Origin of the sequence: Frankia canadensis (assembly GCF_900197875.1) — a bacterium.
GTDB classification, from domain to species: Bacteria; Actinomycetota; Actinomycetes; order Frankiales; family Frankiaceae; genus Frankia; species Frankia canadensis.
The window spans coordinates 1-52,641 of sequence record NZ_FZMO01000135.1 but is presented as its reverse complement, the minus strand read 5'-3'; the positions used below and the strand labels follow the sequence as shown (position 1 = coordinate 52,641).

Sequence of the window (52,641 nt, the reverse complement as noted above, 5' to 3'; positions counted from 1 at the left end):
CTCGACCCCCTCGACCCCCTCGACGTCCGCGCCGGGGGCGGGGGAGCGACGGCGAGGCCGGTCGGGCGGACCGGCGGCGTGGTGCCACCGATCAGCGCCGTGCGCAGTTCCTCGGCGCTCGGGCGGGCGGCGGGATCCTTCGCCATCGCGACCTCGACGAGCCCGCGCAGCTCCGCGTTGACGCCGCCGAGCTGCGGGGGCTCGTTGAGGATGCGGTAAAGGATCGCCTCCATCCGGCCGGTGCCGAACGGTGGCTGCCCGGTCGCGGCGTAGATCATGATCGCGCCCCAGGCGAACACGTCCACGGCCGACGTGATCGGGGCATCCATGATCTGTTCCGGTGACATGTAGCCGGGGGTGCCGATCGCCTGGCGGACGTTGCGGCTGAGCTCGGTGTCGGCGTTGTACTCGCGGGCCAGGCCGAAGTCGATGACCTTGGGGCCGACGGGGGAGAGCAGGACGTTGCCGGGGGTGAGGTCGCGGTGGACGATGCCCGCGGCGTGGATGGCGCTCAGGGCCGTCGTCACGCTCACGGCGAGCTGCTCGAGGTCGGCGGGGCGCATCGGCCCGCGGATCGCCACGTGCCGCGACAGCGTCGGGCCCTCGACGAACTCGGTCACCAGATAGGGCTGCGGGCCGTGCGGATCGGCGTCGAGAACGGCGGCGGTGGTGAACCGGCGCACCCGGCGGGCGCTCTCCGCCTCGCGGGCGAAGCGGGCCCGGAACTCGGGCCGCTGGGCGAGCTCCGGCCTGATCACCTTGATCGCGACGGCGCTGCCGTCCGGCGCCCGGCCGAGGAACACCGTGCCCATGCCGCCCTGGCCGAGTCGCCCGATCACCTGGTAGGCGCCGAGCTGGCGGGGATCGTCGGGCTGCAGCGGACGCGCCTGGTTCCCGGACAGCGGAGGCGGCGAAGACCCCGTCACCATGCCCCACTCCCGCGGTGGCCTCGCGGCCCCGCATGCCCCTGCCCCGGCCCGGTGACCATGGCCGACGCCGCGGACACCCGTCTACCACCTCTTCATACCAGTAGGGGCAAACGGGAGGCAGCCCCGTCTTTGTCGTGACACCGACACGCCCTGACACGCCCCCGGTGGCGCCGGTGGCTGCCCGGGGACAGCGGGTCGTCCAACCCCGCCTCACCGGGGCGGGGTCTTGTCCGGGTCTGGGTGGCGGAGGTCGCGATGCGGCTGGTTTCGCCGTTCCTGGCCCGGTCGCGGCCGGTGGTGACTAGCGTGTGACGCGGCGCCGCGACGTCCGGCCGACCCGGCGGCCGTCGCGTCGGGCTGCGCGGCCGGCTGGCCCGTCCCGTTTTCCGCGTCGGGGTCGCCGCAGACCGGTGTCGGATGGCCGCCCCGCCCTGGGAGGTCGAGTGCTCCGTCGCGCCGCGAAGTTCGAGGTGACCCTCATCCCGACCGGCTCGTCCCTGCTCGCCCCGATATCGCCCGAGCCGCGCCGTTTCCTGCTTGACCGGGCCCTCGACGAGTTCGTCGCCGATCTCGGCGCCCTCGACGAGGCCGCCGCGACGATGGTCCCCGGCGCCGCCCGCCCCCTCATCGAATCGGCCATCGACGTCGCCGAGCCCGCGGTGGTCGACGGCACCCTGCTCGTCTCCGGGCAGGAGGTGATGCAGACCTGGGAGGCCCCACTGATGCGGGCGCTGGCCCGGTCGGTCACCGCCGCCGGCGGCAGCGTGCTGGAGATCGGGTTCGGTCTGGGGCTGTCCGCCGGATTCGTGCAGGAGGCGGGAGCGGCCCGCCACGTCGTCGTCGAGGCGAACCCGAGCACCGCGCGGGTCGCCGAGCAGTGGGCGGTCGCCGACGGCCGGCGCGGCGTCGAGATCGTCACCGGGCGCTGGCAGGACGCGCTGCCCGCCCTCGGCCGGTTCGACGGCATCCTGTTCGACACCTACCCCATGGACGAGGCCGAGGTCGACGCCTACGTGCTGCGGGACGCGACGTTCGCCGAGCACTTCTTCCCGCACGCCGCCGAGCACCTGACCGACGACGGCGTGTTCACCTACTACTCGAACGAGATCGACTCCCTGTCCCGGCGTCACCAGCGGGCCCTGCTGCGCCACTTCCGCGCGTTCAGCGTCGAGGTCGTCGACGGTCTGCGCCCCCCGGACGACTGCAGCTACTGGTGGGCGCCGTCGATGGCGGTCGTGGTCGCCCGCGGGCCCCGGCGGACCTGATCCCGCCGGCGCCCGGCCGCTCCTGGCCGACCCCGCCCGTCCGCGTCGGACGGGCGGGGGCCGTGCTCAGGCGGGCTGGTGCTCCTGACGATGCGCGCTGCCGCCGCGGACCGCGTCGTCGCGGATCTCACCGACCAGTTCCTCGAGGATGTCCTCCAGCGCGACCAGCCCCAGCACCGCGCCGTCCGCGTCGGTGACCCGCGCGAGGTGGGCGCCGGAATGCTGCATCGTCGCGAGCGCGGTGCGCAGGCTGTCGTCCGCGCCCACATGCGCCAGCGGTCGGATCCACTTGGCCGCGACAGGGCTTGCCCGCCGCTGCGACCTGGTCTCCAGGACGTCCTTGAGATGCAGGTAGCCGGTCATCTCCGCGCCATCGTCGGCGCGGACCGGGAAGCGGGTGTACCCGGTCCGGGCGGCGAGCCGCTCGACCTCGCGGGGGGTGATCGTCGGCGGCACCGTGACGAGCCCGTCGGGGGCGAGCAGCACGGTGCGGGCGGTGCGCTCCTCGAACGACAGCGCCCCGGTGAGCAGCTCGTGCTCGTCCTCGGCGAGCAGTCCCTCCCGGTGCGACTCCTCGATCAGGCCGGCCACCTCGTCGCGGGTGAACACGCTGGCCACCTCGTCCTTGGGCTGCACGCCGACCAGCCGCAGCGTCAGGCTCGCCACCGCGTTCAGCGTGATGATCACCGGCTTGCCGAGCCGCACGAAGGTGACCAGCAGCGGGGCGAGCAGCAGCACGGACCGGTCCGGCAGGGCCAGCGCGATGTTCTTGGGCACCATCTCGCCGACGACGACGTGCAGGAACGTCACCAGGCCCAGGGAGATCGCGAACGACAGCGGGTGCAGCAACGCCGAGGGCAGCCCGGCGGCCTCGAACGGGCCGTGCAGCAGTTGCGCGATCGCCGGCTCGCCGAGCGCGCCCAGCCCCAGGGTGCAGACGGTGACACCAAGCTGCGCGCCGGCGAGCAGCAGCGACACGTTCTCCATCGCACCGAGGGTGATCTTCGCCAGCCGCGAGCCGGACTCGGCCATCGGCTCGATGCTCGTCCGCCGGGCGGAGATCAACGCGAACTCGGCGCCGACGAACAGCGCGTTGAGCGCCAGCAGCGCGACGGTCGCGGCGATCATCAGCAGCGAGCTCATCGGTCCGCCGCCTGTCCGGTCGCCTCGGCGCCCGAACGCCGCGCGGACGGATCGCCGGCCGGGCGTCGCGGGGGATCGTCGTCCACGGTCGTCACACCGGTCGGGGCCACGGGATCCAGGCGGACCCGGTCGACGCGGCGGCCGTCCATCCGCTCCACGGTGAAACGCACGCCCCCGACCGCCGTCGCGTCGCCCGCCCGGGGGATCCGGCCGAGCTCGCGGGCCATCAGCCCGCCGAGCGTCTGGTAGGTGTCGTCGGTGGGCACGGGGATGCCGGTGATGTTGCCGGCCTCCTCGGGGCGCAACAGACCGGACAGCAGCCAGCTGCCGTCCCGGCGGCGCAGCGCCCGCGGCGAGACCCGGTCGTGCTCGTCGACGACGTCACCGACGATCTCCTCGATGAGATCCTCCGCGGTGACCAGGCCGTCCGTGCCACCGAACTCGTCGACGACGATGGCCATCTGCAGGCCGCCGGCGCGCAGCGTCTCCAGCAGCGGCTCCAGCAGCAGGGTGGACGGCACGGTCACCGGCGCGACCATCACCGCGCGGGCCGGCGTGCGGTCGCGATCCTCCTCCGGGACGCCGACGGCGTTCTTGATGTGGACGACCCCGACGACGTCGTCGCTGTCGGCGCCGAGCACGGGGAAACGGGAGTGGCCCGTGCGACGGGTGAGGATGATGACCTCGCTCACCGGGTCGTCCGCCTGGACCGTGCGCATCCGCATCCGCGGTGTCATCACGTCCTCGGCGGTGCGGTCACCGAACAGCAGGGACCGCTGCACGAGCGTCGCCGTCTCCTGGGACAGCGTGCCATGCTCGGCGGAACGTCCCACCAGGGAGAACAGCTCCTGCGCCGAGCGAGCGGAGGCGAGCTCCTCCAGCGGTTCGATGCCGAGGCGATGCAGCAACCGGTTCGCGGTCGCGTTCAGGGAGCGGATGAGCAGGCTCGTCGCCCGGGTGAAGGCACGCTGCGGGCCCTGCACCGCGCGGGCGGTGGCCAGCGGATGGGCCAGGGCCAGGTTCTTCGGCACCAGCTCGCCGAAGACCATCGCGACCGCGGTGGCGAGGACCATCGCGATCGTCACCGACAGCGCGTCGACGACCCCGTCGGAGGCCCCGAGCGCCCGCACCGGGCCGTGCAGCAGCTGCGCGATCGCCGGCTCGGTGAGGAAGCCGATGGCGAGGTTGGTCACGGTGATGCCCAGCTGCGCCCCGGAGAGCTGGGTCGACAGGGTGCGCAGACCGGCGAGCACACCCCTGGCGCCCCGGTCGCCGGCCTGCGCGGCCCGCTCCACCGTGGGCCGGTCGGCGGTGACGAAGGCGAACTCGGCGGCCACGAACACGCCGCACGTGGCGACGAGCGCGAGACCGACTATCAGCAGAAGCGCCTCGATCATCGGTCGACCCCCGTCGGCGCTTCTGCATACGTGGGTCGGCCGGAACTACATCCGGCGTCGTCGGAGTCCTTCATGATCCCTTCCGGTCGGTGCTGGTCGCCCCGGTGCGCTGGCCGTACCCCGTCACCTGGGTTTCAACGCGCCGGGCGCGCCGTCCGTTTCACCGCGGTCGTCCGCGCGACGGCTCCTCCTCACGATGGCCTGTCGCCGCCGGACGGTCCAGGGTCGGCACGGGCATCGGTAGAAGATCACGGCCCGGGTCCGCTCTCGCGGGTGTCACGGAGGGTGACAGCGGGAAGAGTAAGGACGACGTCGCCGGATCTCACGCCCGCGTGCCGGACGAGCATCCAGGTGCCGCAGAGCATCCGGGCGCCGGGGTCGTTCCGGGCGCCGGACAGGGAGGTCGCCATGCATCGGATCCAGCGGGGTTCCCAGCCGCGTCGCCCCTCGTCGCACCAGGCGCCGGTCGGCGGGTTGGCCGGCGGACCGCCCCTCGGCGAGACGACGGTGGCCGAGGTGCCGGCCGAGTCGGAGCAGCCGGCGATGCCGACCGCCGCCAGCGCGGCCGCGGCGCCGGGCGTGACACCGTCCGCACCCGCGGCCGCCCCGGCCGCGCCGACTCCGTCCGAGGCAGGGGCCGTCGCTCCGGATGGTGGGCTGTGCCCGACGTCGCGGCTGACGGTGCGCTCAGCCGACGCGGAGGGCGCCGCCGGCAGCACCTACGAGAAACTGGTCCTGACCAACACCGGCTCCGCGACCTGCCTGCTGCGGGGCTTCCCCGGCGTGTCCTACGTCGACGCGGCCGGTCGGCAGGTCGGCGCGCCGGCGGTGCGGACGGGTCCCGCCGGCGCGTCGGCGCGGCTGGCTCCGGGCGCGTCCGCGACGGCGACGCTGCGCACCGTCCATCCCGGCCTCCAGGAAGGCTGCGAGCAGACCTCGCAGACCACCCCGGTCGCGGCGCTGCGTATCTACCCGCCGGCCAACACCACCGCGCTGCGGCTGCCGCTGTCGGGCGTCTCGGCCTGCGTCAACCCGGCGGTGCAGCAGCTCTCGGTGACCACCCTGACCCGCTGACCGGGGGTCCGCCCGAGGCCGGCGCCGGCGCGCACACCCGCGCCGGCGCCGGTCCGGGTGCCGTCAGAGCCGCTCGATGACGGTGGCGTTGGCCATGCCCCCGCCCTCGCACATCGTCTGCAGGCCGTAGCGGCCGCCGGTGGCCTCCAGGTGGTTGACCAGCGTGGTGAGCAGCCGGGTGCCGGAGCCGCCGAGGGCGTGCCCGAGGGCGATCGCCCCACCCCGCGGGTTGAGCCTCGCGGGGTCGGCCCCCGTGTCGCGCGCCCAGGCCAGCGGCACCGGCGCGAACGCCTCGTTGACCTCGTAGGCGTCCATGTCATCGATGGTCAGACCGGCCCGGGCCAGGACCTTGCGGGTCGCCGGGATCGGCGCGGTCAGCATCAGCAGCGGGTCGTCGCCGGCCACGGCGAAGCTGTGGAAGCGGGCCCGCGGGCGCAGGCCGAGCTCGTTCGCCCGCTCGGCACTCATGATGAGCACCGCGGAGGCGCCGTCGGTGAGCGGCGAGGAGTTGCCCGCGGTGATGTGCCAGCCGATCTCCGGGAACCGGGCGGCCCACTGCTCGGTGTGGAAGGACGGCCGCAGTTTGCTCAGGGCCTCGAAGGTCGTCGCGGGCCGCACGGTCTCGTCGACCAGGTGGGTCGCGGTCGTGCCGTCGGGCAGCGTGATCTCCACCGGGACGATCTCCCCGGCGAAGTCGCCGGCCCGCGCCGCGGCGGCGGCGAGCTCGTGCGACCGCGCGGAGAAGGCGTCCAGCTCGTCGCGGGTGAACTTCCACCGCGCGGCGATCAGCTCGGCGCCGATGCCCTGGCTGGCCAGGCCCTCCGGGTAACGGGCGCGGATGCTCGGGCCGTTCGGGTCCTGGCCGGCGGTGGAGAAGCCCATCGGCACCCGGCTCATCGACTCGACACCGCAGGCGATGACGATGTCGTAGGCGCCGGCGAGCACGCCCTGCGCGGCGAAGTGCGCGGCCTGCTGGCTCGAGCCGCACTGGCGGTCGATCGTCGTCGCGGGGACCGACTCGGGGAAGCCCGCGGACAGCACGGCTGTCCGGCCGATGTTGGCGGACTGCTCGCCCGCCTGGCTCACACATCCGGTGATCACATCGTCGACCAGGGCCGGGTCGAGGTCGTTGCGGCTGACGAGCTGGCCGAGGACGGTGGCCAGCAGCTCCACGGGGTGCACCCCGGACAGGGCCCCACCCGGCTTGCCCCGGCCCGACGCCGTGCGGACCGCGTCGACGATGACTGCGTCTGCCATGGGAATCTCCCTCGTCACCAGGGCCGCCGGATCACTCCGTCGCCCCGCTCGTGTCGCTTCGGTACTGCGTGGCGTGCTCCGACGGCCGCACCCCCACGATCGTCCGGCCTGACGCTACGAGCCCGCTCTTGACGGGGCAACAAGTCGCGGGGAACGCGCATTCCAACATCGTCGCCCGCCACCGTCGTCGCCCGCCACCATCGCCGCGCGTGGGCATCGTCGCGCGTGGGCGTCGTCGCGTGTGGGCATCGTCGGCGGTGGGCGTCAGCCGAGGAGCCGGGGCGGGCGTGGCGACTGCGCCCAGCCCGGGCTCGCCGCCTCGGCGACGCGGCGGTCGATCCAGCGGCGCAGGCCGGCCACGTCCACCTCGTACGGCGGGCGTGCGGCGTAGGGGGCGAGCCCCTCGCCGGCGCGGGTGAGGACCGCGATGCCGCCGCAGGTGTTGCCCCGGGCCAGATGGGTGATGCCGACGGCGAGCTGGGTCAGCGCGCGCCACAGCCCGCGGTCCCGCGCGTCCGCCGACTTCCACGCGGCCTCCAGCACCTCGTGCGCCTGGAACGGCCGACCGGTGTCGAGCAGGTGCTGGGCGGCGGCGAGCGCGGCCGGCGGCGGCAGCACGGCGGGCAGGTCCAGCGGCACCACACCCTTCGCCCCGAAGGGCAGCGGTCGCCCGAGCGCGTCGCGGGGGCGTTCGGCACCGGGCCGCGGCCGGGCCTCGGGCCGCCGGGGATGTGGTGATGTGGTCATCGTCGCTAGTGTGACCAGGAGGCGGCGCATCTGTCACGCGCAGTGATCCAGTTGGCCGGCGTCGGCCCGCGCCGGCCTGCCCGTGGGATCGGCGATCGGGTCACCGACCGGGCACTGTCGATCAGGTGGTCGGGTGTCGTCGATCGCTGACGGTGTCATTCGGCGGCCCCGCGGTTCCTTTGCGTCACTCCCAGGCGCTGGTTACGGTGGTGGCCTGACGACGCCGACCGCGGCGGACGGCCATCGGCCTCCCCGGTGCCGGTCGAGGCCGGGGAGGCTGCGATGTCCCGCGAGGGGTGGACGGGCGAGAACTCGCCGGGCCCGGCTTCGCGGGCCGGCCGGACGGGCGTGCGCGGCGAGCGCCGCGTGCTCACCCATCGTCGGCATATCGACACCTGCCGGGTCAGCGCGACGGCCTGTCCGCGCTGACGACCGCGGCATTCCGGACCTTTCCTCGGCCGCGCCGGACCTCCGGCGCGGATCACCGGCCAGCGCGACGCGGGCCGCTCCCGCCGGACCGGGCACGCGCCCGGCGCGGGGCGGACATGCCGCGGCCGTGGGGAAGGTCGTCGACTTCGGCAGGAACGGCACCCGCCATGAACGATCCCCTCGCACCATCCGGTGGACCGCCCGGCCCCGACCGTCCGGTGCCGCCCGCGCCGTGGCCCACCCGGGGGGCCGCCGGCGACGGCGGCCAGGTGGCCCAGCCGGAGCGCCGCACCGCCGGGCTCGCCGACTTCACTCTGCGTGAGGCGCACGTCCTCGACCGCCGGGGCCGCTTCGGCGCGCCCGTCGACGTCGCCGTGCGCGCCGGCGTCATCCAGGCGATCGGGCCGGGGCTGGCGCTCGACCGGTCCGCCGTCGACGTCGATGCCCGGGGGCTGTGGCTGATGCCGGGCGTGGTGGACTGCCACGCCCACGTGACCCAGTCCACCTATGATCCACTCGAGCTGATGACGACCCCGCTGTCCGGGCGCTACCTGGCCAGCGCCGGTGCGCTGCGGGCCGCGGTGCACGCCGGTGTCACCGGCCTGCGCGACGCCGGCGGTGCCGACGCCGGCCTGCGTGACGCGCTGTTCGCCGGGGTCGTCCCGGGTCCCCGCCTCACGGTCTGCGTCGTGCCGCTCAGTCGGACCGGGCGCCACGGCGACGGCGCGCTCCTCGGCCCCGGCCTGGAATCCGCGCAGGAGGTGCTCGGGCCGGAGTACCCGGGGCGCCCGGCGCACACCGTCACCGCGGCCGGCGACCTGCCCACCGCGGTGCGTGGGGTCCTGCGCGCCGGCGCCGACTGGGTGCTGATCCATGCCAGCGGCGGCGTGCTGTCGGCACCGCCGGTGCGCGGCGGGTCCGCGCCTGACCTGCCTTTCACCCGGGCCCAGCTGACCGAGGCCGTCGCCGAGGCGGCCCGCTACCGCAGGCCGGTGATGATGCACGCGCTCGGTGATCGGGCGGTGGAGACGGCGGCCGCCGCGGGCGCCCGGTCGATCGAGCACGGGATCGGCCTGGGGGAGCGGGCCGGCGCGGCGATGGCCGCGCGGGGCGTGACCCTGGTGCCCACCCTGAGCGCCTACCTCGACCTCGCCGCGCTCGCCGGCACCGGCGTGCTACCCGGCTGGGCGGTCGAACGAGCCGAGGCCACCGCCGCCGCGCTGGCCGAGACCATCGCCGTCGCCCGCGCGGCGGGTGTGTCCATCGCGCTGGGCAGCGACGCCCGGCACCACAGCCGCCACGGCGGCAACCTCGCCGAGATCACCCATCTGCGCCGCGCCGGCCTGACCCCACCCGAGGCCCTGCTCGCCGCGACCGCGAACGGAGCACGACTGTGCGGCGTCGGCGACCGGCTCGGACGCATCGAGACCGGCTATGTCCTCGACGCGATCCTGCTGGACGAGGATCCGGCCGACCTGGAGTTGTTCACCAGGCCGGATGCCGTGCGCGGCGTCTTCGTGGGCGGCCGGGCGGTGCTGGCACATCCGCGGCTGCCCGCCGAGCTCGTTCCGCCCGGCTCGCCCGTCTGGTCCGCGGCGCCCGCCGCGGGCGCGCGAACGCCGGCCGCCGGGCAGACCAGCCATCGGACCTCACCCTGACCCGTACGCCATCGGTGGGAACAGTCCCGACCTGTCGCCGGTATCCAGAACCCGAAACTCGGGAGGTGATTCCCTCCAGGATTCCGGAATGCATTGCGGGAGGTCGGAGGGTGATGTTTTCGGGCGTCTTCGAGGAGTCGGGCGGCGGGCTCCGGAGGGCGGCCGAGATGCGCGTCTGTTCGTCGGAGCTATTGTCGGAGGGGCCCCGGTCGGGTCGGTGTCGTTGCCCGTCGGGGCCTCGAGGTGGCGTCAAGGACGCCGTCCACCGACCGGAGGTGTTTGCTGTGCAGCACGCCGAAACCATCACCGAAAAGATGCGCAGGGCAATCGAGGAGTGCATGTCCTGCTCGGCATTGTGTGAGGAGACCATCTCCTACTGTATGGACATGCCGGGCAGCATGATGAACGCGGACGACATGCGGCTGATGATGGACTGCGCGGCGGTGACCCGGACCTGCGCGGACATGATGTGCCGCATGTCGCCCTTCCACGGGGGCATGTGCGCGATGTGCGTGCGGGTGTGCGGCGCCTGCGCCGAGATGTGCGAGCGGATGCCGCGCGACGCCCAGCTCGCCCGCCTCGCCCGCGCCTGCCGGTCCTGCCTGGACAGCTGCGCGGCGATGGCCGGCGCGGCGGCCTGACACCGGTCAGGCAGCAGGCCGGCGCCTCCGGGATGCCGCGCTGAGGCCGGCACCCGGTCCCTGCGGTTCGCCCCGGCGCGTGACGCCGGGGCGAACCCGTCGCCCGAGCCGAACGCGACCGCCCTGGCGCGTGCGGTGACTGTGCGATCGCTTCCGCCGCTCACTCCGATCTGGTCCGCGTTGACGTCCAGGTCCGCCCAGGTCGGGCACGAGTCGGACATGAGCGGTGATGTGCGTCGTACACGATGCTTCGGGTGATGTCTGAGAGTTGCGACATTGCAGCGAAATGCACGCAGCGTCATGGGTGTGTCCGTGGTTTCGCACGGAACAAGTACTTGTAACTACCCAGGGTAGTTCGCTACGGTTGCCGGGCACACGTTGCTCCGGGCTGACGCCGAGTTCTGCCCCCGGCCCGGGGTCCCTCCGAGACAGCTGGGGCAGAAGCGGGGGAACCAGGTTCCGCCGGGCGGTCCCGTCACGATCGCCCTTGGGGTTAAGTCGTCTGCACGCAGGCGACCGGGCTTCCCGGCCCGCACCCGACAGCTAACCTCGCAGGCGTACGGGAAGGACTCCACGTTGCCTGTGCCTCGGGAACTCCTCCGGCCGGCCGGCCCGACCAAGCGGGTCGCCAGATCGGTCGGCGCCTTCTACGGTCCGCGACGGGCCTGGTGGGAGCTGCCCACGTCCTGACGGGGCGACGGGTGGTGGTCGCCGATCGCTCGCCGCCGTCCCATCGTTCTCGCACGGTTTTCGCGGCCTGCCCTAGGTCCTGCCGTGCCGTTCTCGTCGCCGCGCGCCGCCGCTGAGGCGGTGGCCCGGTGAACTGGTCATTCCTCCTGACCTGATCGCCGTTCATGCCGGGGCGTGATCCCTGACCGTGTCCGACCGCGCCGCTCGGTATCGACTGCTTTCCTCATGCACCTGAACAGGGCTCACCGACATTAATTAGTCCGTGCTGCCCCTAAATTTCCGTGCTCATTTTTGGCCGCATCTTCGACGGCCATTGAACTCCCGTATCTGCGCTTGCCGACACCGAAAGAGATGTCAAAGAATGGCTAAGGGAAAGCATCGTAAGCGCGCGGCGCGGCGCCGGGGCGCCACCATCGCCGCGGCCGGCGTGCTCGGCGCGGGCGTCAGCATGCTCGCCACGGCGGGTCCCGCGAGCGCTGCCACCGGCGCGGTGTCCGACGTGACGATCGCCCAGGTGGCCGCGAACGCCGGCCTGTCCGGATGCAGCGGGGTGCCGCTGTCGACCTGGGTGGCCGTGGCCCTCGCCGAGTCCGGTGGGAACACCTTCGCGCACGCCACCGCGGGCGAGGACTCCCGCGGCCTCTGGCAGATCAACATGCGGGCGCACGCCGGCTGGGTGGGCTCACGCAACCTCTACGACCCGGCCACCAACGCCTGGGCGGCCAAGCAGGTCTGCTCCAGTCAGGGCGTCCGCGCCTGGAGCACCTGGACCAACGGCATGTACACCCGCTTCACCGCGCGCGGTCAGGCGGCCGCGAGCGCGGTGGGCGGCGGCGCGGCCATCCGCACCATCTCCTACACAGCCGCGCCGGTCGCCGCGCAGGTCGCCGCGCCGGTCGCGAAGGCCGCCGGCTACCCGTCGCTGGTCAGCGGGCTGGGCTATCGCGACGACGTCCGGCGCATCCAGCAGAAGCTCGCGGACCTCGGTTACCCGATCCAGGTCGACGGGCAGTTCGGCTACCAGACGAACCACATGGTGAGGGACTACCAGCTCAAGCATGGGCTGCTGGTGGACGGTGTGGTCGGGCCGCAGACCAGCGCGAGCCTCGGGCTTTAGCGCCAGGCCGACGGCGGTGCGTGTCACGGCGCCGCCCGTGGGTGTTCCCGACCCATGGGCGGCGCCGTCGCGTGTCCGACGCATGGCAGGACTACCCGCGCGCCGCCCGGGGTATTCCCTGCACCGGCCCACCTGGGCCGCCGGTCCCCGCAGGCAGACGAGTACGGGGTCCGCCCGGGAAAGATTCTCCGTCTGCTGAGGATCTCCGACCGACAAGGATCATCATGGTCGACGAGCGCGCGACCGTGCCGGATCTGGCCATCCGGTGCGGACCTCGGGTTCCCGGCATGTCCGTCGTGGAGCCCTCGTCGTGGGGCGGCTCCGCCACCCGCTGGCGCGGGCCCGGCGCGCTGTTCGCCGTGCTGGGGCCGCTGGAGGTCTGGCGTCCGTCAGGGGACCAGGTGCGCATCGACCAACGCAAGAAGAGGGCGCTGCTGCTGACGCTGCTGCTGCACGCGGACCGCTGGACGTCCATCGAGGAGATGCGGCTGGCGCTGTGGCAGGACTCGCCGCCGCGCTCGGCTCTCGGGAACATCAAGACCTACCTCTCGGAGCTGCGCCACACGCTGCCCCCACCGCCCGGCGCCCCCGCGGACCGTCGGCACGTGGCGGCAGTCGGCCCTGGTTCGGGGGTGCTGTTCCGGCCGGTGGGACCGGGACGAATCGAGAGCCGGCCCGGCCACTACCGCCTGATCGTCCAGCCCGACGAGATCGACCTCGTCCGGTTCGAGCAGGATGTCGAGCGAGGCCGCGCCGCGGTCCGGGACGGATCGCCGCGCCGCGCGGTGGGCCTGTTCGAACGAGCCCTCGGCTGGTGGCGGGGCGACGCGTTCGACGAGCTGCCCGCCGAGGTGGCCGGAACCGAAAGCCTGCGCCTGGAGGAATCCCGGTGGGCGGTGCACGAGGACCTCATCGACGCGCGGCTCGCGCTCGGCGAGTTCGACGAGGTGCTGCCCGTGCTGCGCGCGTTCACCCTCGAGTTCCCGACCCGCGAGCGGCTGTGGGCGCAGCTGCTCGTCGCGCTGGAGCGCAGCGGCCGCCGGGCCGAGGCGCTCAGCGAGTACCGCACCCTCCATCGACGCCTCGTGGCGGACTTCGGCATCGAGCCCGGCGTCGCGCTGCGCCGCGTCCACCAGCATGTGCTGGAGGCGGAACCGGACTGTCCCGGAGCCCGCTCCGGACCCGCGGACGCGCACAGCCGGTGAACCCACGCTGAACCCACGCCGGGTATCAACTCCGCGCATCGGGTCGTCCCCTGCCCCGGCCGACGGACCCACCCGAGGAGGGACGAACCCATGATGGCGATGTACGAGCCGCCGCGGCTGGCGCAGGCAGGCCGATTCTCCGACGTGACCCGCGGTCGCTGGGGCTGGGGCCATGACTACTTCCACCGTCGGTTCGGCTGGGGCGGGCCTGGCTACGGTGGCGTTGTCGGCGGCGGCCCCGGTGATGGTGGATTCGTCGCCGGCGGATTCATCGTCTGACCGGCCGAGCCCGCGGTGACCACGGCGATCTCCGCCCGGCATGCCACGGCCGAGCGATCGGCGCGCCTGCCCCGCCCCAGCTGCTGGTTCGTCGTCCTGGCCGACCGGGATCCGGTGGTGGTGCCGGCTGGCGTGCGGCGTGTCCTGCGCCATCCCTCCGGCCGGCCCTGGCTGGTGGGCGACTGGCCCGACGACGCCATGGTCGTCGCGGCGGCGGGACGTTCGCGCCTGGCCCTCGTCGGGTGCGCCACCGCCAGCCCGAGTCATCTGCTGCGCCTGCTGGTCGCCGCCCGCACCGTGCACGACCTGGACGTCGCGCGCGAGGTCGCGGGTGACTACCACCTGGTGGCCGTGATCGACGGGCAGCGGCGAATCCAGGGCAGCGCGACCGGCACCCGAAGGATCTTCTCGGTGCGGATCGGCGGCCAGTCGGTGGCGGCCGACCGCGCCGACGTGCTCGCCGAGCTCGCCGGCGCCCGGCTGGACCTGACCGCGCTGGCCCTGTCGCTGCTGGACCCGTCGCCGCCGTACCCGCTGGACGAGGTGATGCCCTGGTCGTCGGTCGAGGCGCTGCCGCCCGACCACTACCTGGCCGTGCGCCGCGACGAGCGGGCCGAGGCGGTGCGCTGGTGGCGGGCCCCGGCCGCGGCACGGTCGATGGCCGAGGGCGCGCCGATCCTGCGGGCCGCGCTCGCCGAGGCGGTGGCCGCCCGGGTCGCGGGCGCGCACACCGTCAGCGCCGACCTGTCGGGCGGGCTGGACTCGACCGCCGTGTGCGCGCTGGCCGCCAGAGGCCCGGCGGAGATCGTCGCGTTCACGGGCCTCGCCCACGATCCCGGGGACGACGACGCACAGTGGGCCGCCCTGGCCGCCGCCGCGATGCCCGGCGTCGCGCGGGAGATCCTGCCCTCGGCCGCTCTTCCCCTCGTCTTCGACGGCATCGCCGCCGTCCACGAATCGCTGGACCGGCCCTCCATCGCGCTGGTCGACCGGGCGAAGCTGCGTGCCGGCCTGGAGCGGCTCGCCCTCTACACCCCGCGCGTCCACCTGACCGGGTTCGGTGGCGACGAGATCGCCGGGGGATCGCCGAACTACCTGCCGGGTCTCGCCCGCCGCAGGCCCTGGACCGCGGTGCGGCACCTGCGCGGCCACCGCGCCCAGCAGGGATGGCCGCTCGCCGCGACCGCACGCGGCATGCGGGCGCGCGGCTATCAGGACTGCCTGCGCGGCATGGCGCGCACCATCGCCGCCGCCCGGCGCGGAGAGCTGGACGGACGTCGGCGCGCACCCTTTCTGACCGCGCTGGACTGGACGCCGCCGCCCGTCGTCCCCGGCTGGCTGACCGACACCGCCCTGGAACTGCTCGCGGACGCCTTCGCGGACGCGGCCCGCCGCGCCGTCCCGCTGGCACCCACGCGCTGCGAGCACGCGGACCTGTTCGCCATCCGCGCCGCAGCGGGGACGTTCCGGGCCCTCGACCAGATCGCGGACCAGCTGGGCCCGCCCCTGGCCGCGCCGCTGCTCGACGAGCGGGTCGTGCGCGCCGCGCTCGCCGTACGACCGGAGGAGCGATGCTCGCCGTGGGAGTACAAGCCGCTGCTCAAGGAGGCCATGCGCCAGGTCGTCCCGGCCGAGTGCCTGCGCCGGCGGACCAAGGCCGACGCGTCGGCGGAGGAGGATCGCGGGCTGCGCACGAACCGGGATGTGCTCGTGCGGTTGTGCGACGACTCGCCGCTGGCCGAGCTGGGCCTGGTGGAACCGGACGAGCTCAGACAGGCGTGTCGGCGGGGTCCCGTCCCCGATCACCGGGCGCAGGCCCTGCAACCGACGGTCGCGACCGACGCGTGGCTGCGCGCACTGCGCCGCCGCCGCGGCTGACCGAACGGCCATGAACACCGGGAGGGATCATGGTGGCATTGCGATCGGACGTCATGCGCGCGCCGACGGAGTACGGAGCCGTACTCCTGCACACGGGCAACGGTCAGTACTGGACGCTCAACCCGACGGCGGATCTGGTCCTGCGGGTGATGTTGGCCGGCGGCGACACGGCGGCGGCGGTGCGCGAGCTGTGCTCGTCCGCCGAGGTCGAGCCGGAGGCCGCTCGGCGTGACGTCGAGGGGCTGCTCGCGCAGCTCACCGATGTCGGCCTCCTCGAACCGGCGGCGCCGGCGGACTACTCGCCCGACCGGGAGGCGGGAACCGCCCCGGGCGTGGCCCGGCCGGCGCGGGAGACGGGCGGGACCGGGCCGGAGCAGGCGAGCGGCCCGCGGGCCCGGGTGGAGGCCGGGCCGTGACCGCTCCCATGGCGGTCGAGGAGCCACAGGTCGTGCTGCGTCCGGTCGACCGGGCCCGGGCGATGGCGGCCGTGGGCGCGGCTCGGCTGCTCGCGACCCAGTCGCCGGCCCGGATCCGCCGGGTGCTGACGCGCCTCGCCGCCGGCGCCCGACCGGCGGACTACCCCACCGCGCTCGCCGCCCGCAAGGCCGTCATGGCGGTCAGCCTCACCTGCCGGGGGGCCGGGGGATGCGTGCCCCGGTCGATCGCCACCACCCTGCTGTGCCGCGGCGCCGGCACGATGCCCACCTGGTGCGTCGGCGTGCGCACCATCGCCCCGTTCGCCGCCCACGCCTGGGTCGAGGCCGAGGGCGACATGGTGGGGGAGTCCGTGCCACCCGGGTACCTGCGGTCCCTGGTCAGCGCGGGGCCAGGACGTGTCCGATGGTGAGGGGCCTCGGGGAGCTGTGGTCGCTGCTGCGCGGTCACCGCCGGTCGGTCGCCGCCGCGACCTCCCTCACCATGATCGGTACGGGCGTCGGTGTGCTCCAGCCGCTGCTCGTCATGAAGGTGATCGACAACGCGCAGCACGGCCGGGTGCCGATGTGGCTCATCGGAGCACTGCTCGGCCTGTTCGTCGGCCAGGCGGTGATCGACACCGCGGGTCACTACCTGCTGGAGCGCACCGGCCAGGGAGTGCTGCTGGGCCTTCGGCACCGGCTGATCGACCACCTGCTGCGGCTGCGCGTCCGGGTGGTGGACACCCGCCGGATCGGTGACCAGATCTCGCGTGCCAACGCCGACACGACCGTGGTGCGCGAGGCCGTCGCCTACAGCTTCACCGCGCTGGTCACCAGCCTGATCGGCGTGGTCGGGGCGATCGCGCTGATGGTGTGGCTGAACCCGTGGCTGTTCCTGCTGGTCCTCGGGGTGGTCATGGTCGCGGGCGTGGTGGTGCTGGGCGCGCTGAGCCGCATCCGAGCCGTGTCGGAACGCGGGCAGGCAAGCGTCGGCGGGATGACCGCCGACCTGGAACGCGCCCTCGCCGCGGTGCGCACCGTGCGCGCGAACCGGGCCGAGCGGCGGGAGGCCGTGCGCATCGGCGCCCACGCCGACGCCGCCTACCAGGCCGGCATCCGGATGGCGAAACTCGACTCGATCATCGCGCCCGCGATGCAGCTGGCCGTGCAGGGCAGCGTGCTCGTCGTCCTGCTGGTCGGCGGCGTGCTGGTCGCCCGGGGCTCGGCGACGCTCGGCAGCCTCGTCGCGTTCCTGCTGTACGCCACCTACCTCGTCATGCCGCTGTCCCAGCTGGTCGAGTCCGCGGCCACCATCCAGCGTGGCCTGGGGGCGCTGGCCAGGGTGAACGCGGTGTTCACCCTGCCGCGGGAGTCCGACGGCGCCGCGCTGCGCGGCCCACTGCGGACGGTCCCGGCAGCCCCGGTGCGTCCGCGGCCTGCCGGGTACGCCGTGTCGTCCGCGCGCGCCCGCGACGCCGGGACGGGGCCGCGCCCCGCGGTCGAGTTCCGCGACGTCACCTTCGCCTACACGACCATCCCGGTGCTTCGCGGCATCTCCTTCCAGGTGCCGACGCGCGGGCAGGTCGCGCTGGTGGGACCGTCCGGCGCGGGCAAGTCGACCGTGCTGGAGCTGATCGAGCAGTTCTACGAGCCGGACGAGGGGGAGATCCTGTTCGCCGGCCGCGACGTGTGCGCGCTGTCGCGTCAGGAGGCCCGCGGCTGGGTGAACCTCGTCGAGCAGAACACGCCGGTGCTGCACGGCACCCTGCTGGACAACATCGTCTACGCCGCCCCGGACGCGCCCGCGCGGGACATCGACTGGGTCCTGTCAGCCGCCGGCCTGACCGAGCTCGTGGAGCGGCTGCCCCGCGGCCTGCACACCCCGGTTGGAGACCACGGTGTGTTGCTGTCCGGTGGGGAGCGGCAGCGGGTCGCCATCGCCCGGGCGCTGCTGCCGAAGCCGGCCGTCCTGCTCCTCGACGAGCCCACCGCCCAGCTCGACGCCGTCCACGAACGGGCGCTGACCAGGGTGATGCGTGGCATCGCCGAGGAGCGCGCCCTGCTCGTGATCGCCCACCGCATCTCCACGGTCCGCGCGGCCGACCAGCTGATCGTCCTCGACCAGGGCCGGGTGCTGGCGCAGGGCACCCACGAGGATCTGCTGACAGCCAGCCCGTTCTACCGGCGCCTGGCCGGTGGCCCGATCCCGCCCACCGGCGACGGCGTCAGCGCGCCGGCGGTCGCAGAGCGGTCTTGAGGACCTTGCCCATCGCGTTGCGCGGCAGCTCACCGACGAAGTGGATCGATCGCGGCCGCTTGTGCACGGACAGCTCCCGGGCGACGAAGCCGGCGAGGTCGCCGCCGTCGGCGTCGGCGCCGGCGAGATCGGGAGCGACGACGAAGGCGGTGATGCGCTGCCCGAGATCGTCGTCGGGCACCCCGACGACGGCCGCCTCGCGCACGGCGGGATGGGCGAGCAGCGCCGCCTCGACCTCGCCCGCGCCGATCCGGTAGCCGCCGGACTTGATCAGGTCGGTGGAGCGGCGCCCGACGATCCGGTGCTGGCCGTCCTCGCTGATCACCGCGGCGTCGCCGGTGCGGAACCAGCCGTCCGCGGTGAACGACGCGGCCGTGGCCTCGGGGCGGCCGAGGTAGCCGTCGAAGAGGGTGGGCGCGCGGACCTGCAGCTCCCCGACGCTCTCGCCGTCGCTGGGCACCGGCGCGCCGGTCTCGTCGTCGACCAGCCTGGTGGCCACGCCCGGCAGCGGCGGCCCGACCCAGCCGGCGCGGCGCTCGCCATCCACCCGGCCGCTGGTGGTGATCAGCGTCTCGGTCATCCCGTAGCGCTCGACGGGCGCCGCCCCGGTCAGCCGGCGAAGGCGCTCGATGACCGGGACGGGCAGCGGCGCGCTGCCGGAGACCAGCAGCCGGGCGCCCGCGAGAGCGCGCGCGCTGGGCTCGTCCTCGCACACCCGTGACCACACGGTCGGCACCCCGAAGTAGAGGCTGCCGCCCGCGCCCGCGTAGGCGGCGGGGGTCGGGCGGACGGTGTGCACCAGGCGGCTGCCGGTCCGCAGCGCGCCCAGCACGCCGAGGACCAGGCCGTGCACGTGGAACAGTGGCAGGCCGTGCACGAGAACGTCCTCGGCGGTCCAGCCCCAGGCGCCGGCGAGGGCATCGAGGTCGGCGGCGATCGCGGCGGCCGACACCATCACGCCCTTCGGCGCTCCGGTGGTACCCGAGGTGTAGAGGATCAGAGCCGGCGGCGCCTCGGGGCCGGTGGCGCCGGTCTCGGCCCCGGCTGGCGCCTGCGCGCGCTCGGCCACATCGACGGGAACCACGGGGATCGTCAGATCCGGCCAGGCGGCCTCGCCCAGCAGCAGCTCGGCCGCGCAGTCCCGCAGGATGTGGGCGCGCTCGAGCGGTCCGGAGTCGGGCGGGACCGGCACCGCGGGAACGCCGGCCAGCAGAGCGCCGACCACGGCGACCACGCTGGCCATCGACGCGTCGGCGCGCACGGCGACCATCCGCGCACCCGAGACCCGGCGGGCGACCGCCCCCGCCGCGGCGAACAGCTCCGCGCGCGACAGCACGGTGTCGCCCACCGTGACCGCGGGCGCGTCATGGTCCACGTCCAGAGGGGGGAACAGCGTCACAGGCTCGTCCTCTCGCCGCGTCGTGGCGGCGGGGGCGGCCACCTGCCGCGGGCCGCCGTCCCGCCTCCACGACGGTACGGTCCCGGCGGGCGTGGCGGGCCGGTTCGCCGCGCAACGGCTAACCTCGCAGGCTGTGTCAGAACAGGCTGGGTCAGAGTCAGAACAGGCCGGGTCAGGATCCGTCTCCGTCCCGGACCACCCGAGCGGCTCGGCGGCCCCGTCGGCGGCCCCGTCAGAGGCGGCGTCGGCGGGGGCGATCCGCGGCGCGTCGGTCACGGTGATCGGCATCGGCGCGGACGGCTGGGACGGGCTCTCCCAGGCGGCCAGGCGGGCGCTGGCCGCCGCGCGCGTGATCCTCGGTTCGCGCCGTCAGCTCGACCTCCTTCCCGAGCCCGGTGCCCCTGCCGAGCCCGGTGCCCCTGCCGAGCCCGGTGCCCCTGCCGAGCCCGGTGCCGCGGCCGTGGTCGTGGGACGTCGGATCCCCTGGCCCTCGCCGCTGCTGCCGGCCCTGCCGGGCCTGCTGGCGGAGCACGGGATTCTCCCCGTCGACGTCGGTGCGCGGGCTGATCCCGCGCCCTCGGCGTCACCGGCCGGGACCGCCGGCCTGCCCGGCGGCGCCGCCCGGTCGCCGTCCGAGGTGAGCGTGCTGGCCAGCGGCGATCCGATGTTCTACGGGATCGGCACCACGCTGGTCCGGCTGCTGGGCGCGGATCGGGTTCGGGTGCTGCCCCATCCGTCGTCGGTGTCGCTCGCGTGCGCCAGGCTCGGCTGGGCGCGGGAGGAGGTCGACGTCGTGAGTGCCGTCGGCCGGCCCCTGGAGCGGGTGCGGGCGGTGCTGGCGGACCGCCGCCGCCTGCTCGTCCTCAGCGCCGACCGGGACACGCCCGGCGCCCTCGCGGATCTGCTCGTCGACGCGGGCTACCCGGGCAGTGAGCTGACCGTGCTGGACCGGCTCGGAGCGGCGGACGAGGCGCGACAGTGGGCGACGGCGGCCGACTGGGCGCGGGCCCGCGCCGGCTGGCGGGAGGCCGGGGTCGCCGGCGTTCCCGCGTCGGACCCGGGGTTGCGTCCACCCTCGGATCTCAACGTCGTGGCCGTCGAGCCGCGTGCCGACCACCCGTCGGGTCACCGAGCGCGGACCCCCGGGCTGCCCGAGGAGGTCTTCGAGCACGACGGCCAGATCACGAAGCGGGAGATCCGGGCGCTGACTCTGGCCCGGCTGGCGCCCGCCCCCGGCGAGCTGCTCTGGGACGTCGGCTCGGGGTCGGGCAGCGTCGCCATCGAGTGGATGCGCAGCCACGAGTCCTGCCGCGCGATCGCGGTGGAGGTCCGGGCGGATCGCGCGGACCGGATCCGGCGCAACGCCGCCGCGCTCGGCGTTGCGTCGCTGCGGGTGGTGGTGGGGCGCGCGCCGGGCGCCCTGGCGGGGCTGCCGGTTCCGGACGCGGTCTTCATCGGGGGCGGGGTGACCGGCCAGGGCGTGTTGGACGCCTGCTGGGCCGCGCTGCGAGGGCGGGGACGGCTCGTGGTCAACGCCGTGACCCTGGAAGCCGAAGCCGTGCTGGCCGCGTGGTACGCCCGGCGGGGAGGTGACCTGGTTCGGATCGCGGTCAGCCGGGCGGGTGCCGTCGGGGGCTTCACCGGCTGGCGCCCCGCGATGCCGGTGACCCAGTGGACCGTCTGGCCCGCCGAGCATGCGGCGGGCCGCGGTGAGAGCTGATCCGCCGAAGCCGTCCGCCCGGCGCGGTTCCGGTCAGCCGAGGCGGTTCCCGGTCAGCCGAGAAGGTCCAGGACGCAGCCGTCCGCCGGGCCGCCCGGCACCGCGTGTCCGGGCGCTGCCAGATGCCGCCCCCAGTGCTCGCCGGCGCCCGCGGCGTCGCCGCGTTCGATCAGGTCGATCAGGGTCGCGTGGGCCAGCCGTGTCGTCCGGCCGAGCGGTCGTCGCTGCGGCTCGTCGCCCGCGCTCGACCTGGCCGGAGCCTCCCGGATGTTCGCGGCGATGGACGCGTGCCCCTGCGGGGCGCTGGTCAGTTCGACGAGATGCTGCAACATCCCGGTCAGGACGGACAGGGACTTGTTGCCGGTGAGCTCCACCACGGCACGGTGGAACGCGGCCTGCGCGGCGGCGAGAGCGGCGGGCTCCTCCCCGACGCTGTCACCCTCCGCGAGGACCGCGCGCAAGGCGGCGACATCGTCGGGACTGCCGCGCTCGGCGAGGAGAACCGCGCACGGCGGCTCGATCACCGAGCTCGCCTGGTGCACGTCACCGAGAGTGGCGCCGCGATGCTCGAGGACCAGCCCGGCGTAACGCGCGGCCACGTTGGGACTGGGCGCGTGCACCCGCGCGCCGCCGTGCGCGCCGCGCCGCACCGAGATCAGAGCCTCCGCCTCCAGCACCCGGAACGCCTCGCGCAGGGTCGGCCTGGACACGCCGAACTGCGTCATGAGGGTGGGCTCGGGGGGCAGCGCGTCTCCCTCCGACAGCTCGCCGCGGATGATGCGCCGCCGCAGCTGGCTCGCCACGAGCTCGGCCGTCTTCGGGACGCGGACCTGCCGCCCGACGGGCGAGACGGTGACGGCGAGGGGGCCAGCTGTGAGCGGTGCGGGACTGCCGGGAAGGCCCGGGACCCGACCACCCGCGGCCCTGCGGCCGGGTTCGGTTGCCACCTGCCCGCCGGGCGCTGCGGGCGATGGCTGCGAGGTGCCTGAGGGGAGTGCCGCCGAGGCGGCTGGCCGGGCCATGAGCGGTCCTCCTGCGGCGGCGCGCAGCGATCACCGAAAGGCGATCGTTGAGCATCGTTGGACTGTGTGGGGTGTTTATGTTAACAGACGTGTTTCGGTGGATTGGTTCGCAAGGGTGCAGATGTGTCCCAGGTGGCGCCCAAACGCGGGGTTCTGGCGCGAACACGCACGCGGCGGATCGGCGTGATATCCGTCTCGTGCGAGGTGCAATACCATCTTTCGTGGGCCGGTGTCAGTGTGTGGTATGGGTCTGTCGTGGGGTGTCGCACCACCCGGCTTTCCTTGCCACCGTCGGCGGCCTGGCCTGCACTTTCGTGCGACCCGTATCTGGAAAGGGGTTTCCGCTCCGGGTGGTGGCTCCGGCTGGCGGGTACGCGACGAGGGGAAGCGGCTGGTCGCGGGCAACGCTGATCGGCCACGCCGGCGCTGGCGGGGAGAGTTCCCGGCGCCCGCGCGGGACGCCGATCGTGAACGCTCATTCTGTCACGTTGTGGTCCTGACATGACACTGCCTGAGTGGACGTGTGCCCCGGTGACGTGCCGGGTCCCGGCGCCGCGTCGACTATGCGTCTCTCGCCGGCGCGCTGATGTGTCGACCTCCCGGTGATTCAACGTCCCGATGACCTTCTCGAGATCCCGGGTCGTGGCCGCCTTTCGCCGCCCTCCCCCCGAACCCGCCCCTTCCAGGTAGGTCGCGCCGCCGGAATTCGCCGGTTTGGACGGACGGGGTCGAAGCTGCTGCGTATCGTCCATATTGACTGTCGGTATCCGGGGTGGCACGTATGGATCCGTCGCCGCGGCCCTTCGGAGCGATCCTGATCCGGCGGACCGTGACCGGACCGGGGATCTGAGTGGGGTATGCGCGAGGTGCGGAAGAACCGTGGGTCCGACGGCGCCGGCGGGCGGAGCACGTGAGCCACCGCCGACGGACGGAAGGCGGCGCCGTACCGGCCGGTTCTGATCGGCCGGAGCCACGGATCAGCCGCCGGCGCGTCATGCTCGCGGCGGCGGCGGGCGCGGTGAGCGCGGCCGCGACCACCGCGATCGGCTCCGCCGGGGCGACGGCGGCCAGCCCCGCCGCGCGCTCCCCGCGCCTCGTCCCGGTCGGCGACCGGAACCCGCCGACCGGTTCGACCGGTTCGGGCGACGGCGCCACGGCCGCGGCCCGGCGAGCGGCGCACCCGCTGGCGGTGCGGCCGGCCCGGGTGGTGCGGGACCTGCTGCCGGACGCGCCGGCCAACGCCGTGGCCCTCACCTTCGACGACGGCCCGCACCCGACATGGACCCCCCGGGTCCTCGAGGTTCTTCGTGTGCACGAGGTGCTCGCCACGTTCTGCCTGATCGGCGTGCAGGCCAGGGCCCACCCCGCGCTCGTGCGGCGGATACTCGCCGAGGGGCACACGCTGTGCAACCACACGATGTCCCATCCCCAGCCGTTCAGCCAGCGCCCGGAGGTGGAGATCCGGGCCGAGATCACCCGCGCTCAGGAGGCGATCGCGGCGGTGGGCGGACGGTCGCCACGGCTCTTCCGCGCCCCGGGCGGTGACTGGTCGGCGCAGGTGCTGTCCGTCGCGGCGGATCTCGGCCTGGCCCCGCTCGGCTGGCGCGTCGACCCCCGCGACTGGGCCAGGCCCGGCACGGACGCCATCGTGCGGGCACTCGAAGCCGCGCGTGCCGGCGACATCCTGCTCTGCCATGACGGGGGCGGTGATCGCTCGCAGACGGTCACGGCCCTCGCGCGGGTGCTGCCCGCCCTGCGGGCACGGGGCCTGTGCTTCGTCGCCCTCTGACTCCCGGTCGCCCTCTGACTCCCGGCCTCCCGCTGACTCCCGGCCTCCCGCGGCCTCCGCCCTGGCCTGGTGATTCGTCACCTGCGGACGGGGCAGGCTGACTGTCGTAGGGCAAGGAGAGGGAGCATCTGATGGCTCAGGTCCTCGACACCGACGCCCGTGGACTGGGCGCCTGGCACATTCCCCGCAGCCGCGGCGCACTCAGCGGCGTCCTGTTGATGGCGCTGGGGGTGTGGGGCGCGCTCATTCCCTTCATCGGGCCGTACTTCGACTTCGGCTTCACCCAGGACGGCGCGTGGACCTGGAGTTCGGCGCGCTTCTGGCTGGAGCTCCTGCCCGGGATCGCGACGTTCGCCGGCGGTCTGCTCCTGCTGATCAGTGCCAATCGGGGCACGGCGGCCCTCGGCGCGTGGCTGGCCATCGCCGCCGGCGCCTGGTTCGTTCTCGGCCCGACGCTGGCCGGTCCGTGGCATCTCGGAACGCTGGGCGCGCCGCGGGGTGGATCGGCCCGGCAGGCACTCGAATGGATCAGTTTCTTCTACGGCCTCGGCGTTGCGATCGTCTTTCTGGGTTCGACCGCCTGGGGCCGGCTCAGCGTGCGCGGCGTGCGTGACGTCGAGGTCGCCCGCCGGCGCAGGGCGCTGCGGGCGGGTGACGTCGCACCCAGGCCGATGCCGCCGGCGGTCGCCGAACCGCAGGTCTATCCCAGCGACCGGCCCGCGACCCCGGCGCCCGGCGGCGTGGCGGCCGGCGACGACCGCGGGGACGCCCCACCGGAGTGGTCGGGGGAGCGCGCCAGCGGGTTCGGGCGTCACCGGCGCCGCAGCCACCGCTGAACCCGCTGGACCGCTGCCAGGCCTGTGGGCTCCTGACCTGGTATGCACGTCAGGGTGACTCGCGATGACGTGACCGATCTGCGTGCTGGTGTGGCGACGGCGATGGCGGGATTCCCCCGGCAGGGCATCGCGCTCGACGGCCGCAGGCTGTCCGCGGTCGCCCTGGTCGTCGGTGCGGACGCCGACGGCCGGGGAGCCTTCCTGCTCACCCGGCGCGCCGCCCGGCTTCGGGCGCACGCCGGCCAGTGGGCCCTGCCCGGTGGCAAGGCGGAGCCGGGCGAGGATCCCGTCACCACCGCCCGGCGCGAGCTGGCGGAGGAGGTCGGGCTGGAGCTGTCGGCCGGGGACACCCTGGGTCTGCTGGACGACTACGCCACCCGGTCGGGCTACGTGATGTCGCCGGTCGTCCTGTGGGCGGGCACGCGGTTGTCCGCGGTCAGGCCGGATGCCGGCGAGGTGGAATCGGTGCACGTCGTGCCGCTGGACGACCTGTCGGTGGCGCCGCGGTTCGTCAGTATCCCCGAGTCCGAGCGGCCGGTGATCCAGGTGCCGCTCCTGGACCGTCTCATCCATGCCCCGACCGGGGCGATCCTGTACCAGTTCGCCGAACTGGTACTACACGGCCGCCACACTCGCGTCGCCGCCTTCGAGCAGCCCGTCTTCGCCTGGCGTTGACGCGCGCCGGTACGGTCGCAGGCGCACGCGCTGCCCCGGCCGGCACTGGGCGATCAGGGGAATGTCCCGCGCCGTCACGACGCCCAGCACCGGGTAGCCGCCGGTGACCGGATGGTCCGCCAGGAAGATCACCGGCTGGCCGTCGGGGGGAACCTGGATGCCGCCCGGGACGAGACCCTCGGAGGGCAGCTCGGAGGTGATCCGCCGCCGCAGCGCGGGGCCCAGCAGGCGCACGCCGACCCGGTCGCTGCTTGCCGTGACCTCGTACTCCGTGGTCCACAGCCGCGAGCGAGCCTCGTCGGTGAACCAGTCGTCCCGCGGCCCGAGGTGCACCCGCAGGGTCGGTGTGGACGGGTACCGGGCCTGGGGCGCGAGATCGACCACCGGGGGAGCCGACATCTCGCGCGCCAGCGCCAGGTCGACGCCGGCCGTCAGCGCCGGCGGCCCGAGGCCGGCGAGGGTGTCCGTCGACCGGGAGCCGAGCACGGCCGGCACGTCCAGCCCGCCGCGGATCGCGAGGTAGGTGCGAACGCCGCGCTCGGGGACGCCGACTCGCAGCAGCGCGCCCGCCGGCACGTCGATCGGCGCGTACATGCCGACACCGCGACCGGCGAGTTCCAGCGGGCAGGGCGCTCCGGTGAGGGCGATCAGGGCGGCGGTGGCGAAGCGGGCGACCAGACCGCCGTAGGCGAGCTCGATCGCCGCCGCGCCGACGAGGTTGCCGACCAGCCGGTTGGCCAACCGCAGGCTGTGCCGGTCGGCCGCGCCGGATCGGGTGACGCCGAGGTGCGCGAGGCCGGGACGGCCCAGGTCCTGGACGGTCGCGAACGGACCGGGCGCGATGATCCGCACCTGGCCGGCTCGCGGGAGGGTGCCGTGGGGACCGCTCACGGATGCTCACCCGCCGCCGGGTCGGCCTCGACGAAGCGCACCGAGGTACCGGGGGACAGCAGTGCGGGCGGGTCCCGCTCAAGGTCGAACACGACGAGATCGGTGCGGCCGATCAGGTGCCAGCCGCCGGGCGAGGACCGTGGGTAGACGCCGGTGAACGTGTCGGCGACGGCCACCGCACCGGCCGGTACCCGGGTGCGCGGGGTGGCGCGGCGGGGAAGCGCGAGTGCGGGATCGAGGCCGGCGACATACGCGAACCCGGGCGCGAAACCGCAGAACGCGACCCGATGCCGGCCCTGGACATGGCGCCGCACCACGTCGGCGGCGGTCAGGCCGGCCAGGCGCGAGACCTCCGCCAGATCCGGCCCGTCGTAGCGCACGGGCACGGTCACCTCGGGGCCGGCCGAGGCGATGGCCGCTCCCTCGGCGCCGCCGGGTTCGCCGCGGCCCGCCGCGGCGATCAGCGGCCGCACCCGCTGGCGCAGGCGCGCCAGGCTGGTCCGCTGCCGGTCGACGACGACCAGAACCGTACGCGCCGCGGGCACCAGCTCGACCACCCCCGGGGGCGGATCCCGTCGCAGCCGCAGGTACAGCCGCTCGGCGTGCTCGAGGGTCGCGACCTCCAGCAGCAGGGCGTCCGTGCCGCAGGGCAGGACGCGCGCGGCCGCTCGTTGCGGCCCGCTCAACAGAACGGGGACAGCGGTATGCCGGCGTCGCGCAGCGCCTGGCGCAGCCGCTGGAGCAGGTCGACGGCGCCGGGCGTGTCCCCGTGGACGCACAGGGACCTCGCCCTGACCCGCACCGGCACACCGGTCGAGCTCAGCACCGTCCCCTCGGTGGCCAGGCGGACCGTCCGGCGGATCACCTCCTGCGGATCGTGGAGCACCGCGCCGGGTTCACGCCGGGACACCAGCGTGCCGGCCGGCGTGTAGGCGCGGTCGGCGAACGCCTCCGCGATCGCCGTCAGCCCGGCCTCCTCCGCCCGCCGCAGCAGGACGGAACCCGCCAGCCCGAGAACCGGCAGCGCCGGGTCGTGGCGGCGCACGGCGTCCACGACCGCGGCCGCCTGCCGCTCGTCCGTCGCCGCGGTGTTGTAGAGGGCTCCGTGTGGCTTGACGTAGCCGACCCGGCCACCGGCGGCCTTCGCGAAGGCCGCCAGCGCGCCGATCTGGTAGAGAACGTCGTCGCGCAGGTCGTCGTGCTCCATGTCGATGCGGCGCCGCCCGAAGCCCGCGAGGTCGCGGTAGCTGACCTGGGCGCCGATGCGCACGCCCGCCGCCACGGCCCGCTCACAGACGCGCCGCATCGTGGCCGGGTCCCCGGCGTGGAAGCCGCAGGCCACGTTGGCGCTGGTGACGAGGCCGAGCAGGGCCTCGTCGTCGGTGAGGCGCCAGACGCCGAAGCCCTCACCGAGGTCGGCGTTGAGGTCGAGCGGCGGTGGTTCGTTCATGGAGCCGATCCTTCCCCACCCCGGGCCTCGCGGTCCCGCTCGGTGGTGTGGCCTGCACGGTCGCGGATGAGCCGGCGCCGGCGGCGGGATCCGAGGGGAGCGGGATCTGCGGGAGCTACTCCGGCACGGGATGGGCGGCGGGCTCGCCGGGGTCGAGATAGGCGTCCGGGACCGCCGTGCCCTGGAGCGGGAGGGTCACGCCCGACAGGGACTGCCCGACCTTCGCCGAGTCGCGGTACACGGCCACGGCCTTGAGGCCCTTGCGCCAGCCGGCATAGAAGATCGCGGCGACGTCGTCGACGGTGGCGTCGGCCGGCAGACGGATGGTCTTCGAGATGGCACCGGACAGGAAGGGCTGGACCGCCGCCATCATCCGGACGTGGCCCATCGGGTCGATGGCGCGCGGGCCCAGAGCACAGGCGAAGACGGCCTGGTGCTCGGGGCGAAGGCCGGGAGCGCCGAGGGCGTGGCCGTGCGCGGCGATGAAACCCACGATCCGCGCGACCGCGGCCCGCGGGTAACCAAGGGCCTCCAGTGCCGTCGGGACCGTCGTGTTCACGATGCGCATGCAGGAGCCCGTCGGGCTCTTCTGGAGCTTGACCAGGGAGAGGTCCGGCTCGACCCCCATCGTCGCGCAGTCCATGGCGAGCCCGGTGGTACCGGTGGGCGCGATCAGGGTGACGTGGGCGTTGCGCCAGCCGTGCCGCTCGCCGAGGAACAACGCCCGATCCCATTCCTGGCCCGCCCGCAGGAACAGGTCCGCCTGCGCGTCGAGGTCGGCCGGCTGGCGGATCACCGCGTGCGCCGCGGCATGGCGCGCGACGACCCGCCGATGGGCGGCGGCGTTCGGGGGGAAGGCGGGGTACGCGCCGAGGACGGCGGCGATCTCGGCCGACCGCCGGTAGGCGGTGGCCGACATCAGCGACGTGATGGCGGCGGCGGTGGTGCGCCCCTGCTCACTGTCGTACGCCTGCCCGGTGGCCATCAGCAGGGCGCCGAGGTTCGTGTAGCCGACGCCCAGCTGACGGTAGTCCTGGGTGACGGCTCTGACCCGCGGGTTCGGCAGGTCGGCGAAGGACAGCGAGATGTCCATGGCGAGCACCACGAGCCCGACCGCGCTGGCGAAGCGCGCGGTGTCGAAAAGCCGGTTCCGGTCGAGGAAGCTGAGCAGGTTCAGCGATCCGATCGTGCAGGAGGAGTTGTCCAGATGCATGTACTCGCTGCACGAGTTGCTGGCGGTGATGCGCCCGCCGGTGGGGCAGGTGTTCCAGTCGTTGATCGTGTCATCGAAGTGAAGGCCCGGATCCGAGCATTCCCAGGCGGCTTTGGCGATCATGCGGAAGAGATCGCGCGCCCGCATGCTGTGTATCGCCCTGCCATCGCTTCGGGCGTGCAGCTGGAACTGCTGGTCGGTGGCCACCGCCCGCATGAAGGTGTCGCTGACGCGGACGGCGTTGTTCGCGTTCTGGAACTGGACCGAGTCGAGATCGCGGCCGCCGATGTCCATGTCGAATCCGGCGTCGCGCAGTGCACGGATCTTGCGTTCCTCACGCGCTTTGCACTCGATGAAGTCGGCGATGTCGGGATGGTCCACGTCGAGCACGACGATCTTCGCCGCCGGGCGGGGAGCGCCGCCCGCCCGGATGGTCCCCGCGGAGGCGTCGGCGCCGCGCATGAAGCTCACCGGGCCGGCCGCGGGCCGACCTGAGGGCAGCAGTTCCGCGGAGGACCGCAGCCGGGACAGGTTCACGCCGGAGCCGGCCCCGCCGTGGAAGAGCAGCGCCTCGTCCCGGTACCAGTCCAGGACCGATTCGAGGCTGTCCTCGGCGGCCAGGATGAAGCACGAGGCGACCTGCTGCGGGGCGTCGGTGCCCACGTTGAACCAGACCGGGCTGTTGAAGCTGAACGCCTGGTGCAGCACGAGCCAGATCAGCTCGTGCTCGAAGATCTCCGCGTCCGCGTCGGAGGCGAAGTACCCCAGCCTCCTGCCGGTCCGGGTGTAGGGGGTCACCACCCGGACGATCAGTTGGCGCAGGGACCACTCCCGCTCCGGGCTGCCGGGGACGCCGTGGAAGTACCGGCTCGCGACGACGGCCGCCGCCGTGCCTGACCAGAAGGACGGGAACTCGACGCCGCGCTGGCGGAAGATGGCCGAGCCGTCCCGCCAGTTGGTGAGGACGACGTCGCGACGGTCCCAGCGGACCTCGTCGAACGGGTGTACCCCGGGTCGCGTGTGCGCCCGTGTGATCCGCAGCCCTGGCGCTGGTGGAGGCTCCGCGGCGCTGGTGTCCCCGGCGGTGCCGGGTCGCATGGGACGCGGGGGCTGCTCGGCGTCGAGCTCGCTGTGTGTCTCGAGCATCGTGCTCCCTGCGGTCTCATGGGCACGGCGGCGTCTTCGGCGTCGATGGCCCTTCGATGTCGATGGCCCTTCGATGGGGTCGGCGGCCTCGGCGACGCCTGGCGACGGGGCGATGGTCACATACAGGACGGCGCCTCGAGCAGGGTCCCACAAGTTAATGTGATTCGTAACACACAATGCACTGTCCGATTCCTGGCCTGCTGTCGCCAGCCGGCGCCGGTCGCCGCCATAATTGCCACGTGGGCGGGGAAGAGTACGTCGGTGAATGCGAGACGGCGAACCCGCGAACATCGTGGTGGACGCGGACGGAACCGTGCGATGTCGGCTGATCCGCCGGAGCCGGCCGCGGTGTGCGCGGTGGGGCCGGGGCCGGCGGGAGAAGCGGGCTCACCGGCCGCGCTCGCCGTCGGCGGTGCGCCCGACGGCGCCGCGGTGGCGGCGGGTCCCTCGCGGCACGTCCTGGGCCGCGGCGACGCACCGATCGTGGTGGTCGAATACGGCGACTTCGAGTGTCCGTACTGCGCGCGGACCGCGCCCGTCCTGCGAGAGCTCGTCGAGAGCTCGGCGGGTCAGGTCAAACTGGTCTTTCGCCACTTCCCGGTCTTCGATGTCCATCCCTATGCCCTGACCGCGGCGCTCGCCGCGGAGGCGGCGGGTGCGCACGGGCGCTTCTGGGACATGCACGACCTGCTTTTCGCGCGCCAGGACCGGCTCGCGGACAAGTTCCTGCGGGCGTACGCCACCTCGCTGGGAATTGATGGCGACCTGGTCGTGGGGGAGGCGGCACAGCCGTTCGGCGACGCCGTCGAGGCCGACTACGCGCGCGGTATTGAGCAGGGCGTTCGCGGAACTCCGACGGTGTACATCAATGGTGTGCCCTACCGGGGGCGCACCGAGATCGCGCCCCTGCGGAAGGCGGCGAACCTGTCACTTCACCGGCGCCGGCGCCCGCCATGGTCGCGGGGGTAGCCGGGGTACCGGTTCGTCGGTGAGCGGTGAGCACAGCGGCATTCTCTCGCCGAGGACACGGAGGATCACGGTCCCCGCGACGGCCGCTGTGAGCGAGCCGCCCAGAATGCCGATCTTCGCCTGCTCGCGCAGCTCGGGATCGGTGAAGGCGAGTTCCGTGATGAACAGCGAGATGGTGAAGCCGATGCCGGCCAGCGTGGCCGCGCCCATCAGATGGCTGTACCGGACCTGGCCGGGCAGCTGACCGAGTCCGCTGCGGATCGCCACGGTACTCGCCAGGGTGATCCCGACGGCGTTGCCCGCGACCAGGGCCACCATGATGCCCAGGGTGACCGGGGAGGCCGCCGCGGCGCGCAGCGTCGCGGCGTCCAGGTGGACACCCGCGTTGGCGAGGCCGAAGACGGGAACCACGATGAACGCGCTGAAGGGGTGCAGGACCCGCTGCAGCCGCTCGTTCGGGGAGACCGTCGCCTTGGCGGCGGCCACGGCGAGACCGGCCCTGGTGGCGTTGGAATCCTCCGCCAGGGCCCGGACGTAGACGGGAACCTCGTCGATCTGGTCATGGCGGGGCGGTCGGGCCGGGGTCAGCAGACCCGTCAGGACACCCGCCAGGGTCGCGTGCACGCCGGAGGCATGCACCGCGCCCCAGAGCACCAGGGAGAGCAGGACGTAGGGCGGAAGCTGCCACACACCCAGCCAGCGCAGCGCGAGAATCGCGAGGATGACGCCACCCGCCACCAGAAGGCCGAGCGGATCCACCCGCTCGGTGTAGAAGACCCCGACCACGCAGATCGCACCGATGTCGTCGACGATCGCGAGGGTGAGCAGGAACAGGCGAAGACGGTCCGGGCACCTCGGCCCGAACAGCGCGAGTATCCCGACCACGAACGCGGTGTCCGTGGACATGGGCACGCCCCAGCCCCGGGCGGCCGGCCCCGAGGTGTTGGCCAGCAGGTAGATCGTCGCGGGAAGGGCCAGACCGCCGATGGCGCCGAGGGCGGGCACCGCGACCATGCGGCGGTCACGCAGTTCGCCCGCGGTGAACTCGCGGCTGATCTCCAGGCCGACCACGGTGAAGAAGACCGCCATGGCACCGTCGTTCACCCAGTGCAGCAGGCTCATGTCGATGCCGGCGCCGCCGATCCTGACCTCGGCGGTGGTCTCCCACAGCCGGGCGTAGCCTCCGGACCAGGGTGAGTTCGCCCAGCCGAGAGCCACCACGGTGGCGATCAGGAGCAGCATCGCGCCGCCGGCCTCGGTGGCCAGGAACTCCCGCAGGGAGGGTGCGACCTGAGGCAGGCGGATCCGCAGCCCCGGGCCGGGGCGGGGTGGAGCGGTCACCGGGTGGCCTAGATACCCGCGGCGAGGTCCGGCTGGTGGAGTTCGCGGAACCGGCTCGCCCGGTAGACGCCCAGCACCCGGTAGTCCGCGTAGAAGGACAGCTCCTCGAACGCGCGGGCGACGGCGGGATCCTCCGGGCTGCCTTCGACGTCGGAGAGGAACTGGGTGGCCACGAAGTTGCCGTTGACCATGTAACTCTCGAGTTTGGTCATGTTCACACCGTTCGTGGCGAAGCCGCCCAGCGCCTTGTAGAGCGCGGCCGGGCGGTTGTGCACGTTGAACACGAAGGTCGTCACGAGCGGTCCGACGCCGACGGCGGCCCGCAGGCTCTCGCTGGACAGGATGAGGAAGCGGGTCGTGTTGTGCTCCTCGTCCTCCAGATCCGCCCGCAGCACCTGGAGCCCGTAGGCGTCGGCGGCGAGGCGGGAGGCGATCGCGGCGCGCGCGGGATCACCCGCCTCGGCGATCTCCCGGGCGGCCCCGGCGGTGTCCGCGGCGGCGACGGGCACCAGCCCGAGCCCACGCAGCGCCTCGCGGCACTGCGCCAGCGCCTGCGGATGGCTGTGCACGGTCTTGACGTCGTCCAGCGTCCCGCCGGGGACCCCGAGCAGCTGGTGGCGGACGGGCAGGAAGTACTCGCCGATGATGTGGACGGCGGGCCGCGGCAACAGCAGGTGGATGTCGGCGACGCGCCCGGCGGTCGAGTTCTCGACGGGGATCATCGCGAGATCCACCGCGCCGTCCTCGAGCGCGGAGAAGCACTCGTCGAACGTCTGGTAGGGGACCGCCTCGTAGTCCGGATAGACATCCCGGCAGGCGATGTGCGAGTTGGCTCCCCGTTCGCCCTGGAACGCGATCCTCTGTCGTGCGGTCATAGGTCGACCGTACCGGCCTGCCGGTTCGTCGAGGCGGGCGCGTCAGGACGGGTGGGAGACGCCGCCGGCGCCGGAAGCAGCCGGACGCCCGCGTGCAGCAGGACCACCCCGGTGCGGCCCACCAGCACCGGATCGAGGAGGACCTCCCCGATCTCGGGCACCTCCTCGGCGAGCCGGGCGACCCGGTGCAGGAGATCGGCGAGGGCGCCGGTGTCCGCGGCCGGCGCGCCGGAGCCCCCGACCAGCAGCACGCTGCCCCGGATGGAGCCGATGAGCTCCTCGGCGTCCAGGTCCGTCAGCGGCAGGGTGCGGGCCAGGGGATCGGCCAGCAGGTCCGCGACGGCCCCGCCCAGGCGCAGGGACAGCAGCGTTCCCACGGTCGGATCCTGCCGCAGCCGCACGACGGTCGAGACCCCCGCCGGCGCCATGGGCTGGACGAGCATGTCGCCGGGCCCCACGGCGGCGCGGATCGTCCGCCAGGCGGCACCGAGGTCGGCCTCGGTGCCGAGACCGAGCTGCACCGCGCCGACGTCGAGCCTGCTGCGGAACCGCTCGTCGGCGATCTTGAGAGCGACGGGCCAGCCGAGGGATGCCACCGCGGCCAGCGCCTCGCGCTCGTCGGCGACCCGCACGCTCGGCCAGGCCCGCAGACCCACCCCGCCCAGCAGGGCGGCGACGGTGGCCTCGGGAAGCCAGGTGCCGTCCTTCGGGCTGGTCCCGACCTCGCGGCGGGCGGCACGAAGGTCGACGCCCCCGGGTTCGGGGACCCGGCCGAGGTCGCGCGAGCGCCACGCCGCGTGATCGGCGGCGCGGGACAGCGCGAGCGCCGCCGACTCCGGCGAGGAGTACGACGGCACCGAGCCGGGCCCGGGCGAGCCGGTCGCGTCCGGCACGGCGAGCGCGTCCGGCATGCCGTCCAGGCCGAGGTACGAGGCGAGGACCGGAAGCCCGACGTCCGCGGCGACGGTGCGCACCGCGGATCCGAGGCGGTCCTCCTGGGCGTGCGGCGTGACGAGCGTGAGGACGGCGTCGACCTCGCCGGAGCCTGCGACCAGCCGCAGGGCCGCCTCGAAGCGATCGGGATCGGCCAGCGGCCCGAGGTCGACCGGATTGGTGGCATGGCGGTGGCCGAGGAGGTCGGCGAGGGCCGCGCACGTCCGTTCGGACAGCAGCGGCACCTCGAGCGCGTAGGTGCGACAGGCGTCGGTCGCGAGTGCCGCGAGCGCGCGGCTCGTCCCCACGACGCCGACGCGGCGACCGGTCGGAAGCGGCTGGTGGGCGAGCAGCTGCACGGCGTCGAACAGCTGGGTCAGGGTGTCGGCGCGGACCACGCCGGCGCTGGTGAACAGCGCGTCGACGCCGTCACCGGTGGAGTCCTGGCCGCTCTTGAGCGCCACGACGGGCTTGGTGCGGCCGAGATCGCGCGCTATCCGGGCGAACCGGCGCGGATTCCCGACGCTCTGCAGATGCAGCATGACGACGCTGGTGCGGCTGTCCGAGCGCCAGTACTCGAGCAGGTCGTTGGTCGACACGTCGGAGCGATCGCCGGCGGACACGAAGGTGGAGAAGCCGATCGCGCGCCGCGCGGCCTCGGCGAGAAACGTGCCCGCGAGCGCGCCGGACTGCGTGAGGACACCGACCCGGCCAGCCGGTGGCGCACCGGCCGCGAACGTGGCGTGAAGCCGTGACGACGGCGCCGTGTTGACGACGCCCATCGCGTTGGGGCCGATCAGGCGCATCCCGCCGTCGCGCGCGATCCGGATGACCTCCGCGAGACGATCACGGCCCTCGTCGCCGGCGTCCGCGAAGCCGGCGGACACCACGATGACGCCGCCCACCCGTTTGCGCGCGCAGGCACGCATGACGGCGGTGACCTCACGGGCCGGTACCGCGATGACCGCCAGGTCAATCGGCGCCGGCACGTCGCACACGTCCCGATAGGCGTACACGGAGGCGACATGGGTGGCGGCCGCGTTGACGGGATAGACGGTGCCGGTGAAACCATGCGCGAGCAACTGCCGGAACACCTCGTGCCCGACCGCTGCGGGCTGCCGACTGGCACCGATCACGGCGACCACGCGTGGATGCAGCAGGCGATCGATGCTGCCCTCGTGGTCCGCCGGGCCCGGGACATCCACGGCGGCCATCGTAATATGCCCAGTCCTGATCGTCCTGGTGGTTGTTGGCCGCGTGGGGCGTCGGTGGGGCATCGGGGGGATCGGTCGGGCACGGTGGCGCCGTGCGGACTTCAGGGCTGGGTGTTCGCCGGACAACGTTCGCGTCACCTTCGAGGGCGAGGGCGGTGACGGTCGGGCGCGCTCGTACGGATGCGACGGCGCCCACATCGATCACTGATCGAGTGTGATCGACCTCACGGGGCGGGTCGGGCTCGACCCGGTGCCTCCCGGCCGGCAAGGTGCACCTGATCGAGGTGGCCCGAACGGCTAGGCCGCGCCGGCCGGACAATCAGCCTCCACACCGCGAGTGCGGCCCGGACGGGATGGTGACGTGCAGAAGTTCGACGGACGCTGGGTGGTATCCGCGGGCGATCTTGTTGACATCGTCGAATGCGGGCATCGCGTCAGGCTCACCCACGCGGTGGCGGACGGACAGGCGTCCATCGACGGTGGCGACCCCGGCCCGGACGGGGCAGGCCCGGACGGGGCAGGCACCCAAGGGGCAGGCACCCAAGGGGCAGGCACCCAAGGGGCAGGCCCGGATGAGCCCGCCCCGCTGGTGCGGACCACCGCGCCGGACCGGACCGCGGTGCGCCACGGCATGGCGCACGAACAGCGCTGGCTGGACCATCTGCGCCGCTGCTTCGGCCCGGGCGGGGTCGTGGAGATCCCGCGCCCGGCGCCGACCGAGGAGGGTCTAGCGGCGGCGGCGGAGCGCACCCGGGCGGCGCTCGCCGCCGGCACGCCCGTGGTCTACCAGGGGGTCCTGTTCGACGGTGGCTTCCACGGCCGCCCGGACTTCCTCATCGCCGCCCATCTCGATCCCCGCACCGGCGGCGTCCGCGCACCGGCCGAGCCCGGCCACTACGAGCCCTACGACGCGAAGCTGGCCCGCCAGGCCCGCCCCGGCGCGGTGCTGCAGCTCGCGGCCTACGCGCTGGCGCTGTCGTCGGTCGGTGCCGCGCCCGCGCGGTTCATGCATCTGCTCCATCCCACCAGGGACGCGCGGCCGGCTGAGCCGATCCCCGGGGCCGGACGGCCCGGGCCCGGTCCCGGTCCCGAGCCCGGGATCGTCCGCACCTTCCGGGTCGAGGACGTGGCGCCGATGGTCGACCACGCGCGCGGGCGGCTGGAGAGCCGGCTCGCGGGCCCGCCGGCCGTGCCCGTGCCCGCGTGGGGCGAACCTCGTCCGGAGTGTGCGGGCTGTGGCTACGCCGAGCACTGTTCCCGGGGCCGGGAACGGGCACGGGACCTTTCGCTGGTCGCCGGGCTGCGCGCGGACCAGCGACGGGTCCTGCGCGACGACGGCATCTCGACGGTGGAGGAACTCGCGGCGGCCACGGACGACCAGCGACCGGCGGCGATGTCCGCCACCTCGTTCGCGGGGCTGCGCCTGCAGGCCGAGTTGCAGGCCGCCCAGGACAGGACGCGCACCACGGATGATCCGGTGGGGACCGTGAGCGTGCGGATGGTCGATCCCGACGGCCTGAGGATGTTGCCGGCACCGGATCCCGGCGACATCTACTTCGACATGGAAGGCGATCCGTACGCGTTGGATGCCGCGGGCCTGGAGTACCTCTTCGGAGCGATCACGCTGACCGATCCCCCGAACGGACGGGGCGCGGGCGAGCCCGGCGACCCGACCACCGCGGCGGAGTCCTTCCACGCGTTCTGGGCGCATGACCGCGCGGGCGAACGGCGCGCCTTCGAGGACTTCGTCGACTGGGCGACGGGCCGGCTGACCGCCCATCCCGGGGCGCACATCTACCACTACGCGCCCTACGAGCCGGGCGCGCTGCGCCGGCTGGCCGCCCGGCACGGCACGCGGGAGCGCCAGGTCGACGACCTGCTCGCCACCAGCCGGCTCGTCGACCTCTACGCGGTGGTGCGGGCCAGCCTGCGTGTCTCCCAGCCGTCCTATTCGATCAAGTATCTGGAGCCGCTGTTCTACCCGGGCGCGCGGACCGCGGGGGTCAAGAACGCCGCCGACAGCATCGTGGCGTACGAGGCCTTCCTGGAGCACCGCGCCGCCGGCGAGGACGCGCCGGCGCGGCGTCAGCTCGCCGAGATCGCCGAGTACAACCGGGTCGACTGCGTGTCGACGCACCGCCTGCATCAATGGCTGCTCGATCTGGGTCGGCGCGAGGGCGTCGCCGTCCGCGACGCGGTCGCCAGCGGCGCGGCCGAGGCCGATCAAGGTGTGCTGGACGAGGCGGACGGCCCGGACGCCGTCGTCGACGCCCTGGTCGCGGGACTGCCCGCGGATCCGGCGGCCTGGTCGGCCGACGAGCGGGCGCGTGCGCTGCTCGCCGCCGCGGTCGGCTATCACCGCCGGGAGAACAAACCGGCCTGGTGGACGTACTTCGCCGCGCTCACCGCGGACCGGGAGAGCCTGGAGGCCGCCGACGACTGCGCGGTACCGCTGCGGTGGCACGTCGTGGAGGACTGGGACGAGCCGTCGGGGCGCCGGCGCCGCAGCCGTCGCCTGCTGCGAGCCGAGACCCTGCCCGAGCGCCCCCATCCGTTCGAGCGGGGCGAGTCCGTGCGGCTGCTGTACCGCCGCCAGTCAGGCGGCGAGGGGACGGCCACCGACGCCGTGGTCGAGCGCGCCGCCCCCCACGAGCTGGTCCTGCGTGAGAGCGTGCCGCCGGAGGAGACCAGCCGTGCTCTGCCGGCCGCGGTGCTGCCCGGCGCACCGGTGCGGCCCGAGCCCAAGCCGGCCGCGATCCGCCAGCTGGCCGGGCGAGCCGCGGCGGCGCTGCCCGCGCTGCCCGCGGAGGCGGCCATCGACCTGCTGCGGCGCATACCGCCCCGGCTGGTGGGAGCGGGCGCGGCCCTGCCCTCGGCCGCGGCCCACGGAGACGATCAGGTCAGTGCCGTGCTCGCCGCGGTCAGCCACCTCGACGGCTCCTACCTCGCGGTCCAGGGACCGCCCGGCGCGGGGAAGACCTACCTCGCCGGCCGCCTGATCCGGCATCTGGTGGCTCAGGGCCGGTCCGTGGGCCTCTGCTCCACCAGCCACAAGGCGATCGAGAACGCGATGCTGGCCGCGACGGGTCAGCCGCCCGCGACGGGTCAGCCGCCCGCGACGGGTGAGCCGCCCGCGGCGAGTGAGCCGCCCGGCCCGGGGGACGGCGGCGGTGACCGGCCGCCGTGGAAGCCCCTCGTGCCCGCGGCCAAGAAGCGCCGTGGCGGCGGAGCCGGACCGGACCCGGGGCGGCAGCCGCCGTGGGACTCCCCGCGTGACCTGGGGGCCCTGGTGGCGTGGCGGGAGAGCCATCCGGAGGGGCATCTGGTCGGGGACACGGCCTGGGCCTTCGCCAACCCGCGGCTGGCGGCGAAGCCCTTCGACGTGCTGATCATCGACGAGGCGGGCCAGTTCGCGCTGGCGGACACGCTCGCGGTGGCCGGGGCGGCGCACAACCTGGTGCTGTTGGGTGATCCACAGCAGCTTCCCCAGGTCGTGGCCGGGATCCATCCGGAGGGCGCCGAGGCCTCGGCGCTGTCCCATCTCCTCGCCGACGCCGAGGTGATCCCGCCGGAGCTCGGCTACTTCCTCGACCGCACCCGCCGGCTGCATCCGGCGGTCTGCGCGCCGGTGTCCGCGCTCGCCTACCGCGGCCGCCTGCGGTCCCACCCGGTGGCCGCCACCCGCTCCATCGACGGGTTGCCGGCCGGAACCTACCTGCTCGACGTCGAGCACCGGGGCAACGGCACGCGATCCGACGAGGAGATCGCGGTGGTCTGCGCCGCGGTCCGCCACGTCGTGGGGCGCGGGGCCGTCGACGGCGACCGGACCAGGTCGCTCGCCGGCGGGGACATCCTCGTCGTCGCCCCGTACAACCGGCAGGTGCGCGCGATCGAGCACGCGCTGGATCGCGCCGGGCTGCACGGGGTGCGGGTCGGTACCGTCGACCGGTTCCAGGGGCAGGAGGCGTCGGTCGTCATCGTGTCCCTGACGACGTCGAGCGCCGCGCAGGCGCCGCGGGGCCTGGACTTCCTGCTCTCGCGCAACCGGCTCAACGTGGCACTCTCCCGGGCCCAGGTCGCGGCGGTCCTCGTCATGTCCCCGGCGCTGCTCGACAGTTCGCCGCGCAGCGTCGCGGAGCTCCAGCTCCTCGCCGGGCTCGCCCGGCTGCGGGCGACGGCGCGCACCGACCTCATCGCGCGACAATGATCGCGCGACAATGATCGACGCACGTGCATTCGGGGCCCGTGCGATGGTCGTACACCGGTGGGACGCTGCTATTACGCGCGAACGGCCCCCGACTCTCGGACGACTTTTCGCGGCATGCTGTTCGTGCACTTTCTTGTGCTTATCGTAAAACGGGTGCTACGATTCCCTCGATCTTCTACAGGTCGGGAAGGGGACGCTCGTGACCGTGGACGTGTCGGCCCCAAGTCGCGTGCAGACAGTCCTGCCGCGGGCGCTCGCCCGGCTGCGCGCTTCATCGGGAGCCCATCTCACATTCGGTGGAATAGTCGCACCGCATTCCGGTCGATTGACCGTGACGAACGTGGACGGACCGGCGCCGAGCGGACTGCTCGGTGCCTCCGTCCCGCCAGGCACGGGGATCGGCGGTCAGGTGGTGCGGCATTGCCGCCCGGTCGTCATCAACGACCCGGCGGCGACGAGAAGGGTTCTGCGCTCGACTGTCGCTCCGATCGAGGGCAGTGAGCTTGGAGCGATTCTCGCGGTGCCGGTCAGCATGGGAGGCACGGTTGTCGCCGTGCTGTACGGAGCCATGCGGACCGAGGCACCGTTCACCGAGGCCGCCGTACGGGCGGCCATTGCGACGGCTCGTCTGATGGAACGTGAGCTGGGTGTGGCTGCCGCACATGGGGAGTCAATGTCGCCGACGGTGCCCGCCGGGCACCGTCCGCCCACCGTGATACGCCAGGTGGGTGCCGTACCACTGCCCCGTTCGCCCGGCCAGCCGCAGGAGAGTCTTCGGCTGGCCTACCGGGAGCTGCAGGAGGTCACCGAACATGTGGCCGACCCGCTGCTGCGGGGGCGGATCGGCGGCGTGTCGGAGCTGTTGCGCGGGCTGCTGGACCAGGATCCCAAAATCGGCGGTCGGCTGGCCCTGACACCGCGCGAACTCGAGGTGCTCGCGCAGGTCGCGCTGGGTCTGTCCAACGTCGAGACAGCACGCCGACTCACCGTCTCACCCGAGACGGTGAAGGCCTACCTGCGCAGCATCATGCGCAAGCTCGGTGTGCGTAACCGGACGGCCGCGGTGCATGCCGCGCGCCAGCTGGGAATGTTGCCCTGAGCTGACAGTGCGCCGCCCGCCTGTCGGCCGCCGGGTCACCCGTACTCGGCGGCCGACAGGCGGACGCGGCGTTCACGCGGCATTCAGGCGGCGTGGAAGGGCTGCCCGGCCCGCCGTCGTAGGCCCTGAGCCACCTGCGGTGAAGGCGTCGCGGACCGGCCGGCTCCGATCGACGGACCCAGCGCGACCAGGTCCGATCGGCCGGCTGACGACACTGCCTGAACGGGGCCGGTGCGACCCGCTCCGCCGCACCGGCCCCGCCGTCGCCCGCCCGCCGCACCGACCAGGGAGGTGCGGCGGAGCGGACGTCTCGTGGCTGGTCAGTCGCTCGTGGCGCGCTGACCAGCGAGTCCCAGGGACGCCTTGAACCGGTCGGCGTACATGTCCGCCTGGCACTGGCCGGACAGTTCCTGGATGGCCTTCATGATCTGGTCCGTCGCCTCCCGCTGCGCCGCTCCCGCGCCCTCCTCGGGCATGATCGGGAACCGTAGCGGCGTACCGAAGCGCAGGTACACGCGGCCGGACCGGGGGAGTCTGCGGTCCAGGGGCAGGACCTGGAAGGTGCCGACGAGACCTACCGGGATCACCGGAGCGCCAGTGGCCATCGCCAGGCGCGTGACGCCTGACCTGCCTCGGTACAGGCGTCCGTCCGGCGAGCGGGTTCCCTCGGGGAAGATGCCCAGCAGCTCGCCCTGACCGAGCGCGTGAACGCCGGCCCGCAGGGCCGCACCCGCCTTGCGCTGGTTGTTGCGGTCGACGGAGATCTGGCCGGTGGCGGCGACGAACAGCTTCCCGGCCAGGCCCCGCAGACCCGGGGTGTTGAAGTACTCACTCTTGGCCAGGAAGGTGACGCGCCGGTCGGAGGCCAGCGCGATGAACGCCGAGTCGAGCGCCGACAGATGGTTGCTGGCGATGATGGCAGGACCATCGGCAGGAATGTTCTCGAGTCCTTCGACCACTGGATGCCAGAAAGCACGGCACACCGGACTCAGTACCTTCTTCATGCACGTGTAGACGATTTTCGACCGGGTGTCGGACCGATGTACCTCGAGCCCGGCAGGTCCACCGTCGCGCGGTGCTGGAGCAGGGTACGGAACCGAAGTGTCCCGCCGTTCCATGGTCTGAACCTGAGGCATTGCCGTACCACCTTCGAGATTGGCCCCCCGGCATTCCCTCCCGTCAGTGGTACGCGGCCAGGCGTGATGCCCCTCGGGTCTCCTGCCCCGGCCGGTCGGATTCCGCGTACGGAATGCTTGGGCGCCGTTGGCCACACCTTTACCTCCCCCCGTACGGGGGTAATTCGGATTCGATGCCCGTGGGCGGGTCTAGCTTCGGGGTAGCGACCGGGACGTCCTCGCCGCGCAGTACTTCCGCCAGCCGGCCGTCTCGGCGAACTCGTGCGATCACCGGGCCTTCGGGAGATCGATCGATGCGGGGGTTGCTCGGAAGGGAGCGTCATGCCGTTGTTCGCCGATTCGGCGCCGCAACGCCATTCCCGCACGGATTCCGCGACCTCTGCCGCGCTGACCCACGGAGCCGGCGGGGAGGAGGACGGGGACGGCGTGGAGGACGACCGCTGGACCCAACGCCTGCCCGCCCGGCCCGGATCAGACGAGTCCGGGCCGCCGGTCGCGCCGCCGCGGGTGATGGCCTCCATGGCCTCCATGGCGGGTGTTCCCGCGCCGCGGCGATCCCTGTTCACGGTCGCGGCCGATGTGGCGGTCCTGCACCGCGGGCGGTTGCTCGCCGCCGCCTGCCTGCTCGTCGTGGTGCTGCTGCCGTGGAACGCGGGCATCTACCACCAGCTCGCCACCGGCGGCTTCTACGCGCCCTCCGACGGGTCGACCCGGGCCGAGCAACTGCTCGACGCCGAGTTCCCGGACGCGCCGCCCAACGTGGCGGTGATGCTCACCGCCGCGGAGGGCATCGACGGGCCGACTCCCGCGCACCTCGGCCGCGAGCTGACCCGACAGCTGAGCGCCGAGCCCGGGGTGACGTCCGTCCTGTCCTACTGGCCGAACGGCTCCGCCGCGGGCAACGCGCTGCTGAGGTCGAAGGACGGTCGCTCCGCGCTCATCGTGTTCCGGCTCACCGGCTCCGAGGATCACATCCAGACTCAGGTCGAGCGCCTGCACGCGCGGTACTCGCATCTGGGACCCGGCGTGATGGTCCGCTTCGGTGGCGCGCCCGCCGTCATGCGGGACGTGACGGAACGCAGCAGAACCGATCTCGAACGCGGCGAACTGACCGCGGCGCCGCTGGTGTTCCTGCTGCTGCTGTACGCCTTCGGCACGGTGGCGGCGGCGATGCTCCCGGTGCTGGTCGGGGTCGTGTCCGTCGTGTCGAGCCTGGCCCTGTTGCGGTTGGCGGCGACGGTGACCGACATCTCGGTCTTCTCGGTGAACCTGACGACGGCCCTCGGCTTCGGCCTGGCGGTGGACTACAGCCTGTTCATCCTGCGGCGATTCCGGGAGGAGCAGGAACGCGGCCTGTTCCCGGGAGCGGCGCTGCGCCGCACGCTGGAGACGGCCGGGCGGACGGTGTTCTTCTCCGGCGTGACGGTGGCCCTGTCCCTCACCGCCGCCCTCGTCTTCCCGCTGTACTACCTGCGGTCGTTCGCCTTCGCCGGCGTCATCGTGGTGGTCGCCTCCGAGGTCGCGGCCCTGCTGGTGCTGCCGGCGGCGCTGATGCTGCTGGGCGACCGGCTGGATCGTGGGGACATCCGGGCGGCCCTGCGCCGTGCCCGGGCGGGCCGGCGCGGTGCGGCGGGCCCTCGCCACGCGGTCGATCCCCGGGCGAACCTGTCCGGCGCGGGCCGTGGTTGGACGGCACTCGCGCGGCGGGTCATGCGCTGGCCACTGCTGTACGGCGCCGTCGCCGTCGGCGTGTTGCTGCTGTGTGCCGCGCCGCTGCGCGGCCTCAATCTCGCCCTGGCCGACGACACCGTTCTGCCGAGCACCGCGGAATCCCACGTCGTGAATGACGCGATGCGCTCCGACTTCGTCGTCTGCCTGCCCTGTCAGATTCCGATCGTCGTCCCGGGAGTGGACGCCCGGGACCCGGCGAACGCGGCGCGGCTCACCGACTACGCGAGCCGGTTGTCCGCGCTGCCGGGCGTCGCCCGCGTCGACACGGTGTCCGGCGGCTTCATGCAGGGCAGACAGGTCAGCGAGGCATCGGCGGCCACGACGGGATATGTCGGCACCCATGGCGGTGCCTGGCTCGCGGTATGGCAGTCGGACACCTCGCCGGTGTCGGCGGCGGCGAAGGACCTCGTCGGCCGACTGCGGGCGACCCCGGCACCTTTCGGCGTGCTCATGGGCGGTCTCGCCCCGCATTTCCTGGACACCGCGGACACCATCGAGCGCAGCCTGCCGCTCGCCTTCGCGATCGTGATGTGCGCGACCTTCCTGCTGTTGTTCCTGTTCACCGGCAGCGTCCTGCTTCCGCTGAAGGCGATGCTCCTGAACTCCCTGAACCTCGCGGCGACGATCGGTCTGCTCACGTTCATCTTCCAGGAGGGTCACCTGCGGGGGCTGGTGGGCGACTTCCAGGTGTCGGGCACCCTGGAGATGACCAGCCCGGTGCTGATGTTCTTCATCGCCTTCGGCCTGAGCATGGACTACGAGATCTTCCTGCTCGCCCGGATCCGCGAGGAGTACCAGCGCACCGGTGACAACACCGAGTCGGTGGCGGTCGGGCTGGGTGCCACCGGGCCGCTGATCACCAGCGTCGCGCTCGCGCTCGTCGTGGTCATGGTGGCCCTGTCGACGTCGCACATCAGCATGATCAAGCTGGTCGGCGTCGGGCTGACCATCGCGATCACCCTGGACGTCACGGTCGTGCGCGCGATCCTGGTGCCGGCGTTCATGGCGCTCGCCGGCCGGTACAACTGGTGGGCGCCGCCCGCGCTGCGGCGTCTGCATGATCGCTTCGGGCTGCGCGAGGACGGCGAGGAGGCGACGCCGGGGCCCGCCCACCGGGTCCGGTCGCCGGAGTCGCGCAGGTTCTCCGGCCCGACCGGCATCACTCCCGGCCGCCGGCATGGATCAACCGGCGTGCCCGGCGGCGCACGCTATGCCCTGCCGCCCGGGCCGTCGGCCATGCGGTCGCCCGACGGCGATCCGGTCCTGTCCCGGGACGAGGAGGTCTCTCTCGCGCCGGTCGGCGCGGGCGCGGCCTCGTCCCTGCTCGCGTCGGATCTGGCGGAGCCCTGGCACGGCACCTACGTGACGATCGAGGACCCGACCGCGGGCGGGTACCGCGATCCCGGGACCAGGCGGACCACCAGGATCCGCTATCGGCGACCGGGCGACGAGGACCCGTGGGACGCGGTGTCCCAGGCCCCGACTCCGACCTGGCAGTACTACCACCGCCGACGGTGGACGGCGGACAGCCCGCCGCCGCCGGTCGTGACCGGGGCGCGGGGATTCGTGCTCGGCGGCCTCGGCGTCACCGACGCCACGGTGCTGGACGCGGACCTCTACCAGTGACCGTGCCGCTGTCGGTGGCCGTGCCGCTGTCGATGACCGTGCCGCTACCGATGACCTTGCCTCCATCGATGACCTCGGCGCATCCGTACACGTAGTCGTTCGGAAGGATGCCGGCCCACCCTCTTACTCGGGGCGCACATCCGATGGCATAGCGTGCCCGTTGTCCCCGGCTCGCTACCCAGAGGATTCGTCATGCCCACCGCCGACCGGTCAGCACCCGTTCCACCGACGACCATGATCTCCCGTCGAGGCGCCCTGCGCGTTCTGGGTGTGGGCGCCGGGGGGTGGACCGCCGCGATGCTGGTCGCGGCCCCGCCGGCCCACGCCGGCGGCATCGTGCCGGCGGGCGTGGCGGTGGACGGGCCGGACCTGGGCGCACTGGTGCCCGAGGCGGAGACCGTGGTGGACATTCCCCGCACGTTGACGGCGACCAGTGTCGGCCTGGGACCGGCGAGCCCGGTCTTCCCGCCCAGCTTCGTGGCGGTGCGCTGGTGCGGACCCGCGGGCCCCGGCGGTCCGCGGATCCGCCTGCGCCGCCCGGACGGTGCCTTCGGCGCCTGGTGCCCGCTGAGCGTGGGGTGCCCGGCGGAACGCGACGACCCGTCGACCACCGTCCCGCCCGTGCACGCGCTGCTGGCCACGGCGCGCACCGGCTCCGGGCGGACGCCGACGACCCGTGGCTACGAACTGTGGATGCCACCCGGGGCGACCGGTGTCGTGTCGACCGCGCTGAACACCACGTCGGGGCCGTGCCAGCGGGTGCGGGTTCCGACCGTGTCGGTGCGGGCGGCGCTGAGCGCGGTCGCCGGACTCGCCCACGCGCTCGAGACGCCGGCCGGGACAGGGCGGTCCGGACCGGGGCCGGCGAGGACCGCGCCCCGGACCGCGCAGAGAAGTCCGCTGAGCGCGGGTGACGTGCCGGGAGCGACGGCCGGCCCGCTGGTACCGGCACCCACGGCGGCGGCGCCGACGCCGTCCGCGCTCGGACTGCGCTACCTGCCCCGGGCCGCCTGGGGCGCGGACGAGTCCCTGCGGCTCAACCCCGCGACCGGCCAGCCCTGGCGGACGACCTACTACCCCGGGCAGGTCGTGACGGTGCATCACACCGTCACCCCCAACGACGACCCGGACCCGGCCGGCACCGTGCGCGCGATCTACCACTTCCACACGGTCGACCGCGGCTGGGCGGACATCGGCTACCACTTCCTCATCGACGAGCAGGGGACCCTGTACGAGGGCCGCTGGTCCGGCTCCGACACCGTCCCGGCGCACCGGCCGGACGGCCAGGTGGTCACCGGGGCGCACGTCGGCGGGTACAACGCGGGCAATCTCGGCGTGGCCCTGCTCGGCGATCTGCGGCCCCGGCCGCCGTCCGCCGCCGCCCGCCGCTCCCTCGTCCTGGTGCTGCTCGCGCTGACCGGCGCCCACCGGCTGAACCCGGTCGGCACCGTCGACTACGTCAACGCGGCCAGCGGTGCCCGCCGGCGGGTGCCGGCCATCAGCGGACACCGCGACTGGATGGCGACCGAATGCCCGGGCGGGGCCGCGTACTCGGCGCTTGCGCGGATCCGTCTCGACGTGGCCCGCGCGTCGCTGTGATCCCGCGCCCGCCGTCCTCCTGGCGACCGCTGGTCCGGCCGCCGGCTCAGCGCACCTCGGTGAGGGTGCCCGTCTCGACGGCGTAGACGAAGCCGCGCACGGCATCCCGGTGCGGGATGAAGGGGCTGGCCGTGATGCGGGCGATGGACTGGCGCACGTCGTCCTCCAGGTCGGTGAAGGTCTCCACGGCCCACGGCGGGCGGATGCCGGTCTCGCGGGCGATTCCCGCCCGGAACTCCTCGTCGGTGAAGGTGAGCATGCCGCAGTCGGTGTGGTGGATCAGGATGATCTCCCGGGTGCCCAGCAGCCGCTGGCTGATCGCGAGGGAACGGATCTCGTCGTCGGTCACGACGCCGCCGGCGTTGCGGATGACATGCGCGTCGCCCTCGGCGAGCCCGAGCAGGCCGTAGACGTTGAGCCGGGCGTCCATGCAGGCCACGACCGCGACCCCCAGCCCGGGCGGCAGGGGGAGGTCGCCGGCGGTGAACGTCCGGGCGTAGCGCTCGGCGTTGGCGAGCAGGTCGTCGGTGGCGGTCATCGGCGCTCCTCGGGGTGGGGTCATCCGACATGGTGCCGGTCGGGATGGTCGACAATCGGTACGCCATCGCCTCCGTGTGCCACATCACATCAACGTGTTCTTGACCGTCTCACCTCGGCGTACACAGAGTGTGAGCGTGCGGACTTCCCTTTCGTTGACGTGCCGCCGCTGCATCGACCACGGGCACGCCGGCTCCAGCCGCTGTCGATGACCTGAGGGCCTGCCCGCCCGTCGCCCCGAACCCGCCGCTCGAGCCCGCCGCTCGTGCAGGGCCCGTCGTGCCCTGCGCCGCGGCGGGGGACGGTCTTGCCGACCGTGTCCGAGCAGGCCGCCGCGGCGCCTCGGGGATCTCTCAACCCGTCCGACACGGGCATCGTCCCGACGCCCTCGACCGCCGCGGAGGATCCTCATGCCCAGGCCGACCAAGCAGATCCACCTGGCGGCTCACTTTCCCGGGGTGAACAACACGACGGTGTGGAGCGATCCCGCCGCCGGCAGCCAGATCGACTTCAGCTCGTTTGCCCACCTGGCCCGCACCGCCGAGCGGGCCCGCTTCGACTTCTTCTTCCTGGCCGAGGGGCTGCGCCTTCGGGAGCAGAACGGGCGAATCCACGATCTGGACGTGGTCGGCCGCCCGGACACCCTCACCGTCCTCGCGGCGCTGGCCGCGGTGACGGACCGTATCGGTCTCGCCGGCACCATCAACTCCACCTTCAACGAGCCCTACGAGGTGGCCCGCCAGTTCGCCAGCCTCGATCACCTCAGCGCCGGGCGGGCCGCGTGGAACGTCGTGACCTCCTGGGACGCCTTCACCGGGGAGAACTTCCGCCGCGGCGGCTACCTGGCGGAGGAGGATCGCTACGACCGGGCCCGGCAGTTCCTGCGCACCGCCGTGGAGCTGTTCGACTCCTGGCCGGCCGACGCGGTCGTCGCGGACAAGGGCACCGGCGCGTTCCTGCGGCAGCCCGGTCCCGGGGCCTTCGAGCACCACGACCGCTTCTTCGACATCCACGGCCACTTCACCGTGCCGCGCGCACCGCAGGGCCGGCCGGTGATCTTCCAGGCGGGCGACTCCGACGCGGGCCGCGAGTTCGCCGCGTCCTCGGCCGACGCGATCTTCAGCAGGCACAGCACCTTCGAGGCCGGCCAGGCGTTCTACGCCGACATCAAGGGACGCCTCGCCCGCCACGGCCGCCGTCCCGAGGAACTGGTGGTCCTGCCGGCAGCGACGTTCGTCCTGGCCGACACCGACGCCGAGGCGCGCGAACTGGCCGCGGTGATCCGCCGCCAGCAGGTCAGCGGCGCGACGGCGATCCAGTTCGCCGAGCAGGTGTGGAACCGCGATCTGACCGCGTACGACCCGCACGGACCGGTGCCGCTGGTCGACCCGCTGCCCGGCACGAACACGGTCGCCCAGGGCCGGGCCAGCGTGCGGATGTACGACGACCGGCTGGAGACCGCGCGCCGCTGGCGGGAGCTGGGCGAGGCGAAGAAGCTGTCGCTGCGCGATGTCGTCATCGAGGTGACCGGCCGGCAGTCGTTCATCGGTTCCGCGGCCACGGTCGCGGAGACGATCAACCGATTCGTGCAGGAGGACGCGAGCGACGGGTTCATCCTCGTGCCTCACATCGTTCCGGGCGGCCTCGACGAGTTCGCCGACACGGTCGTCCCGCTGTTGCAGGAACGAGGCGTGTTCCGCACTGACTACGAGGGCAGCACCCTGCGTGAGCATCTCGGCCTGCCGGCGCCGGCCTGACCGCCGGCGCCTGTCCTGAGCGCCACCGCGTCGGCCCGGATCGCCGAGGCGGCCCGCGAGACGGGCCCGACGCGGTGCCCGCAGTAGGTGTCAGGAGGTGGCCCGGACGGCGGTCGTGATCAGTCCAGCAGGCCGATCTGACGGGCGGTGTGGACGGCCGCGGTGCGGTTCCGCACGCCCATCTTGCGCATGATGCTGCGCATGTAGGTCTTGACGGTCTCAGCCCGGATTGTCAGCTGCTCCGCCGCCTCGATGTTGGAGCAGCCGGTCGCGACGAGCGTGAGCACCTCCATCTCGCGCAGGGTCAGCCGGAAGGGTGGCGGCTTCGCCGGCGTCGGCGCCACCGGCTCACTGCGCAGCAGCGAGTAGATGCGCAGGATCCGCCGTCGCAGGTGGGGTGTCGTGAGCTGGGCGCTGAGCTCCAGGAGCTCGACCTGGGCCAGCCGAACCCGTTCCCGCTGGGTCCGTGCGTCGGACGGTGGGCTGTCGGCGGTGAACGGACCCGACGCTCGGTCGAGGCCGGCGCCCATGGACCGTTGCGGGCGGACCGGCATCGCCGCCGGGTCCGATACCACTGGGGCCATCGTGCTCCTCTCCTGTCCACTCCGGTTTACCGACCGCTCCGCGTTCCTGCTGCCGACCAAACGCTGGTCGGCCGGTGGATTCCTCCGAGGGTCGGACGTCAGATCAGCCGTACACCACCTTTGTGGGCGGCCGTGCATGGTCCGACCCCGGTGGAAGTGAGCGCGCCGTGACCTCTGCTCCCTCCGGGCTCGGTAGCCCCCGCCCGGCACCCACTGTCGGCTACGTCAAAAAGGTTATCCCGCTGACGGGCCATGGCGTCAATGGCATGCGCTCCGATGTGTGAGAACAGGCCGCCCGGTCGGGCCCGGTCAGATCAGGATCCTGAACTCGTCACGGCAAGGTTCGCCGCGGCAGCCCTGATCGATCGGGCGGCCGGGCTAAAACGGTTCTCCCAGGTAATCCGATCGTGCCTGGCGATGCTTTGCCGCGGCAACTGCAGACGGCCCGGTCGTTCGCACGGTAATCACCGCGGCCGCCGGCGGGAATGGACCGGCCGCCGGGAGCTGGAGTGCGCGGCCCGCGCCGGCGCCCCCGGGTTCGTCCGCGGCCGGCGGCGGGCCGGAGGGCGACGCTCCCGACCGGCCGAGGCGAGCGGCCGCCCGCCCCCCCGGCAGGGCTCGGCGATCCCACGGTGGCGCTGTGCGGCCGGCGCGGGCCGGCCGACCTCCGCGGGCCGGCCGACCTCCGCGGGCCGGCCGACCTCCGCGGGCCGGCCGACTGTCGAGGGGCCACCGCCCTGCCGCTTCCGGTGGTGCCGCGCCGGGAGCGCACCTGGGTCATATCTCCACCGATGAGGGCCGCCGCATTACCGAAATCGGGCGGCAGCGTGGGAGAACCCGCCGGCCGCTTTCAGCCTTTTCCCTTCCTCTCGCCCGCCCAGGCGCGGCGGCGGGAAAGAGGGAGCCTGCTCGGGTGACGCCTCGCGGGTATGCGTGGAAGGTAGTCCTCGACATGGTTGTCCGGCGCCGCCTCCAGATTCCTTCCGCGGTTCTCGGAGGCGGCCCCTGAAGGCCGGACGAGGATCTTTTCCGGCCCGCCGGCCGAGTATTTTCAGGGCGCCACCTGGCGTCCGGTGAAGGCGGCGAGTACCGCGCCCCTGGACCGATGTTCCTCGGTCCGGCGGGCGGGGCGGCGATGTACTGGAATGAGAATTCGGCCGGCGGCGGTCGCCACGGGCCCTGATGCGCGGGGCGGTGGCGGAACCGGAGCGTGAAACGCGCCGCGGCGCGGCCGGGTCCTTCCGTCGGGCCGTCCCGCGCGTGGCGCCTCGGCGGGCCGCGGGTTCGCTGACTGGGCATCGCGCCGCGGTGCGGCGGCCGGCGTGCCGCGGCGGGTCGGACAAGGGTGCCGCTCGCCGGCCGGAGCCGGCGGATCGGCCGTGCGCCGCATCGGGAGGTGTGACGCGATGGGCCGGTCGGCCTTCCCGCACATCGCGGCGCATGCTGTCCGTCTGCGGTGGGACGGTTCCGCGACGTCACCGGAGATTCCCGCCACGCCGCGCATCCGCTTTACCGACCATCATTGTCCGATGTGCGGAAACGTGGGATGCGTGGCGGCCGCGGCGGCGTTCCGCGCGCCCGTCCCGGGTGCGCCCGCGTCCCGGGCCCGGAATGCGCCGCCGGACGCGCCGCGGACGGGGCCATCAATGTCCCGAGAAATGAGAGCAATGCTCGCGTCTTCCGGTGGTGTCGGACGCTGACGCCATCCGTGCATGGCCACCGCGGCGGGGCGGCCGGGAAGGGCCGCCGGAGGGAGCAGACCCGTCAGGACGTTGTCCCGATGTCTCCTACCGTTCCCCTCATCCGACGGCCCCACGGGCGCGCGGGTCGGTCCGGAGTCGGTGACTCCGTCAGGAGTGGGCGACCACCCGGCCGGTCATCGACTCGGGCAGAATGCGCACCCAGTGCGGATGATCGATACGGTCCGCCCAGGGCGCGAGGCCGGTCGCCTCCAGCCGTGCCAGCCCGTCGGGATCGCGGACCGCGACCGCCCTGCCGTTGATCAGTACGCTCCAGCCGGTCCGCGCGACCGGATCGTGCCCGTCGACCTCGAACCCGACGGCGTGCTCCTCGAGGGCGGCGGCGAGCTTGGACCCGGTCGCGGTCCGGAAGGCGATCGCCTCGCCGTCCAGCACATAGTTGACCGGCAGGACGAGGATCTCCCCGTCCGCCTGGAAGGCGACCCGGCCCACCTGCTCCCCGCCAAGCAGCCACCGGCAGGTGTCCGCGGGCAGCACGCCACCTCCGGCATGATCGAGGGACATGGCTCCGCCGGTGCCGGTGCCGGCCTCAGGTGCGCTCGTGCTCGTGGATGTCATCGGATTTGCGCCGTGGATGCTCTGGCCTTCAGGCCGGAGAGGAAACGGCGCCTCATGCTGGAGCACATGGGCGGTCCTTTCTGTAGAATTGGAGTATGACCCGCTACCGTCTCGTTCCGGCGCCTGAACACGTCGCTGGACTTGAAGAGCACTGCGGGCATGCGCGGTTTGTGTGGAACCTTGCCGTGGAAC

Annotated in this window: 41 protein-coding genes and 1 riboswitch; of the genes, 22 read left to right on the top strand and 19 right to left on the bottom strand. The window is 73.5% G+C overall.

The features are described 5' to 3' along the window. On the bottom strand, nucleotides 1-929 hold a 929-nt coding region (locus tag C1A33_RS13380), incomplete at its 3' end, for a serine/threonine-protein kinase (RefSeq protein ID WP_133150654.1). Nucleotides 930-1,372: 443 nt separating this feature from the next. Here C1A33_RS13380 and C1A33_RS13375 point away from each other — a divergent pair. Next, entirely contained in the window at nucleotides 1,373-2,194 is an 822-nt protein-coding gene (locus tag C1A33_RS13375; RefSeq protein ID WP_101831840.1) for a class I SAM-dependent methyltransferase, read from the top strand. Between the two features lie 66 nt (nucleotides 2,195-2,260). On the opposite strand, the gene C1A33_RS13370 is transcribed toward C1A33_RS13375, so the two are convergent. The 3 genes from C1A33_RS13370 to C1A33_RS34850 form a co-directional block, all read right to left on the bottom strand. Next, nucleotides 2,261-3,337, bottom strand: a complete 1,077-nt coding sequence (locus tag C1A33_RS13370; RefSeq protein ID WP_101831839.1) for a hemolysin family protein — start codon at nucleotides 3,335-3,337, stop codon at nucleotides 2,261-2,263. After that, the gene (locus C1A33_RS13365) at nucleotides 3,334-4,734 is read right to left on the bottom strand and encodes a hemolysin family protein (RefSeq protein WP_101831838.1); all 1,401 of its coding nucleotides are present in this window, start codon (nucleotides 4,732-4,734) and stop codon (nucleotides 3,334-3,336) included. The genes C1A33_RS13370 and C1A33_RS13365 overlap by 4 nt, the downstream gene beginning before the upstream one ends. A 248-nt stretch (nucleotides 4,735-4,982) precedes the next feature. Then, nucleotides 4,983-5,144 (bottom strand): hypothetical protein, encoded by a 162-nt coding sequence (locus C1A33_RS34850; RefSeq protein WP_165818362.1) that lies wholly within the window; start codon nucleotides 5,142-5,144, stop codon nucleotides 4,983-4,985. On the opposite strand from C1A33_RS34850, the gene C1A33_RS13360 reads away from it, so the two are divergent. After that, nucleotides 5,143-5,808, top strand: a complete 666-nt coding sequence (locus C1A33_RS13360; protein WP_243407507.1) for a DUF4232 domain-containing protein — start codon at nucleotides 5,143-5,145, stop codon at nucleotides 5,806-5,808. The two genes, C1A33_RS34850 and C1A33_RS13360, sit on opposite strands and share 2 nt — an antisense overlap. Nucleotides 5,809-5,871: 63 nt before the next feature. On the opposite strand, the gene C1A33_RS13355 is transcribed toward C1A33_RS13360, so the two are convergent. Further along, nucleotides 5,872-7,065 (bottom strand): thiolase family protein, encoded by a 1,194-nt coding sequence (locus C1A33_RS13355; RefSeq protein WP_101831837.1) that lies wholly within the window; start codon nucleotides 7,063-7,065, stop codon nucleotides 5,872-5,874. A 264-nt stretch (nucleotides 7,066-7,329) separates the two neighbouring features. Next, nucleotides 7,330-7,812 (bottom strand): DUF309 domain-containing protein, encoded by a 483-nt coding sequence (locus C1A33_RS13350; RefSeq protein WP_101831847.1) that lies wholly within the window; start codon nucleotides 7,810-7,812, stop codon nucleotides 7,330-7,332. 596 nt (nucleotides 7,813-8,408) lie between these two features. Between C1A33_RS13350 and C1A33_RS13345 the strand changes: the two genes are divergently transcribed. The 9 genes from C1A33_RS13345 to C1A33_RS13305 all read left to right on the top strand — a co-directional run bounded on the left by C1A33_RS13345 (nucleotide 8,409) and on the right by C1A33_RS13305 (nucleotide 18,382). Next, nucleotides 8,409-9,899: an amidohydrolase family protein gene (locus C1A33_RS13345; protein ID WP_101831836.1), complete on the top strand. Its 1,491-nt coding sequence runs from the start codon at nucleotides 8,409-8,411 to the stop codon at nucleotides 9,897-9,899. Between the two features lie 284 nt (nucleotides 9,900-10,183). Further along, nucleotides 10,184-10,540 (top strand): four-helix bundle copper-binding protein, encoded by a 357-nt coding sequence (locus tag C1A33_RS13340; RefSeq protein ID WP_207770299.1) that lies wholly within the window; start codon nucleotides 10,184-10,186, stop codon nucleotides 10,538-10,540. 420 nt (nucleotides 10,541-10,960) lie between these two features. Then, nucleotides 10,961-11,112: riboswitch (cyclic di-AMP (ydaO/yuaA leader) on the top strand. A gap of 479 nt (nucleotides 11,113-11,591) precedes the next feature. Next, nucleotides 11,592-12,347 carry a peptidoglycan-binding protein gene (locus C1A33_RS13335; protein WP_101831835.1) on the top strand — a complete coding sequence of 252 codons (756 nt, stop codon included), beginning with the start codon at nucleotides 11,592-11,594 and terminating at the stop codon, nucleotides 12,345-12,347. A gap of 224 nt (nucleotides 12,348-12,571) precedes the next feature. Next, nucleotides 12,572-13,552, top strand: a complete 981-nt coding sequence (locus C1A33_RS13330) for an AfsR/SARP family transcriptional regulator (protein ID WP_243407506.1) — start codon at nucleotides 12,572-12,574, stop codon at nucleotides 13,550-13,552. 93 nt (nucleotides 13,553-13,645) lie between these two features. Next, nucleotides 13,646-13,831, top strand: coding sequence for a lasso RiPP family leader peptide-containing protein (locus tag C1A33_RS13325; protein ID WP_243407505.1), 186 nt, complete (start codon nucleotides 13,646-13,648; stop codon nucleotides 13,829-13,831). Nucleotides 13,832-13,846: 15 nt separating this feature from the next. Continuing rightward, nucleotides 13,847-15,709 (top strand): asparagine synthase-related protein, encoded by a 1,863-nt coding sequence (locus C1A33_RS13320; protein ID WP_101831833.1) that lies wholly within the window; start codon nucleotides 13,847-13,849, stop codon nucleotides 15,707-15,709. A 53-nt stretch (nucleotides 15,710-15,762) separates the two neighbouring features. Beyond that, a complete protein-coding gene (locus tag C1A33_RS13315) occupies nucleotides 15,763-16,125 on the top strand; it encodes a lasso peptide biosynthesis PqqD family chaperone (RefSeq protein ID WP_243407504.1) in 363 nt (120 codons plus the stop codon). After that, complete coding sequence (locus tag C1A33_RS13310; protein WP_243407503.1) at nucleotides 16,122-16,556, top strand: lasso peptide biosynthesis B2 protein; 435 nt, start codon at nucleotides 16,122-16,124, stop codon at nucleotides 16,554-16,556. Before C1A33_RS13315 ends, C1A33_RS13310 begins: the two co-directional genes overlap by 4 nt. Then, nucleotides 16,550-18,382, top strand: a complete 1,833-nt coding sequence (locus tag C1A33_RS13305; RefSeq protein WP_101831830.1) for an ABC transporter ATP-binding protein — start codon at nucleotides 16,550-16,552, stop codon at nucleotides 18,380-18,382. The genes C1A33_RS13310 and C1A33_RS13305 overlap by 7 nt, the downstream gene beginning before the upstream one ends. Here the strand turns inward: C1A33_RS13305 and C1A33_RS13300 are convergent. Further along, nucleotides 18,351-19,781 carry an acyl-CoA synthetase gene (locus C1A33_RS13300; protein WP_101831829.1) on the bottom strand — a complete coding sequence of 477 codons (1,431 nt, stop codon included), beginning with the start codon at nucleotides 19,779-19,781 and terminating at the stop codon, nucleotides 18,351-18,353. The genes C1A33_RS13305 and C1A33_RS13300 overlap by 32 nt on opposite strands. Nucleotides 19,782-20,058: 277 nt before the next feature. Between C1A33_RS13300 and cbiE the strand changes: the two genes are divergently transcribed. Beyond that, entirely contained in the window at nucleotides 20,059-21,501 is a 1,443-nt protein-coding gene (gene cbiE, locus C1A33_RS13295) for a precorrin-6y C5,15-methyltransferase (decarboxylating) subunit CbiE (protein ID WP_243407502.1), read from the top strand. A gap of 53 nt (nucleotides 21,502-21,554) precedes the next feature. Here cbiE and C1A33_RS13290 read toward each other — a convergent pair whose 3' ends face one another. Continuing rightward, on the bottom strand, nucleotides 21,555-22,448 hold the full coding sequence (locus tag C1A33_RS13290) for a FadR/GntR family transcriptional regulator (protein WP_243407501.1): 894 nt from the start codon (nucleotides 22,446-22,448) through the stop codon (nucleotides 21,555-21,557). Nucleotides 22,449-23,517: 1,069 nt separating this feature from the next. Between C1A33_RS13290 and C1A33_RS13285 the strand changes: the two genes are divergently transcribed. The 3 genes from C1A33_RS13285 (at nucleotide 23,518) to C1A33_RS13275 (ending at nucleotide 25,823) form a co-directional block, all read left to right on the top strand. Further along, on the top strand, nucleotides 23,518-24,312 hold the full coding sequence (locus C1A33_RS13285; protein WP_101831827.1) for a polysaccharide deacetylase family protein: 795 nt from the start codon (nucleotides 23,518-23,520) through the stop codon (nucleotides 24,310-24,312). A gap of 131 nt (nucleotides 24,313-24,443) precedes the next feature. Continuing rightward, complete coding sequence (locus C1A33_RS13280) at nucleotides 24,444-25,148, top strand: hypothetical protein (RefSeq protein ID WP_101831826.1); 705 nt, start codon at nucleotides 24,444-24,446, stop codon at nucleotides 25,146-25,148. A gap of 69 nt (nucleotides 25,149-25,217) precedes the next feature. Further along, entirely contained in the window at nucleotides 25,218-25,823 is a 606-nt protein-coding gene (locus C1A33_RS13275; protein ID WP_243407500.1) for an NUDIX hydrolase, read from the top strand. On the opposite strand, the gene C1A33_RS13270 is transcribed toward C1A33_RS13275, so the two are convergent. From C1A33_RS13270 to C1A33_RS13255, 4 genes are all read right to left on the bottom strand, one after another. Next, nucleotides 25,764-26,714, bottom strand: coding sequence for a 5-oxoprolinase subunit C family protein (locus C1A33_RS13270; protein ID WP_207770298.1), 951 nt, complete (start codon nucleotides 26,712-26,714; stop codon nucleotides 25,764-25,766). The two genes, C1A33_RS13275 and C1A33_RS13270, sit on opposite strands and share 60 nt — an antisense overlap. Next, entirely contained in the window at nucleotides 26,711-27,400 is a 690-nt protein-coding gene (locus C1A33_RS13265) for a 5-oxoprolinase subunit B family protein (RefSeq protein ID WP_207770297.1), read from the bottom strand. Before C1A33_RS13265 ends, C1A33_RS13270 begins: the two co-directional genes overlap by 4 nt. Then, entirely contained in the window at nucleotides 27,397-28,164 is a 768-nt protein-coding gene (locus C1A33_RS13260) for a LamB/YcsF family protein (protein WP_101831824.1), read from the bottom strand. Before C1A33_RS13260 ends, C1A33_RS13265 begins: the two co-directional genes overlap by 4 nt. A 115-nt stretch (nucleotides 28,165-28,279) precedes the next feature. Next, nucleotides 28,280-30,523, bottom strand: coding sequence for a vitamin B12-dependent ribonucleotide reductase (locus C1A33_RS13255; protein WP_101831823.1), 2,244 nt, complete (start codon nucleotides 30,521-30,523; stop codon nucleotides 28,280-28,282). 318 nt (nucleotides 30,524-30,841) lie between these two features. On the opposite strand from C1A33_RS13255, the gene C1A33_RS13250 reads away from it, so the two are divergent. After that, entirely contained in the window at nucleotides 30,842-31,492 is a 651-nt protein-coding gene (locus C1A33_RS13250; protein ID WP_101831822.1) for a DsbA family protein, read from the top strand. On the opposite strand, the gene nhaA is transcribed toward C1A33_RS13250, so the two are convergent. The 3 genes from nhaA to C1A33_RS13235 are packed head-to-tail and all read right to left on the bottom strand — an operon-like array spanning nucleotide 31,451 to nucleotide 35,846. Next, nucleotides 31,451-32,833, bottom strand: coding sequence for a Na+/H+ antiporter NhaA (gene nhaA, locus C1A33_RS13245; protein WP_101831821.1), 1,383 nt, complete (start codon nucleotides 32,831-32,833; stop codon nucleotides 31,451-31,453). The two genes, C1A33_RS13250 and nhaA, sit on opposite strands and share 42 nt — an antisense overlap. 8 nt (nucleotides 32,834-32,841) lie before the next feature. Then, nucleotides 32,842-33,708, bottom strand: coding sequence for a prephenate dehydratase (locus C1A33_RS13240; protein WP_101831820.1), 867 nt, complete (start codon nucleotides 33,706-33,708; stop codon nucleotides 32,842-32,844). Further along, nucleotides 33,705-35,846: an acetate--CoA ligase family protein gene (locus tag C1A33_RS13235; RefSeq protein ID WP_423748069.1), complete on the bottom strand. Its 2,142-nt coding sequence runs from the start codon at nucleotides 35,844-35,846 to the stop codon at nucleotides 33,705-33,707. The genes C1A33_RS13240 and C1A33_RS13235 overlap by 4 nt, the downstream gene beginning before the upstream one ends. A 598-nt stretch (nucleotides 35,847-36,444) precedes the next feature. Here C1A33_RS13235 and C1A33_RS13225 point away from each other — a divergent pair. Both C1A33_RS13225 and C1A33_RS13220 read left to right on the top strand, forming a co-directional pair. Further along, complete coding sequence (locus tag C1A33_RS13225) at nucleotides 36,445-40,062, top strand: TM0106 family RecB-like putative nuclease (RefSeq protein ID WP_243407499.1); 3,618 nt, start codon at nucleotides 36,445-36,447, stop codon at nucleotides 40,060-40,062. A gap of 199 nt (nucleotides 40,063-40,261) precedes the next feature. Further along, nucleotides 40,262-41,161 carry a LuxR C-terminal-related transcriptional regulator gene (locus tag C1A33_RS13220; RefSeq protein ID WP_101831816.1) on the top strand — a complete coding sequence of 300 codons (900 nt, stop codon included), beginning with the start codon at nucleotides 40,262-40,264 and terminating at the stop codon, nucleotides 41,159-41,161. Nucleotides 41,162-41,481: 320 nt separating this feature from the next. On the opposite strand, the gene C1A33_RS13215 is transcribed toward C1A33_RS13220, so the two are convergent. Beyond that, the gene (locus C1A33_RS13215) at nucleotides 41,482-42,165 is read right to left on the bottom strand and encodes a lysophospholipid acyltransferase family protein (RefSeq protein ID WP_243407498.1); all 684 of its coding nucleotides are present in this window, start codon (nucleotides 42,163-42,165) and stop codon (nucleotides 41,482-41,484) included. A 453-nt stretch (nucleotides 42,166-42,618) separates the two neighbouring features. Here C1A33_RS13215 and C1A33_RS13210 point away from each other — a divergent pair, with 453 nt between their 5' ends. Then, a complete protein-coding gene (locus C1A33_RS13210; protein ID WP_243407497.1) occupies nucleotides 42,619-45,654 on the top strand; it encodes an MMPL family transporter in 3,036 nt (1,011 codons plus the stop codon). Nucleotides 45,655-45,846: 192 nt separating this feature from the next. Then, nucleotides 45,847-47,253 carry a peptidoglycan recognition protein family protein gene (locus C1A33_RS13205; RefSeq protein ID WP_101831814.1) on the top strand — a complete coding sequence of 469 codons (1,407 nt, stop codon included), beginning with the start codon at nucleotides 45,847-45,849 and terminating at the stop codon, nucleotides 47,251-47,253. A gap of 46 nt (nucleotides 47,254-47,299) precedes the next feature. Here C1A33_RS13205 and C1A33_RS13200 read toward each other — a convergent pair whose 3' ends face one another. Next, entirely contained in the window at nucleotides 47,300-47,791 is a 492-nt protein-coding gene (locus C1A33_RS13200) for a beta-class carbonic anhydrase (protein WP_101831813.1), read from the bottom strand. Nucleotides 47,792-48,200: 409 nt separating this feature from the next. On the opposite strand from C1A33_RS13200, the gene C1A33_RS13195 reads away from it, so the two are divergent. Continuing rightward, entirely contained in the window at nucleotides 48,201-49,547 is a 1,347-nt protein-coding gene (locus C1A33_RS13195) for an NtaA/DmoA family FMN-dependent monooxygenase (RefSeq protein WP_101831812.1), read from the top strand. Nucleotides 49,548-49,666: 119 nt separating this feature from the next. Here C1A33_RS13195 and C1A33_RS13190 read toward each other — a convergent pair whose 3' ends face one another. Both C1A33_RS13190 and C1A33_RS13185 read right to left on the bottom strand, forming a co-directional pair. Next, entirely contained in the window at nucleotides 49,667-50,131 is a 465-nt protein-coding gene (locus C1A33_RS13190; RefSeq protein ID WP_101831811.1) for a helix-turn-helix transcriptional regulator, read from the bottom strand. Nucleotides 50,132-51,981: 1,850 nt separating this feature from the next. Next, a complete protein-coding gene (locus tag C1A33_RS13185; protein ID WP_101831810.1) occupies nucleotides 51,982-52,449 on the bottom strand; it encodes a pyridoxamine 5'-phosphate oxidase family protein in 468 nt (155 codons plus the stop codon). Between the two features lie 95 nt (nucleotides 52,450-52,544). On the opposite strand from C1A33_RS13185, the gene C1A33_RS13180 reads away from it, so the two are divergent. Beyond that, a partial coding sequence (locus C1A33_RS13180) for a helix-turn-helix domain-containing protein (RefSeq protein WP_165818360.1) occupies nucleotides 52,545-52,641 on the top strand: 97 nt, incomplete at its 3' end.

Bases quoted from the DNA above. Each gene is read 5' to 3' on its own strand.
- C1A33_RS13350 (WP_101831847.1), bottom strand. From the start codon at position 7,812: ATGACCACATCACCACATCCCCGGCGGCCCGAGGCCCGGCCGCGGCCC.
- C1A33_RS13240 (WP_101831820.1), bottom strand. From the start codon at position 33,708: ATGACCGCACGACAGAGGATCGCGTTCCAGGGCGAACGGGGAGCCAAC.
- C1A33_RS13250 (WP_101831822.1), top strand. From the start codon at position 30,842: ATGTCGGCTGATCCGCCGGAGCCGGCCGCGGTGTGCGCGGTGGGGCCG.
- C1A33_RS13345 (WP_101831836.1), top strand. From the start codon at position 8,409: ATGAACGATCCCCTCGCACCATCCGGTGGACCGCCCGGCCCCGACCGT.
- C1A33_RS34850 (WP_165818362.1), bottom strand. From the start codon at position 5,144: ATGGCGACCTCCCTGTCCGGCGCCCGGAACGACCCCGGCGCCCGGATG.
- C1A33_RS13305 (WP_101831830.1), top strand. From the start codon at position 16,550: ATGGTGAGGGGCCTCGGGGAGCTGTGGTCGCTGCTGCGCGGTCACCGC.
- C1A33_RS13335 (WP_101831835.1), top strand. From the start codon at position 11,592: ATGGCTAAGGGAAAGCATCGTAAGCGCGCGGCGCGGCGCCGGGGCGCC.
- C1A33_RS13365 (WP_101831838.1), bottom strand. From the start codon at position 4,734: ATGATCGAGGCGCTTCTGCTGATAGTCGGTCTCGCGCTCGTCGCCACG.
- C1A33_RS13315 (WP_243407504.1), top strand. From the start codon at position 15,763: ATGCGCGCGCCGACGGAGTACGGAGCCGTACTCCTGCACACGGGCAAC.
- C1A33_RS13215 (WP_243407498.1), bottom strand. From the start codon at position 42,165: ATGAAGAAGGTACTGAGTCCGGTGTGCCGTGCTTTCTGGCATCCAGTG.
- C1A33_RS13325 (WP_243407505.1), top strand. From the start codon at position 13,646: ATGGCGATGTACGAGCCGCCGCGGCTGGCGCAGGCAGGCCGATTCTCC.
- C1A33_RS13205 (WP_101831814.1), top strand. From the start codon at position 45,847: ATGCCCACCGCCGACCGGTCAGCACCCGTTCCACCGACGACCATGATC.
- C1A33_RS13200 (WP_101831813.1), bottom strand. From the start codon at position 47,791: ATGACCGCCACCGACGACCTGCTCGCCAACGCCGAGCGCTACGCCCGG.
- C1A33_RS13255 (WP_101831823.1), bottom strand. From the start codon at position 30,523: ATGCTCGAGACACACAGCGAGCTCGACGCCGAGCAGCCCCCGCGTCCC.
- C1A33_RS13185 (WP_101831810.1), bottom strand. From the start codon at position 52,449: ATGACATCCACGAGCACGAGCGCACCTGAGGCCGGCACCGGCACCGGC.
- C1A33_RS13360 (WP_243407507.1), top strand. From the start codon at position 5,143: ATGCATCGGATCCAGCGGGGTTCCCAGCCGCGTCGCCCCTCGTCGCAC.
- C1A33_RS13355 (WP_101831837.1), bottom strand. From the start codon at position 7,065: ATGGCAGACGCAGTCATCGTCGACGCGGTCCGCACGGCGTCGGGCCGG.
- C1A33_RS13370 (WP_101831839.1), bottom strand. From the start codon at position 3,337: ATGAGCTCGCTGCTGATGATCGCCGCGACCGTCGCGCTGCTGGCGCTC.
- C1A33_RS13210 (WP_243407497.1), top strand. From the start codon at position 42,619: ATGCCGTTGTTCGCCGATTCGGCGCCGCAACGCCATTCCCGCACGGAT.
- C1A33_RS13330 (WP_243407506.1), top strand. From the start codon at position 12,572: ATGGTCGACGAGCGCGCGACCGTGCCGGATCTGGCCATCCGGTGCGGA.
- C1A33_RS13285 (WP_101831827.1), top strand. From the start codon at position 23,518: ATGCTCGCGGCGGCGGCGGGCGCGGTGAGCGCGGCCGCGACCACCGCG.
- C1A33_RS13280 (WP_101831826.1), top strand. From the start codon at position 24,444: ATGGCTCAGGTCCTCGACACCGACGCCCGTGGACTGGGCGCCTGGCAC.
- C1A33_RS13190 (WP_101831811.1), bottom strand. From the start codon at position 50,131: ATGGCCCCAGTGGTATCGGACCCGGCGGCGATGCCGGTCCGCCCGCAA.
- C1A33_RS13260 (WP_101831824.1), bottom strand. From the start codon at position 28,164: ATGAACGAACCACCGCCGCTCGACCTCAACGCCGACCTCGGTGAGGGC.
- C1A33_RS13195 (WP_101831812.1), top strand. From the start codon at position 48,201: ATGCCCAGGCCGACCAAGCAGATCCACCTGGCGGCTCACTTTCCCGGG.